Here is a 56785-nt window from a genome sequence, read left to right as displayed (position 1 = left end):
CGGTTCGGTCTGGGGGTGGGGGATCGGCTGTTGGCGGTGACGACGGTTGCGTTCGATATCGCGGCGTTGGAGTTGTTCGTGCCGTTGGTGTCGGGTGCGGGTGTGGTGCTGGCGGACAAGGAGATGGTGTCTCAGCCTTCGGTGTTGGGGGAGGTGGTGCGGGGGTGTGGGGTGTCGGTGATGCAGGCGACGCCGTCGTTGTGGCAGTCGGTTGTGGCGCATGATCCGGGGATGTTGGCCGGGTTGAAGGTGTTGGTGGGTGGTGAGGCGTTGCCGGCTTCGTTGGCGTCGGCGATGGTCGAGGCCGGTGGGGAGGTCACGAATCTTTACGGGCCGACCGAGACCACCATCTGGTCGGTGTCCGATCGGGTTTCCGGAGTCGGCGCACCCGCGATCGGAAAGCCGATCGCCAACACTCAGGTCTACGTTCTGGATGAGTTTTTGCGGTTGGTGGCTCCTGGTGTGGTGGGGGAGTTGTATATCGCGGGTGAGGGGTTGGCGCGTGGTTATGCGAACCGGCCTGGTCTGACGTCGGGTCGTTTCGTGGCTGATCCGTTCGCTTCCCATGGTGGCCGTCGTATGTATCGGACGGGCGATCTGGCGAAGTGGGGTCCGGACGGGCGGCTGACCTGTGTGGGCCGCGTCGATGAGCAGGTGAAGATCCGGGGTTTCCGGATCGAGCCTGGGGAGATCGAGACGGTTCTCTCCGCCCACCCCGAGGTCGATCGCGCCGTGGTCGTCGCCCGCCAGGACACCGCCGACGACCCCCGTCTCGTCGCCTACGTGATCCCCGCCGCCGACGGCTCCGGCGCGGGCGCTGGTGCGCAGGTGGATGAATGGCAGGAGGTGTACGACGAGGTCTATGCGCGTTCGGATGCCGAGTGGGGTGAGGACTTCGCGCTGTGGAACTCCACCTACACCGGAGACCCGATCCCCCTGGGCGAGATGCGCACGTGGCGCGACACCGCCGTCGACGAGGTGCTGCGCGGCGCTCCCCGCCGCGTCGTCGAACTCGGTGTGGGCGCGGGCCTGTTGCTCGCCAAGCTGGCGGGCCATGTCGACGAGTACTGGGGCACGGACTTCTCGGGCCCGGTCATCGACCGCCTCGGTGAGCAGGTCGGGGAGGCGTCGCTGAGCGCACGGGTGCGCCTCGCCTGCCAGCCGGCGGACGACATCACGGGGCTGCCGCTGGGGCACTTCGACACGGTCGTCATCAACTCCGTCGTCCAGTACTTCCCGGACGAGGCGTACCTGGTCAGGGTGCTGGAGAAGTCCCTGGAGCTCCTGGCGCCCGGCGGCCGGATCGTCGTCGGTGACGTCCGCGCGCACGGTTCGCTGAAACTGCTCCAGACCGCCGTACAGCACCACCAGAATCCGGAGGCGGCCCCCGCGGTGCTGCGGGCGGCCATCGAGCAAGCCGTGGTGCGCGAGCGTGAACTCGTGGTCGAGCCGGAGTGGTTCACCCGCTGGGCGGCCCAGCACGAGGGGCTCGCGGTCGAGGTCCGGGTGAAGCCCGGTGCGGACCACAACGAGCTGACCCGCCACCGCTACGAGGTCGTGCTGCACAAGGCACCCGCCGCCGAGGTGTGCCTCGCGGAGGTGCCTGCCGTGATCTGGGGCGAGGAGGTCGCCGATCTCGACGTCCTGCACGACCTCGTCCGTGCCGCCGACGGCGAGGCCCTGCGGGTCAGCCGTATCCCCAACGCCCGTCTGGCCGAGGAGATGTCGGCGGCCGTGGCGCTCTCCGTGGTCGGCGAGCCGACCGCGAGCGGTCCCGCCGTCGACCCGCACGACCTGATGCTCTGGGCCGCGGGACACGGCTGGGAAGTCCTGCCGACCCTGACGGCGGGCGCCCCCGACACTTTCGACGCGGTCGTGCTCACCGCCGTCCCACAGTCCCCGAGCCAGGTCTTCACCGGAGTGTTCCGGCCCTCGGGGCTCGCCGACGGCACCCTGATCAACGACCCCGCCGGGGCCCGCGACGTGGGCACGCTCCTGACGACGCTGCGCGGATACGTACGGGACCGCCTCCCCGAGTACATGGTCCCCGCGGCCGTGGTGCCGCTCACCGACATTCCGCTGACCCCGAACGGCAAGGTCGACCGGCGTGCCCTGCCCGCCCCCGACTTCGCCGCCCTGGCCACCGGGCGCGCGCCCCGCACCCCGCAGGAAGAAGTGCTCTGCGATCTGTTCGCCGAGGTGCTCGGGCTGCCCAGGGTCGGCATCGAGGACAACTTCTTCGAGCTCGGCGGCCACTCCCTGCTCGCCACCCGGCTCATCAGCCGCATCCGCGCGACCCTCGACATCGAGCTGCCGATCCGCGTCCTGTTCGAGGCGCCGACCGTGGCGCAGCTCGCCGAGCAGGCGGACGGCTCGGGAGCGGCGCGCGCACAGCTGTCGGTGCGGACCCGGCCCGACGTCCTGCCGCTCTCCTTCGCCCAGCAGCGCCTGTGGTTCCTGCACAAGCTGGAGGGGCCGTCCGCGACGTACAACATGCCGCTCGCACTGCGCCTCACGGGGCGCGTCGACCGCGACGCGCTCGAACAGGCGCTGCGGGACGTGGTCGCACGGCACGAGTCGCTGCGCACGGTCTTCCCCGAGACCGAGGGCCGCCCGCGCCAGCAGGTCATGGACCCCGCCGAACTGCCGGTGACCTGGGAGGTCAGGCACACCACCGAGGAGGACCTGGACGGCGCGCTGCGCGAGGCGGCCGCCCACGGCTTCGACCTCGCCACCGAACTCCCGGTCAGGGCCTGGCTGTTCGAGATCAGCCCCACCGAATGCGCGATCCTCGTGCTGATCCATCACATCGCCGCGGACGGCTGGTCGATGGGGCCCCTCGCCCGCGACCTGGTCAGCGCGTACACGGCGCGCCGCGAGGGCCGCGAGCCCGGCTGGCAGCAACTGCCCGCGCAGTACGCCGACTACACGCTCTGGCAGCGGGACGTCCTGGGCGACGAGAACGACCCGGACAGCCTGTTCTCCAGCCAAGTCGGCTACTGGACGAGGCAGTTGGCAGGGCTGCCCGACCACCTGGACCTGCCGGTGGACCGGCCCAGGCCCGCCGTCCCCTCGTACGAGGGGGAACTCCTCAAGTTCGACCTCGACGCGGAGCTCCACCAAGGGATCGTCGACCTCGCCCACGAGCGCGGCGCCACCGTCTTCATGGTGCTCCAGGCGGCGATGGCGGCGCTGTTCACCCGGCTCGGCGCCGGCACCGACATCCCGCTGGGCTCCCCGATCGCGGGCCGCACGGACGAGGCGCTCAACGATCTCGTCGGCATCTTCGTCAACACCCTCGTGCTGCGCACCGACACCTCGGGCGACCCGACGTTCACGGAACTGGTCGACCGGGTGCGCGAGACGGACCTCGCCGCGTACGCGCACCAGGACGTGCCCTTCGAGCACCTGGTGGAGATCCTCAACCCGGAGCGCTCGACCTCCCACCACCCGCTCTTCCAGGTCTCGTTCGGGCTGCAGAACGTGACGGAGGGCAAGTTCGAACTGCCGGGCCTGACGGTACGGCCCGCGCTCGCGGGCACGAACACCGCCCGCTTCGAGCTCCTCATCGCACTCGGCGAACACCGCGACGAGGACGGCACGCCGCAGGGCGTCGGCGCGATGGTCGAGTACGCGACCGACCTGTACGACCGCCCCACCGTCGAACTCCTCATCACCCGCTGGCGCCATCTGCTGGCCCAGGTCGTCGCTGATCCGGGGCGCTCGATCGGTTCGGTGGATGTGTTGGAGGTGGGGGAGCGGGAGGTGTTGCTGGGTGAGTGGAACGACTCGGCGGTTCTGGTGCCTCCCGTGACGGTGGTGGATTTGTTTGAGCGGCAGGTTGCGGCGAGTCCTGATGCGCTCGCTGTGTCGTACGGCGGTGTGTCGTTGTCGTATGGGGAGTTGGATCGTCGGGTGAATCGGGTGGCGTGGTGGTTGTTGGGGAGGGGGGTGGGTCCGGAGCGTCGGGTGGCTTTGTTGTTGCCGCGTTCGGTGGATTTGGTGGTGGCGTTGTTGGCGGTGTTGAAGGCCGGTGGGGTGTATGTGCCGGTGGATCCGGATTATCCGGCGGCGCGGGTGGCGCATGTGGTGGGTGATGCGGATCCGGTGTTGGTTTTGGATGAGGGTGAGTTGGGGGGTGATTTTTCGGGTTTCTCTGATGTGGCGCCGGGTGTGGGGGTGTCGTCGGGGGGTGCGGCGTATGCGATTTATACGTCGGGTTCGACGGGGTTGCCGAAGGGTGTGGTGGTTTCGCATGGGGCTTTGGCGAATTTCGTGGTGGATATGGCGGGGCGGTTCGGTCTGGGGGTGGGGGATCGGCTGTTGGCGGTGACGACGGTTGCGTTCGATATCGCGGCGTTGGAGTTGTTCGTGCCGTTGGTGTCGGGTGCGGGTGTGGTGCTGGCGGACAAGGAGATGGTGTCTCAGCCTTCGGTGTTGGGGGAGGTGGTGCGGGGGTGTGGGGTGTCGGTGATGCAGGCGACGCCGTCGTTGTGGCAGTCGGTTGTGGCGCATGATCCGGGGATGTTGGCCGGGTTGAAGGTGTTGGTGGGTGGTGAGGCGTTGCCGGCTTCGTTGGCGTCGGCGATGGTCGAGGCCGGTGGGGAGGTCACGAATCTTTACGGGCCGACCGAGACCACCATCTGGTCGGTGTCCGATCGGGTTTCCGGAGTCGGCGCACCCGCGATCGGAAAGCCGATCGCCAACACTCAGGTCTACGTTCTGGATGAGTTTTTGCGGTTGGTGGCTCCTGGTGTGGTGGGGGAGTTGTATATCGCGGGTGAGGGGTTGGCGCGTGGTTATGCGAACCGGCCTGGTTTGACGTCGGGTCGTTTCGTGGCTGATCCGTTTGCTTCCGATGGTGGCCGTCGTATGTATCGGACGGGCGATCTGGCGAAGTGGGGTCCGGATGGGCGGCTGACCTGTGTCGGCCGGGTCGATGAGCAGGTGAAGATCCGGGGTTTCCGGATCGAGCCTGGGGAGATCGAGACGGTTCTCTCCGCCCACCCCGAAGTGGATCGCGCCGTGGTCGTCGCCCGCCAGGACGCCGCCGACGACCCCCGCCTGGTGGCGTATGTCGTGCCGTCCGCGGACGGTTCGGAGTCCGGGGCTGGTGCGCAGGTGGATGAATGGCAGGAGGTGTACGACGAGGTCTATGCGCGCTCGGACGCCGAGTGGGGTGAGGACTTCGCGCTGTGGAACTCCACCTACACCGGAGACCCGATCCCCCTCGACGAGATGCGCACGTGGCGTGACACCGCCGTCGACGAGATTCGCCGCTGGGAACCTCGCCGGATCATCGAACTGGGCGTAGGCGCGGGCCTGTTGCTCTCGCAGCTGGTGTCCGAGGTCGACGAGTACTGGGGCACGGACTTCTCGGGTCCCGTCATCGAGCGGCTCGGTGAGCAGGTCGCGGAGGCCGGCCGTGCCGACCGGGTGCACCTGGCGTGCCGCCCTGCCGATGACATCACGGGGCTGCCGGTCGGATACTTCGACACCGTCGTCATCAACTCTGTGGCGCAGTACTTCCCCGACGAGGCCTATCTCGGCCGCGTACTGGAGAAGTCCATGGAGCTCCTGGCGCCCGGCGGCCGCATCGTCGTCGGTGACGTCCGTTCGTACGGCACCCTCCGCCTCCTTCAGACGACGGTCCAGCGGCACCAGAACCCCAGCACCGCCCCCGCTGTGCTGCGGGCGGCGATCGAACAGGCCGTGCTGCGCGAGCGTGAACTCGTCGTGGAGCCCGAGTGGTTCACCCGCTGGGCGGCCGGGCGTGCGGAGGTCGCGGTCGAGGTCCGGGTGAAACCCGGCGCGGACCACAACGAGCTGACCCGCCACCGCTACGAAGTGGTGCTGCACAAGGCACCCGCCGCCCGGATCCCGCTTGACGACGTGCCTGCCGTGACCTGGGGTGAGGAAGTCGCCGACCTCGACGCTCTGCACGAGCTCGCCCGAGCCACCGACTCCCACGCCCTGCGGGTCAGCCGTATCCCCAACGCCCGTCTGGCCGAGGAGATGTCGGCGGCCGTGGCGCTCTCCGTCGTCGGCGAGCCGACCACGAGCGGTCCCGCCGTCGACCCGCACGAGCTCGCGCTCTGGGCCGCGGGACACGGCTGGGAAGTCCTGCCCACCCTCACCGCCGGGGGCCCCGACGCCTTCGACGCCGTGCTGGTCCTCGACGGAACGCCGACCGCGGGCCGCGTGTTCACCGGTGCGTTCGTCCCGTCGGGGCTCGCCGACCGTGCCCATGTGAACAACCCGGCGGGCGTCCGCGGGGTCGGCACCCTGGTGGCGACGCTGCGCGAGCACGTGCGCGACCGGCTTCCGGAGTACATGGTTCCGGCGGCCGTGGTGCCGCTGAACGACATCCCGCTCACCCCGAACGGCAAGGTCGACCGGCGCGCCCTGCCCGCCCCCGACTTCGCCGCCCTCGCGACGAGCCGGGCACCCCGGACCTCGCAGGAAGAGCTGCTCTGCTCGCTCTTCGCCGAGATCCTGGGCCTGCCCACGGTCGGCATCGAGGACAACTTCTTCGAGCTCGGCGGCCACTCCCTGCTCGCCACCCGGCTCATCAGCCGCATCGGGGCCGCGCTCGACGTCGAGCTGCCGATCCGTACCGTCTTCCAGTCGCCGACGGTCGCCGCGCTCGCCCCGCACCTGCGCCGCCCGCTGGACGTGGCGCCGGAGGACCCGTACAACGTGGTCCTGCCGATCCGTACGGACGTGGCGGGCGACCCCCTGTGGCTGGTGCATCCGGGCGGCGGCCTGTGCTGGCCGTTCCTCGGCTTCGCGGGGCTCGTCGACGACCGGCCGCTGTACGGCATCCAGGCCCGCGGCTTCGACGGATCGCCGGTGCCCGACTCGGTCACGGCGATGGTCGAGGACTACGTCGAGCAGCTGCGCAAGGTGCAGCAGCACGGGCCGTACCACCTGCTCGGCTGGTCCATCGGCGGCACCCTCGCGCACGCCGTGGCCGCCGAACTCCAGCGGCAGGGCTGCGAGGTCGCCACGCTCGCCCTCCTGGACAGCGTGCCCAGCGCGGCCTACGCCGACCACGCGGAGGTGCGCAAGGACGACGTACGCGCCTTCCTCGGCGCCTACGTCGCCCATCTCACCGGCACCGACCAGTACGACTTCCTCCTCGAGACGGCGTCGACCATCGTCGTGAAGCACGCCGCGATGATGAAGGAATTCACCTCTCCCGTCTTCCGCGGCCGGGCGCTCTTCTTCAACGCGACCCTGAACCCGGACGACTCCTACGCCCCCCAATGGGGTCCCCACATCGTCGGTGACGTACAGGAGCACGACGTGCCCTGCGCACACGGCGACATGTATCTGCCCGAACACGCGGCGGAGATCTGCCGGACGATCGCCCGGCACATCGAAGGTGCCGAAAGGCAGCAGTGAAAACGCCGCACAACACCCAGAAGAATCATGCACTTCGGGAGGTCTGTATGGAAAACGGCGAATCCCTCACAGTGGGTTCCCACGCGCTGGGCACGCGCGACATGCTCGACACGTACGACTTGATCGGAGTCGGGTTCGGGCCGTCCAATCTCTCGCTGGCGACCGCACTGGAGGAGTACGCGGACAGCCACCAGGACGACCCGATCACGGCGACGTTCTTCGAGCGCCAGCACTCGCTGGGCTGGCACCGCGGAATGCTGCTGCCGTCCGCCAAGATGCAGATCTCGTACCTCAAGGATCTGGTCACGTTCCGCAAGCCCACGTCGCGGCTGAGCTTCATCTCGTATCTGCACGCGAAGGACAGGCTCGCGCTCTTCGTGAACAACCAGGACTTCTATCCGACCAGGAAGGAATTCCACGACTACCTGAAATGGGTGGAGTCCCACTTCTCGCGCTGGGTCACCTACAGCTCACAGGTCACCGGCGTCTCCCTGCCGCCCGAAGCGGCGGGGAGCGGCCCGGTCGGCGAGGTGCGGGTGGAGGTCCGCAACCCGTCCTTCCCCGGCGGCGTACGCACCGTCGGCGCCCGCAACCTGGTGGTCTCCACCGGCCTCGCGCCCAAGATGCCGGCCAACGTGACCCGCGGCAGGGCGGTCTGGCACAGCTCGGAGTTCCTGCACCGGTTCGACGAGCGCGACCCGGGATCGCTCCAGCGGGTCGCCGTGGTCGGCGCGGGCCAGAGCGCCGCGGAGATCGTCCGCTTCCTCTACGACAAGCTGCCGCACGCCACGGTCTCCGCGATCATCCCGTCCTACGGCTATTCCGTCGCCGACGACACCCCTTTCGCGAACAAGGTGTTCGACGCCAGCACGGTCGACGAGTTCTACCACGGCTCGCAGAGTGCCAGGGACGCGATCTGGAACTACCACAGGAACACCAATTACGCGGTCGCGGACGGCGATGTCATCCGTGACCTCCATCAACGCGCGTACGCCGACGAATTGACCGGTGACCGTCGGCTGCGGATGGTCAACCTGTCCCGCGTGGAAGGAGTTCAGCAGTCCGGTGACGGCGCCCGCATCACCATCCTGTCGAAGCTGAACGAACAGTCCTATCCGATGGATGTGGATGTGCTCGTGTGCGCCACCGGTTACGATTCGATGGACCCGACGGACCTGCTCGGGGAGTTGGACGCGTACTGCCTGCGCGACGAGCAGGGCCGCTATCGGGTGGAGCGTGACTATCGCATCGTCACGGCCCCCGAGCTCGCCGTCGGAATCTATCTCCAGGGCGGTACGGAACACACGCACGGACTGCCGTCTTCACTCCTTTCGAACATGGCGATCCGCAGCGGCGAGATAACGAATTCACTGGCCGCGGAGACAAAGGTTCCCGCGCGGCCGCGTAAGACCCCTGAATTGCTCACCCACTGAGCAGTCGTCTCACCCACGGAGGAGAAAACACCATGAGCACCAACCCGTTCGACGACAAGGACGCCCAGTTCCACGTGCTCGTCAACGACGAGGGCCAGCACTCCCTGTGGCCCGCGTTCGCCGAGGTCCCGGCCGGCTGGGAGATCGTCTACGGAGCGGACGACCACCAGAAGTGCCTCGACTACGTGGAGCAGAACTGGACCGACATGCGGCCCAGGTCGCTCCGCGAGGCGATGGCCGCCTAGGCGGTACCGCCCCTCAGCACACGGCGCGCCGTGTCCCGCCACCGGGACGCGGCGCGCCGTGCGTGTGCGTGAGTGTGTGCGTGTCCGTGTCCCTGTGCGTGCGGTGTGCGGGCTCCCCTGTCGGACGCACCGACGCCCGCGGCCCCGACGCCGGAGGACGACGTCGGGGCCGCGGGCGTACGCCGGGCGGGAGGGTCAGTGCGCGGCGCCGCGGTCGTAGATGCGGCGGGCCCACAGGTAGCCGACCGCCGTGGCGACCAGGCACCAGCCGATGGCCCAGTAGGCGCTGTCGCCGATCTCGGTGCCCATCAGCAGACCGCGCAGGGTGTCGATGATGGGCGTGAAGGGCTGGTTGTGGGCGAACCAGGCGAGACCGCTCGGCATCGAGTCGGTCGGCACGAAGGCGCTGCTGATGAACGGCAGGAACTGGAGCAGCAGGGTGGAACTGTTCGCCGCCTCGGGGGACTTGGCGAGCAGACCGAAGGCGACCACCAGCCACGTCAGCGCGAAGGTCAGCATGGTGATCACGCCGATCGCCGCCACCCATTCGACGGGCGTCGCGGTCGGCCTGAAGCCCATGAGGAGCGCGGTGACGATGACGACGAGCGTGCTCATCGCGGTGCGCAGCAGGCTGCCGATGACGTGGCCGGTCAGCACGGACCCGCGCGCGATGGCCATCGTGCGGAACCGCGCGATGATGCCCTCGGTCATGTCCATGCACACGGCGACGGCGGTGGTCGCGGAACCGAAGCCGACCGTCATGAGGATGACGGCGGGCGCGACGAAGTCGATGTACTTCGCGTCGCTGCCCAGCGAGTCGGAGAGACCCGCGCCCATCGTGCCGCCGAAGACGTAGATGAAGAGCAGCAGGATGAAGATCGGGACGCACAGTGAGGCGATCATCATCAGCGGGTTGCGGACCATGTGCTTCACATCGCGCCGCAGCATGGTCCGCGAGTCGATCAGGGCGGTGGTGAGAGAGCTCATCGGGCGCTGTCCTTTTCCTTGTGCTGGCCGGTCAGGGCGAAGAAGACGTCGTCGAGGTCCGGGGTGTGCACCGAGAGCCCCTCGGGCGTCACGGACTCGCGCTCCATGCGGTCGAGCAGCCCCTTGAGCGCGGGGACGCTGCCGTCGTGCGCGACCTGGAGGACCATCGCCTCCTCGTCGGGCGAGGCGTCGGGGAAGAGCGCGTACGCCTTCTGGTAGCCGCCGGGATCGGTGAACTGGAGGCGGATGTGCCCGCCGGGGATGAGCCGCTTCAGCTCGTCGGGCGTGCCCTCGGCCACCAGCCGGCCGGAGTTGAGGACCGCGATGCGGTCGGCGAGCAGGTCGGCCTCCTCCAGGTACTGCGTGGTGAGGAAGATCGTCACGCCGCCGCTCACCAGCTCGCGGATGATCTGCCACATGTCGTGCCTGCTGCGCGGGTCGAGGCCCGTCGTCGGCTCGTCGAGGAAGATCAGCCGGGGGTCGCCGACCAGCGTCATCGCCAGGTCCAGCCGGCGGCGCATGCCTCCGGAGTACGTGGACGCGTACCGATTGGCCGCGTCGACCAGTGAGAACTGCTCAAGCAGCTCCGCCACCCTGCGTGGCCCCGCCTTCTTGCCCAGATGGTGCAGATCGCACATCATCGCGAGGTTCTCCTCGCCGGTGAGGAGGTTGTCCACCGCCGAGAACTGCCCGGTCACACCGATCGAGGCACGCACCCCCGCGGCGTCCTTCGCCAGATCGTGGCCGGAGACGCGGACCTGGCCCGCGTCCGGGTCGACCAGGGTCGAGAGGATCTGCACGGTGGTCGTCTTCCCCGCGCCGTTCGGGCCGAGGAGCGAGAAGATCGAACCCTCCGGGATGCGCAGGTCGATCCCGTCGAGCACTTTCTTCTCCCCGTACGCCTTGCGGAGGCCGAGGGCCTCGATGGCGAGCGGGGTGGATGACGCGGAGGCTGTTGTTCCGGATGTTCGGGCCGTGCTGTCGGTCAGGGCTGCGGAAAGGGTGTCGGACATATTTCCTCGATTCTTTTCATTCCGAGGTCCACTCACGGTGAGCGAGTTCCACTTACGGTGTGAGGAGAGGGAATGCGCCAGGGCTGCGGCGGTAAATTGACGCGACGTTGACGCCCCGTCAGAGCGCTTCGGGGGCCCCGGAGTTCGACGGGGGAGACAAGCTCCGGGGCCAGTCTCGAATTCTGCCGTGCGGGCCGTGCGGAGCCAACTCTCCGGGGGTGCGACCAGACCGCGCGAGGGGCTCGAACGGATGGCCGCGTTCCGTGCCAAGTCGCTGGTGAGGGCGGATCGTTGAGGTCCGGGCGTCCCGCTGACGGGACAACCGGTCCGGGGCCTGGCGGGGCCCCGGCGCCCATTGCCAGGCGCTCACGGCAAAGGGATCGTGTGGGACCGACGGGGAATGCGAATGGACGCTCGCTCGATGTGCGGTGCCCGTCGGACCCACGGTTCGAGTCGTAAAAGGAGAGAACCGCATGTTCGTTCCCAGCGATTACCGACAGGCCGATCCCGCGTGGGCGGCAGAGTTGATACGTCGGAATCCTCTCGCGCTCCTGGCCACCAACGGCCCGGAATCCAGGGAGCCGTTCGCCACGCATCTGCCCGTCATTCCTGATCCGGAAATGCCGGCCGACTGGTACGAGAAGGACCTCCAATTCGCCGGAGCGACACTTCTCGGCCATATGAATCGGGCCAATCCGCACTGGAAGGCGCTGGCCGCGGCGAGCGCCGGCACCGAAGGCGTGCGGGCGCTGCTGACCTTCACCGGACCCCACGCGTATGTCTCCCCGACCGTCTACGCGAAGCCCGTCGCCGCGCCCACCTGGAACTTCACCGCCGTCCATGTGCACGGGGTGCTCCGCGGGATCGAGCCGGGGGAGGCCACGCTCGCGGTCGTGCAGCACACCGTGCGCGCCTTCGAGCGGGAGTTCGGCGCCGACTGGGACATGACCACGTCCGTCGACTACTTCCGGCAGATCGTGCCCGGCGTGGGCGCCTTCCGCTTTCATGTCACGGCCGTCGAGGGCATGTTCAAGCTCAGCCAGGAGCAGGCGCCGGAAGTGCGCGAGCGCGTACGCCGCGAGTTCGCCTCCCGCGACTCCCACCTGCACCGGGAGACCGCGCACCTGATGGAGCGCTGGGAGGAGGAGGTGGTGGCCCCGTCGCAGGCATCGCAGGCGTCTCAGCCGTCACGACCGGCGCCCACGCACGCGCCGTCCCCGGCTCCGGTTCCGTCGCCGGTCCAGGGCTGCCCCGTCGCCCACGCCGCCCGCTGACCACCGAGCACGAGAACAGGAGAGAGGAATGATGGCGCCGCGCATCCCCGACTGCCCGCTCGCCCACGCCGTGGCACGCATCGGTGAGTGGTGGACGCTGGAACTGCTGCACGACGCGTGGGAGGGGCACACTCACGCCGCGCATTTCGCGGAGAGCCTGCGGACACCACGCGACGTCCTCGCGGAGCGGCTCGCGACGCTGGTGGCGGGCGGCCTCCTGCGGCGCGTGCCGTGCGCCGCGCCCGGGTGCGACGAGGACGGCACCGGTGCCGACGTCCCGCACGACCGGTACCTGCTCACCGACCGGGGCCGCGGTCTGCGTCCCCTCCTGCTCGCCATGGCCGCCTGGGTGAACCAGGACCTGGCCCCCGAGGAGCGGGGTCTCGTCCTCGTCGACGCGGCGACGAGGCAGGAGGCGGAGCCGGTCCTGGTGGATCGCCGCACCGGCCGCAGGGTGGACACCGCGGCGTACGTCCTCGTGCCGGGCCCGGCGGCGAGCAGGGAGATGCGGGCGCGCTACGAGGTCATCGACTCCCGCAGGGAAGGCCCGCTCCGGGGCGACGCGGGCGGGTAGCGGATGAGCCGGGTAGCGGAGGAGGCGGGTAGCTGGACAGCCAGGTGGCCGGACGGCCGGGCAGGCGCGCCGCGCGGAGCGCTCACGTATGGAGCGCCCCGCCGTCCTCCCCGTGCCCCTCGGGCTCCAGCTGGATCGTGGAGTGCGCCACGTCGAAGTGGTCGCCGACGCACCGTTGCAGCCGCCCGAGCAGCTCGCCGTATCCGCCCGTGAGGGCCGCCTCGGTGACCACCACGTGCACGGTGAGCACCGGCATGCCCGACGTGACGGTCCAGCCGTGCAGATCGTGCACGGCGACGACGCCCGGCTCCTCCAGGAGGTGCCTGCGCACCTCGCCGAGGTCCACGTCCTGCGGCGTCGCTTCCATGAGTACGTGGACGGAGTCCCTGAGCAGCCCGTACGCGCGCGGCACGATGAGCAGGCCGATGACGATGGAGGCGATCGGGTCGGCGGCCTGCCACCCGGTGAGCAGGATGATCAGGCCGCCCACGATCACCGCGACCGAGCCGAGCGCGTCGCCGAGGACCTCCAGGTAGGCGCCGCGCAGGTTGAGGCTCTTGTCCTTGGCGTCCCGCAGCAGCCACAGGCCCACCAGATTGGCGAGCAGCCCGCCCACCGCGACCACGAACATCAGGCCGCCCTTGACCTCCACCGGATCGCTGAAGCGGCCGATCGCCGACCACAGGACCCAGACGAAGATGCCGACGAGCAGCAGCGCGTTCAGTACGGCCGAGAAGATCTCCACCCGGTAGAAGCCGAACGTGCGCCGTGGCGTCGGCGCACGCTGGGCGAGGGTGATGGCGCCGAGCGCGAGGGAGACGCCGACCGCGTCGGTCAGGCTGTGCGCGGCGTCGGCGAGCAGCGCGAGGCTGCCGGAGAGGAGCGCGCCGATCACCTGGATGACGGTGATCGTGCCGCTGATCCCGATGGTCCAGAGCAGGCGGTTGCGGTACGTCCCGCTGAGCGTGCCGCCCGCCGTCGCGGCGGACGGGCCGTGGTCGTGCCCCATGCCCGCGAGTGGATCACGCGGGTGCGGGGCCCGCCACCGCACGTGCCGCCGGTCGGCTCAGTGCACCCGTGGCTGCGAGGAGACGTCGCGCTGGTGCGGGATGCCGAGCGGCGGCGGCAGCTCGCCCTGCTGGACGGTGACGTTGCGCGCGGGGGCGGGCACCCGGATGCCCTCGGCCCGGTAGCGCTGGTGCAGGCGCTTGATGAACTCGTGCTTGATCCGGTACTGGTCGCTGAACTCGCCCACGCCCAGGATCACCGTGAAGCTGATCCGCGAGTCGCCGAAGGTGTGGAAGCGGATGGCCGCCTCGTGGTCGGGCACCGCGCCCGTGATGTCGGTCATCACGGCGTCCACGACCTCGATGGTGACCCGCTCCACGTGCTCCAGGTCGCTCTCGTAGCTGACCCCGACCTGCACCATGATCGACAGCTCCTGCTCGGGGCGGCTGAAGTTGGTCATGTTGGTGCCGGCGAGCTTGGCGTTCGGGATGATCACGAGGTTGTTGGAGAGCTGGCGCACCGTCGTGTTGCGCCAGTTGATGTCGACGACATAGCCTTCCTCGCCGCTGCTGAGCCGTATGTAGTCGCCGGGCTGCACCGTCTTCGCGGCGAGGATGTGCACGCCCGCGAAGAGGTTGGCCAGGGTGTCCTGGAGTGCCAGGGCGACCGCGAGACCGCCCACGCCGAGCGCGGTGAGCAGCGGCGCGATGGAGATGCCGAGCGTCTGCAGGACGACGAGGAAGCCCATCGCGAGCACCACGACGCGGGTGATGTTCACGAAGATGGTGGCCGAGCCCGCCACCCCGGAACGGGACTGAGCCACGCTCCTGACGAGGCCGGTGACGATCCGGGCCGCCGTGAGCGTCGCCGCGAGGATGAGCAGCGCGGTCAGCGTCATCGTGATGTTGCGCCCGGTGCGGTGGGTGAGCGGCAGCGCCTCGGCCGCCGCGGCGAGGCCCGCGGTGATGGCCGCACAGGGCACGAGCGTGCGCAGGGCGTCGACGATGACGTCGTCGCCGCTCCAGCGGGTCCTGCTGGCCCGCTCGCCGAGCCAGCGCAGCGTGGCCCGGAGCAGCAGGCCCGCCGCGAGTCCGGCGAACACGGCGATGCCGGCCACGATCCAGTCGTGCAGGGTGAGCGCGCGGGTCATCGGCGTGCTCCCGTCGTACGCGGCGAAAGCGGCCGGACGCGGCCTATGTGATGTGTCGTCACCTTGTGATACCTGCTCGATTCCGGGAGTGCGGTCACGCCGGAACGGGGACCCGGTCCGGCGCGGACGTCATCCTGCCCCATGCGTCGGCGGCCGTCGCGCGTACCCCCACCTGGATCTTCACAGAGCGGTCACGTATGTCAACCGCCGGGCGGGAGCGTACTGTCGGGCTCCGCGGCCGCCGTGGACGGACCGTCACCCCATGTGGGCGAATTCGCCATCTTCGCCCGCACGCGCACCAGTTGGGCCGTCACGATGAGGAGAGTGACGCAGCCCTCAGATCCTCCGTCCTCCGCCGATGCCCGACAGTCCGATGCCTGTCAGTCCGATGCCTGTCAGTCCGACGCGCGGGAGTCCGACGCCCGCCAACAGGTCGGCTACCGCAGCGACCCGCGCTTCGAGGACATCGCGAACGCCACCTGGTGGCGGATGGCCGGGCGCCTTCCGCGCACGCTCGGCGCCGCGACCCGGCTCGGCTGGGCGGCCGACCGCCCCGCGATGTGCTGGCTCGCGGTCTGCCAACTGGCCGTCGTCGCCGCGTCGGCCGTGGGGCTCGCCGCGCTGCCCGGCGTACTGGCCCAGCTCTTCCAGGGCGGCGAGGTGGGCGAGCGGATCGCGGCGGCCGCGCCGGGGCTCGTCGTGGTCGCCGTCGCCGCGGGGGTGCGGGCGGGGGCCGACGCGGTCGGGGTCTGGGCCGCCGCCAGGCTCGGCCCCGAGGTCGCGTCCGAGGCGGACCTCCAGATCCTCGCGGCCGCCCCACGGGTGGAGTTGGAGGAGTACGACAGGCCGGGCTTCGCCGACCGGCTCCAGGCCGCGGGGCGCGGCGCCGAGGCGACCGAGAACCTCGTCGCCGACGCCCAGGCGATGGTCTCCGCGCTCGGCCAGCTCATCGCCGCGGCCTCGGTCCTCTCGCTGCTCCATCCCGTCCTGCTGCCGTTGCTGGTGCTCGCCGTCCTGCCCAAGGGCGCCGCCGCCGTCACCACCGCGCGCATCCGGCACCGGGCCGACCACCAGAACATCGCGGACAGTCATCTGCGCTATCTGCTGCGCCACTACGCCACCCACCAGCGCACGGCGGCCGAGGTCCGCGCCACCACCATGGCGACGTTCCTGTCCGGCTGGTACGCGGAGATCAGCGGCCGGATCAGGACCACCCACCGCCGCGCCGCCCCGCGCATCCTCGGCGTCACCCTGGTCGGCGCCTGCGTCAGCGGGCTGATGCTCGCCCTGACCTGGGCCGCGCTCGGCTGGCTGGCCGCGAGCGGCCGGATGGACCTCGCGCTCGCCGCCACCGCCGTCGTCGCCGTGCGCACCTCCACGGGCGCGCTGACCTCACTGGTGCTCGCCACCGCCCGCCTCTTCCGCACGAGCCTGTATCTGGAGGACTGGCAGGACTTCCTGCGGCGCGCGCGGGCGCTGCGTGCGGTGCGCGGATCCAGGGAGGTCCCGGACGGCGGCCCCGCCGAGATCCGTGCGGAGCACGTCAGTTACACCTATCCCGGCGCCTCGAAACCCGCGGTCGAGGGGGTCAGCCTCACCCTGCGCCGCGGTGAACTGATCGCCCTGGTGGGGGAGAACGGATCGGGCAAGACCACGCTGTCCGCCCTGCTCACCGGGCTCCGCGTGGCGTCCACCGGGACGGTGGCCTGGGACGGGGTGGACCTGGCGGATGCCGATCCGCACAGCGTGTGGGCGAAGGTCGGCCTGGTGCCGCAGGACTACACCCGCTGGCCGATGGACCTGCGCGCCAACATCCATCTGGGCCAGCCCCGTTCGGAGAGCGACGCGCTGCTCATGGACGCCGCGAGGGCGGCGGGCGCCGACAGCGTCATCGCGCGCGCCCCGCACGGTCTGGACACGCTGGTCGCGGGCTCCCACTGGGGCGGCACCGACCTCTCGGGCGGCCAGTGGCAACGGATCGCGGTCGCGCGGGCCTTCTACCGCGACGCCGCCATGCTGATGCTCGACGAGCCCACGTCGGCGATGGACCCGCGCGCCGAGTACCTGGTGATCCGCCGCTTCAAGGAGCTCGCCGCGGGCCGGACGGCCGTCTTCGTCACGCAGGGCCTGGAGAACGCGCGGATCGCGGACCGCATCGTCGTACTGGACCGGGGGCGGGTCCGCGAAGAGGGCGACTTCCGGACGCTGCTGGCACGCGACGGGCTCTTCGCGGAGCTGTACCGGCTGGCGCGGGACCGGTGACCGATCAGCACGGCCGGTGCCGGTCCCAGTAAGAAGGCGGGCTCAGGGCCGCTTCGCGGGCTGCGGCGGCACCACCATCATGCGGTGGTAGGCCGCCGACTGGTGGGGTTCGCCCACCGGCAGCCCGTCGACCTCCACCCAGGCGTGCGCGCGGAACGGCTCGGTGCGCACCCCGGTGCACCAGTCGGGCCAGACCCCGCGCATCCGGCACAGCAGCGCGGTGGCCACCGAACGCTGCAAGCAGCCCTCCCCGGCGCAGCGCGCGCTCACCGCGACGACGGCCCGGCGCGCGGCGAGCGCCTGTGCGGTGCTCGCGGGGGCGGCCCCGCGCCGGACCACCGTGAGGACGCGGCGCACGCGGCGCGGCTTGAGCAGGACGATCAGCCGGGCGGCCGCCGTGGCGGCGAGCACCGGTGGACGTCGGCGCAGCGGCAGCCGCTCGCGGGACGGGGGCACCATCGGCTGGCTCATGTGGGCACCACCAGTCGGGCCGCGAGGAGCGCGCCGGTGATCGACGCCGTGTCGTCGGCCGCGCGCTCGGGGGTGAGCCGGGGGTGCGCGGCGCGCAGCGCGCGTGCCGCGTCGGGCGGTTCGGCGCCACCGAGCAGGGTGCGGAGCACGAGCGCCGCCGAGCCGTTGAGCTGCCAGTATCTGCCGGTCGCCTCGTCGAGGAGCACCATGCCGTCCGGGGTGTCCGTCGCGCAGACGTCGCGGCGCAGGATGAGGCTCACGGGGCTCCTTCGGTGCTCGCGGTGCTCGGTGGGCGGGTGCTGCCGCGGCCGGCGCGGAGCCAGACCTCGCAGCCCAGGGTGGAGCTGAAGGAGCGCAGCGCCTCGGGGGTCGGATGCACCCCGAGCAGGGCGGCGCGGACCGCCGCGTCGTCGATCAGACCGGCGCGCGCGAGCCACGATCCTTCGAAGAGACCGACCAGCGCGGCACGGTTGTGCCGCAGCCCGGTGTGGAAGTCCGCGCTGTACTCGCCCTTGGTCCGCCTGCCCAGTACGTCGGCGGGCACGATGTCGCGCATCGCCGCCGCCAGCACCGGTTTGTACCTGCCGGGTGTACTGCGCTCGCTGACGCGGATGGCCAGGGCCGCCTCGATCACCGCGTCGTCCAGGTAGGGCCCGGCGTGCGGCAGTCCGCGCGCGGAGGTGACCTGGTCCAGCTGGCGCAGGCCGCGCCCTCCGGTGCGTACGCAGGCGAGCGCCGCGTGCTGGCCGCGCTCGGCCGCGAGGGGCTCGGCGGTGTCGGCGCTCCCCGCGGCCTCGTGGAGCAGGTCCCGCACGGCGTGGACCGCGTCGGGGGTCGCCCACGGGGGAATCCGCAGGTCCACGCCCCACGCGGTCGAGGGGGCGCTCCGGACCAGCGCGGCGGAGGAGGGCGGCGGGTCGGTCAGCCCGTCGGCCCACGCGGTGAGCCACTGGGCGAACGTCCTGCGGTCGGCGAGCTGCCGCACCAGTTGCCCGAGCGGCCAGTGCTGCGCGGCGCGTTGGGTGCGGATGCGGGCGAACGCGGCCGACGGGCTGCGTCGGACGAGGTCGTGCAGATGCGGCGGGAGCGTGCAGAACAGTTCGTCCGCGCCGCCGCCCATCAGGTGCAGGCGCGAGCCGCGGTCGGTCATCAGGGCGGCGAGCGCCGCCATCCTGGCGCCGTCGCGCACCCAGGGGCCCGGCTCATCGGTGGGGACGGCGGGGGCGGTGGCGTCGGTGAGGGCCGGCAGGCCGCTGTACCAGAGCGGCCATCGGTCGCGGGGCGGCGTGACGTGCTCGGCGCCGGGCAGGCGGCTGACGGCGCGCGCGGCCCAGAGCTCGTCGTCGTTGTCCGGATCGAGGCTGCGCCAGCGCATGGTGACCAGGTGGGCGCGGGCGAACGCGGACCGGATGCCGTCCTGCTCCCGCGCCGCCAGGAAGCACAGGCTGGTGGAGTCCATGCCGCCCGACAGGTCCGCGCTCACCGTCCCGCCGCTGGCCGTGCAGCTGCCCACGGCGGCGGTCAGCGCGTCGCGCACCGCGGGGACGCCTTCCCGCCATCCGAGCTCGGGTGTGGGAGGGGTCCACCAGCGGCGGGTGCGGGCCCGTCCTTCCGCGTCGAGCAGCAGGCAGTCGGAGGAGGGCAGGGCGTGCACGCCCTGCCAGACGCAGAGGTCGTCCAGCGGATAGGGGAGGGGAGAGGCCAACAGATGGGCGGCCAGCAGCCGTTCGTCCGGGCCCGCACCGGTCAGGGCGGCGAGCCGGTCGGACCGGTCGGCGGCGACCGTCACACCGGCCACGCGCGTGTGGAAGAGCCGCCGCACCCCGGAGGCGCTGCCCCTGGCGAGGACCGAGCCGTCCGCCGACGCGACGAGGTGGAAGCTGCCGTGCAGCCCCTGGGCGATGCGCCGCACGTCCCCGATGCCGCGCAGCCGCCCCACGCGCGCGGACAGGGTGTCGGCGGTGACGGGACAGCGCCCGATCACCGCAACTCGCCGCGCCCCTGCCGCACCCACCGTCACATGACCGTCCGGCCAACTGCCCAGCAGCCAGGGCCGGCCCGAGTCGTGCGCGATGGAGTCCGTGGTCCAGGGGCGCAGGAGCTGTGCCGCGGCCACGCCGGCTGCGCCGTCCGGGAGGACGGCGAACCACACGTCACCGCTCATGGCATGTCACCTGTCGTAGACGTCATGGAATGTCGTCGAAGTGCGGCGGGGCGGGGTCAGCTGGGGCCGAGGTACCACTCGTAGGGCGGGAACCCGCCTTCGTAGAACGACCCCAGGGCCTCGCCGCGCGTCAGCTCGGCGAAGTCGCCGACCTCCACCATCGCCGGTGGTTCGTAGATCTCCTCGTGCTCCATGGAGAACCTCCCTTTCCTTCCGGTTGTCCTCGGCGCAGGTGCGGATCCGCACCCAGGCGGAAAATGCCCAGGGCATGCCCCCATACGCCCAGCGGGGGTATTTGTCGCCCGAAGGGATGAATAAGGGTGTGTTTCAGAAGGTGCGCCGGGCGTTCGCACCGGCGCTGTCCAAGGACTTCCCCGGCGGCCCGAGTTATGCATGTCTCCTCGACAATTCCGGTGCGTGGCGGGCGAGAAGACCCACTCACCGGGCCAACCAAGCTGCCCTGGCGGCGGATTCGAGGTGCAGCACTGATGCGGAACCGGGCTCGCGGCCACGATCTGCTCGCGCTGCGGCGGCTCAACACCACCGTCGTGCTGCGCGCGCTGCACCGCCGCAGCCCCCGCACCCTCGCCGAACTCGCCGCCGAAACCGGCCTGTCCAGGCCGACCGTGGAGGCCGCCGTCGAGGAACTCGCCGGGCGGGGCCTCGTCGGGGAGGCCACCGAGGGGCCCGGCGAACGCCCGCCCGGACGCCCCGCGCGACGGTTCCGCTTCCGTACCGAGGCCGGGCAGGTGCTCGGCGTCGACATAGGGCTCCACAAGATGGTGCTGCTCCTCGCCGACCTCGGCGGCACCGTCCTCGCCCACGAACACCGGTCCATCGACCCGGAGTTGAGCGGAAGCGCCCGCCTGGAGCTGCTGCGCGACGGCATGGAGGCCTTCCTCGACGCCCACGCGCCGCGCGGCGACGAGGTCCTCGCCCGCTGCGTGGGCGTGCCCGGCATGGTGGACGCCTCCGGGGTCATCACCTCCGTCGTGATCCCCGAGTGGTCGGGCGTCGACCTCGCGCGGCTGCTCCCCGAAGACGGCCACGGCACGGGCCGCACCGTGATCGAGAACGACGTCAACCTCGCGGTGCTCGCCGAACGCTGGCAGGGCGCCGCCACCCTCGTCGGCGACGTCGTCTGCGTGCTCACCGGACACCGCGTCTCCTGCGGCCTCACCATCGACGGACGGCTGCACCGGGGCAGGCGCGGCGGCGCGGGCGAGCTCGGCATGCTGCCGCTGCTCGGCATGAGCGGCGCCCAGGAAGCCCTGCGCTGGCCCGACGTGCGGCCCACCGGCGAGTCCGAGGTGGCGGCGCTGGCCCGCGCCGCCGACGCCGCGGACCCGCGCGCCCTGGCCGCCGTCGCCGACTTCGCGGACCGCATCGCCCCGGGCATCGCGGCGATCTCCCTCGCCGTCGACCCGGAACTGATCGTGCTGACCGGCGGCGCCACCCCCGTCGGCCGGCATCTGGTGCCGCTGCTGGCGGACCGGCTGCGCCCCATGACCCTGCACGTCCCGCGCATCGCCCTGAGTCCGCTCGGCGAGCGCGGAGTGGCCATCGGCGCCGTACGCAAGGCGCTCGACCAGGTGGAGGTGGAACTGCTCTCGGACATGGCGTCGTAGCGCCGCCCCCGGGCGGGGGTGCTCCGCGGTGACGCCCGACGACTGCACAGGAGGCGAAGGCGCGCATGCGCAGAAGGACTCTGCTCGGCGGGGCGTTGGCGGCCCCTTTGCTCGCCGCCTGCTCCGGCGGGGGCGACGGCACGGAGGGCGGGGGCGGCACCACCCTCACCTACGGAATGTGGGACCCGGCGCAGGTGCCGGGCATGCAGAAGATCATCGCCGCGTTCCGCAAGGAGCATCCGCGAATAGCCGTGCGGATCGAGCTCACGCCCTGGGCGACGTACTGGACCACCCTGAAGACGTCGATGAGGGGCGGCACCGCGCCCGACGTGTTCTGGATGAACGCCGTCAACTTCCAGCTGTACGCGGCCAACGGCGTCCTCGAACCGCTCTCCGGGCACATCAGGAGCGACCGGACGCCCGTCGACCGCCACCCCGACGCGCTGGTGAAGCTCTACGCGTACGACGGCACGCAGTACGGGCTGCCGAAGGACTTCGACACCATCGGCCTCTGGTACAACAAGGCGCTCTTCGACAAGGCGGGCATCACCTACCCCGACGAGAGCTGGACCTGGGACGACGTGCGCGACGCCGCCGCCGAACTCACCGACCCGAAGAAGCGCGTGCACGGATTCGCCGCCGAGATGGACCGGCAGGGGAAGATCTATCCCGCGGTCTGCGGGGCGGACGGATACATCCTCAGGGACGGTCGTTCCGGATTCGGCGACGAACGGTCCATCGAGGGCCTGCGCTTCCTGACCGACATGGTCGACCGGGGCTGGTCCCCGCCGCAGAGCGCGATGGTCGAGTCCGTCGGACGCGTGCGCTACTGGTCAGAGAAGGTCGCCATGAACTACGACCTCTCCGCGATGGCAGGGCAGATGTACGCCGTGCCCGCGCTCAAGGACCACGGCGGCGTCGCCGTCCTGCCCAAGGGGCGCCGCAGGGCCACCATCATCCACGGCCTGGCGAACGTCATCTCGGCCAAGAGCCGCAAGAAGGCGGCCGCCTGGCAGTTCGTGCACTTCATGGCGGGCAGGGAAGCGGCCGAGATCCAGGCAAGGGAGGGCGTCACCATCTCCTCGTACGCGGGGACGCAGGACGCCTGGCTCAAGTCGATGCCCGAATTCGACCTGAAGCACTTCATCGAGATGCAGACGTACGCCGTCCCGTACCCGAGTTCCGAGAACACCGCCGTCTGGGAGAACCTCCAATACCCGATCCTCGGCGCCGCGTTCAGCGGCAAGGGCGGCATCGAGAGCGCCGCCCGCAGGCTCGGCGGACAGATGGACCGGGCCCTGAAGGAGGAGAGCGGCGCATGAGTGTCTTTCCCGCCACGGCGGCCGCGAAGGCGAAGGAGCGGCGAGCCTCGGCCGCCGCACCGCGACCGGGCTCCCGCAACCAGCGCGCCGCCTACTGGTTCATCGCGCCGCTCGGCATCGGCTTCGCGCTCTTCTACTTCTGGCCGCTGCTCCAGACGTTCTACTTCAGCTTCACCGAATTCGGCGCGTTCGGCGGCCACACGTTCATCGGCACCGACAACTACGCCCGGGTGATCCAGGACGTCACCGTCTGGCAGGCGCTGGTCAATACGCTGATCTACAGCGTCATCGGGCTCACCGCGCTGCCGATCGCCATCGTCGTCGCGTCCCTCCTGAACCGGCGCGGACTGCGCGGCGTGTCCGTCTACCGCGCCCTGTACTTCGTGCCGTTCGTGACGCTGCCCGTCGCCGTAGGGCTGGTCTGGAACTGGCTCTACAACGGCGACTTCGGGCTCCTCAACGAAGTGCTCGGCTGGTTCGGCATCGACCGCCACTACTGGGTCTCCGACCCCTCCACCGCCGTCTACGCGATCGGCACGGTGATGGTCTGGTCGACCACCGGCTACTACTTGATCATCTTCATGGCGGGCATCAAGGGCATTCCAAAGGACTATTACGAGGCCGCGGAGCTCGACGGGGCGGGCGCGCTGCGCCGGTTCTTCACGATCACGCTGCCGCTGCTCAGCCCGACCCTCTTCTTCGCCTCCATCATCTGCATGATCAATTCACTGCAGACCTTCGACCTGATCTACATCATGATGGGCGAGAAGAATCCCGCGATCGGCGATACGCAGTCCGTCGTCGGCCTCTTCTACAAATGGGCGTTCATCGAGAACGCGCAGGGCGCGGCCGCCGCCCTCGCCTTCCTGCTCATGGTGGTCATCGCCGCTCTCACGTATCTGCAGTTCCGGCTCCAGAAGAGGTGGGTGCACTATGCCTGACACCCCAGAGCGCACAAGGACCGAAAGCTCGAAGAGGCGCCTGAACGCGGGATCCGTCGCCACCCACGCCGTGCTCTCGCTCGGCGCGCTCGTGATGGTCTTTCCTTTCCTGTGGCAGCTGCTCACCGCGCTCAAGACCCTCGCGGAGACCTCACAGGTGCCGCCCACGTTCCTGCCCGACGACTGGAACTGGAAGAGTTTCGACAGCGTCTTCACCGGGCTGCCTTTCCGGGAGATGCTCACCAACAGCGTCATCAACACGCTGGGCCGCACCCTGGGACAGCTGGTGTTCTGCTCCCTGGCCGCCTATGCCTTCGCACGCATGCAATTCCGGGGCCGCAACGTCCTGTTCGCGCTCTTCCTCTCCGTCCTGATGGTGCCGAGTTCGCTGCTCGTGCTGCCGCAGTACGACATCATCCAGCGCTTCGGGCTGCTCAACTCGGCGCCCGCGCTGTTCCTGCCCGGCATGTTCAGCGCGTTCGGCACCTTCATGCTGCGGCAGTTCTTCCTCACCCTGCCCAAGGAACTGGAGGAGGCGGCCCGCATCGACGGCGCGGGACCCTTCCGGATCTTCTGGTCCGTCATGCTGCCGCTGATCAGGCCCGCCCTTGCCGCCCTCGCCGTCATCACCGCCATGTGGTCGTGGAACGACCTGCTGTGGCCACTGGTCGTCAACACCGACCCGCAGAAGATGCCGATCAGCGCGGGACTCACCTCCCTGGAGGGACAGTTCGAGACCAACTACCCGGTGATGATGGCCGGTTCCCTCATCGCGAGCCTGCCCATGCTGGTCGTCTACCTCTTCCTCCAACGGCACTTCGTCCAGAGCGTCGCCCTGTCCGGCTCCAAGAGCTGAGCCGTCCCCCAAGGAAAGGCAGCACTCTTCATGCCACCGCTCCACATCGGCCTGCTCGGCGCGGGCGGCATCGCCCGCGCCCATCTGCCCGGCTGGCTCGCGCTCGGCGCCCGCGTCAGCGTGTACACCGTCGACGGCTCGGCCGAGAAGCTCACCGCCGAGTACGCGGGTCGCGGCCACGACGTCCGCACCGCCGCGAGTCTCGACGACCTGCTCGCCACCGCCACGGCCGTCGACATCTGCACCCCCACCCCCACCCACAAGGAACTCGCCCTCGCCGCCGTCGCCGCGGGCCGGCACGTCGTGTGCGAGAAGCCGCTCGCGCTGACCGCGCGCGACGCCGGGCAGATCGCGGCGGCCGCCGAGACGGCGGGCGTCCGGCTCCACCCGGCCCACGTGGTGCGCTACTTCCCCGCGTACGCGGCGCTGCGCGCGGCCGTCGACCGCGGCGACCTCGGCGCACTCGCCGTGCTGCGCTTCACGCGCGGCGGGGCGCGGCCACGATGGGCGCCGTGGTTCGGTGACCCCGCCCAGTCCGGCGGCGTCATCATGGACCTGATGGTCCACGACATCGACATCGCCCGCTGGCTCGCGGGCGACGTGGTCCGCGTGCACGCCCGCACACGCGGCGTCGAGCACGCCACCGGCACCCCGGCCGAGGTCGTCAGCGCGACCGCCGTGCTCACCCACGCGTCCGGCGCCGTCAGCCACATCAGCGGCCTGTGGGGCCTGCCCGACCAGCAATTCCGTACGACGTTCCGGGTCGCGGGCACGGACGGACTGCTGCACCACGACTCCACCGCCGTACCCGGCTTCCGGATCACCGCACAAGGCGTACGGGCCGCGAACGAAGGCATCCCGTCCAGCCCCCTGACCGAGAGCCCCTACCTGGCCGAACTCCGCGAGTTCGCCGCGTCCTGGCAGCCGGGCGGGCCCGAGCCGCGGGTGAGCGCGCACGACGGCGTCGAGGCGGTACGGATCGCCGAGGCCGCCGTGGAGTCCAGCCGCACCGGCCGCGTCGTGGAACTCCCACGACCCGCGGGGACGGCCCCGACCAAGCAGACCGATCCGACCGATCCTGCCGAGGAGGCAGCGCGATGAAGGTCGCCGTCCTGTCGTTCGCCCACGTCCACGCGGCCGGCTATCTGCGGCTGCTCGCGCGCATGCCGGGGGTCGAGGTGCTCGGCAGTGACCCGGACACGGATCTCGCGGCGCCCGGCGAGGTCCGCGGCCGCCCCCTCGCCGACGAGCTGGGAGTGCCGTACGCCGCCACCTACGAGGAGGTCTTCGCCTGGCACCCGGACGCGGTGATCGTCTGCTCCGAGAACGCCCGGCACCGCCCGCTGGTCGAACTGGCCGCCGCGCACGGCGTGGACGTCCTGTGCGAGAAGCCGCTCGCCGCGTCCGTCGAGGACGGCGAGGCGATGGTCGCGGCCTGCCGGGCCGCGGGGGTGCGGCTCGCGGTCGCCTTCCCGGTCCGCTTCAGCCCCGCGTACGCCGCGGTCAAGGCGGCGGTCGACTCGGGGGACGCGGGACAGGTCCTCACCGTGTCGGGGGCCAACAACGGCTCCATGCCGACCCGTTCGCGCCGCTGGTTCGCCGAGCCCCAACTCTCCGGCGGGGGCGCCCTGATGGACCACACCGTGCACATCGCCGACCTGCTCGACGACCTCTTCGGCGACGCGCGGCCCGTCGAGGTGTACGCGCAGACCAACAACCTGCTGTACGCCGACGAGGTCGACGTCGAGACCAGCGGCCTGGTCAGCGTCACCTACTCCAACGGGGCCGTCGCCACCATCGACTGCAGCTGGTCCCATCCGCGCTCCCACCACTCCTGGGGCGGCCTGGAACTCACGGTCGTCGGCGAGCGGGCCACCCTGGAGATGGACGCGTTCGACCAGAAGGTGCACGGATTCAGCGAACGCCGGGGCCAGGGAGTGGAGTTGCCGTTCGGCGTCGACCTGGACGAGCGGATGCTGAACGCCTTCCTGTACGGCCCCGGCGAGGACGGCATGGACGTCGCCGACGGCGAGGGTGGGCTGCGGACCCTGCGCGTGGTGGCGGCCGGTTACGCGTCGGCGCGCGACGGTGCGCCGGTGCCGGTCGGCTGACCCGTCAGGGCCGTCCGGCCTGGCCCGTCTCCCAGACCCATGCGGCGATCTCCACGCGATTGCGGACGGCCAGCTTCGTCTGGATGCTCGCCAGGTGGGTCTTGACGGTCGCCACGGCGATCCACAGCTCCTCGGCGATCTCCTGATTGGTGCGGCCCCGCGCGACGCGCCTCGCCACGTCGAGCTCGCGCTCCGAGAGGACCTCGGGCGCGGGCCCGGCGGCCGCCGCGCCGCACCCCGGGCCGTGCCGGTCCGCCATGCGCTCCAGGAGCCGCAGCGTCACGGCGGGGGACACCAGCGCGTCGCCCTTCGCGGCGGCGCGCACCGCCTCCACGAGCAGTCCTGGCCCGGCGTCCTTGAGCAGGAAGCCGACCGCGCCATTGCGCAGCGCCTCGTCCAGGTAGTCGTCCTGGTCGAAGGTGGTGACGACCACGACGTGCAGCGGCTCCGCGACGCCGGGACCGGCGAGCAGCCGGGTCACCTCCAGACCGTTCAGCTTCGGCATCCGGACGTCGACGAGACACACGTCGGGCCGCAACCGCCGCGCGAGCGCCACACATTCGGCCCCGTCACCGGCCTCACCGACCACCTCGATCCCCGGCTGCGCGGAGAGGATCAGCCGGAACCCGGTCCGCACCATCTCCTGGTCGTCGGCGATGAGGACGCGCACGGAGCGTGCGGGATGGTGGTTCTGCGGCATTTCTTCCACGAGGAGAAGACTAGGACGGCCCGGGGCGTGCCTGCGCGCACGGCCCCTGACGAGGCACTTCCACGCGCCCCGTGATCACCACCGAGCGCCTCGGGCGGCTCCGGCACGAGACCGTGACCGGTGGCATGCTCCCTGGCGGGCGACCGTCCGCCGGCCGGGCGTCCACCGGGTGACCCGTCCGCCGGCCGGGCGCCCGCCGAGCCCCAGGGGGACCTTCATGCGCCTGCACCGCACCGTCGTCGCCGCCCTCGGCGCCCTCGCCCTCGTCACCGCCCTGCCCGCCTCCGCGAGCGCCGCCAACGGCACCCTGCACTACGTCAACGTCAACGGCGACGACTTCAGCACCGCGAACCCGGTCAACGGCGAGTGCTACCTGCTTGTCTCCGGCGCCGCGCACGTGGACAACGGCACGGACACCACCGCCACCGTCTTCTCCGATCACGGCTGCGAGGACGTGCTCGGGCCCGCGCTCCCGCCCGGCAGCGCGCGGGACTTCGGGGCGCCCGTGCCGCACAGCGTGATGTTCAGCTAGCGGGCAGCGTGGCGCGCAGGCGCCAGCCGCCGTCCGGCAGCGGCCCCGCCGCCAGGTCGCCGCCGAGCGCCGCGACCCGCTCGCGCAGCCCGATCAGGCCCAGGCCGCCGCGCCCGCCCGGCGGCGTCCGGTCCTTGCCGCGGCCCTGAGGGGACGGGCCGTTGGTGATCTCGACGACCAGCCGTCCCGACGCCACCGACACGCGCACCCGGACGTCGTCGGCGCCGGGCGCGTGCCGCGTGACGTTGGTCAGCGCCTCCTGGACGACCCGGTGCACGGACGTCTCGACCTCGGGCGCGAGCGCGGCGGCACGGACCTGCGCCGTGACCTCCAGGGTCGCGGCGTCGCCGTGCGCCGCCACCAGCGCGGCCAGCTCCGTGAGCAGGTCGGCGGGCCTGGTGGCGGCGCCGGGCTCCGCGCGCAGCACGTGCACCAGGCGCCGCATCGATTCGAGGGTCTCGGTGCCGGCCTGCTCGATCCCGGCGAGCAGCGGCTCCAACTGCTCGGGCGAGGTCTCGCGGACGGCGCGCGCGGCCTGCGCCTGGACGACGATCCCCGTCACGTGATGGGCGACGAAGTCGTGCAGATCGCGGGCGATGCGGCGGCGCTCCTCCTCCTGCGTCGCGGTCACCGCGAGCGCCCGCCTGCCGTCCAGGGCGCGCAGATAGCCGCCGAGCGCGAGCGCCCCGCCCGCCGCGACCGTCAGGATGAACGCGAAGGTCTCGGCCTCGGACTGGAAGCCCGTCCTGACCGGCGCGGCCGCGACGGCGAGCGCGAGCAGCGCGCACAGGACGTACCCGGCGGGCAGCCGCGCCGTACGCGTGGTGACGGTGAGCAGGGCGAGCAGCGCGAAGGACTCCAGGAGCCCCCAGCTGCCGACCTGGACACGGCCGAGCGCCAGACCGAGCGTGAGCCCGCCGGAGGCGAACGCCGCGATGGCGGCGTTCGCCTCGATCCCGGGGCCGCCCCGCACGAGGAGCACGGCGACGGCCAGCGGCCCGGAGAGCAGCGGCAGCCAGGACCCGTCCGGCTGGCTCGACACCAGGTCGAGCAGCCACAGGAACAGTGCGGGGACGGCGAACAGGAGCGCCTTGCCGAGGCGGGGACGGGGGCGCGGGCCGGACGGGGAGCGGTGATCATCCACGTACCGAATGTACGCATCAGGTCGCACTCCGCGGATCAGCCGAAAGCCTGACCGGGGCCCCGCGATCCACCGAAGGGCCGAGGCGCGCGAGGGGCCGGTGCGGCGAACGTGGAGGCAGTCACACCAGCCCCGGGCGTCGGTGCCCGACGAAGCGACGCAGTGACGGAGTGGCGAACCGACGTGCCGGCGACCTGAAGCCTCGACGTTCAGTCGCCTCGACGTCCCCACGCCCCGATGTCCCGACGCCCCCACGCCCCGACGAGAGAGCGATGACCATGTCCCGACCGATCACCCTCCGCCCCCGTGCGGCCCGCACGACACTCTGCGCGCTCGGTGCCGTCGCCCTTGCCGTGTCCCTGACCGCCTGCGGCGGCGGCTCCAGCAACCCCTTCGACGACCACCGGGAGAAGGCGTCCTACCAGGACGGCGCCGCGGCGAAGAGCGCCAGGAAGTCCGTGCCGCGCTGGCTGCCCGACGACGCGACCGACATCAAGTACGTCATGTCGACCACCGGCGACGACCGGATCATCAAGTTCACGACGCCGGACGGGAAGTTCCCGAAGCAGTGCGTCAAGGGCGAGCCGCAGGGCAAGCCCCGCATCAAGGCCGACTGGTTCCCCTCGGACCTCGCGGCGAAGGCCGACACGAACTGCGGCACGTGGTCCGGCGCCCGCGTCGACGGCGTGCTCTACGCCTGGCAGGACAAGGATGTCGCGATGAAGGCCCGCGGCTGATGGGAGCACGCACGACACGTGGCAGAGGAACGCTCGCGGCCGTGACGGCGGGCGCGGCCCTGCTCTCGCTGGCGGCCTGCTCGTCGGGAGGCCAGGGCGACCGAGGCGGACCGGACACCGGGAAGGCCGGTGCGGAGAGGCCGCAGCGGATCGCCTGGAAGCCCTGCCCCGCCGATGCCACGGAGGGCGCGCCTAAGGGCGCCGAGTGCGGCACCGTCCGCGTCCCCGTGGACTGGACCGCGCCCGGCGGCGAGAAGCTCGACGTCGCGGTGGTGCGCAGGAAGGCGACCCGGCAGGACGAGCGCATCGGCACCCTGATGTTCCTGCCCGGCGGACCGGGCAATTCCGGTGTCCAGAACGTCGCAGGGACCAAGGAGTGGGGCGGCGCCGAACACCGCTTCGACATCGTCAGCTTCGACCCGCGCGGCACCGGACTCAGTAGCCCCGTGCGGTGTCCCGCGAAGCCGCTGGCCGCGATGATCACGGACAAGCGGCCCGTCACGACGACCGGCGACTTCGCCCGGCTGAAGAAGCGCGCCACCGGCCTCGCCGCGGAGTGCGCCCGCACCTCCGGCGCCGTGGCCCGGCACACCGACGCGGGCAGCGTCAGCCGCGACATGGACGTCATCCGCGCCGCGCTCGGCGAGGACCAGGTCTCCCTCTACGGACATTCGTACGGGACGGTCTACGGCCAGCGCTACGCGGCGATGTACGGCGGCCGGGTGCGGGCCGCCGTGCTCGACGGCGTCATGGACCCCGCGATCGGCCGGCGCGCCTTCGGCGTCACCGGGGCGAAGGCGCTGGAGGGCGCCTTCGGCGAGTTCGCCCGGTGGTGCGGGCGCTCGCGCGACTGCGAGCTGGGGGAGCGGGACGCCTGGCGGGTGTACGAGGACCTCGCCGCGCGGGCCACCCAGGGCACGCTGCGCAACGGCGGCAAGGACGTGCCCCTCGCGGAGCTGAACGGCACGATCGACGCGATGCTCCTCACCCCGTCCTGGCCGGCCGTCGCCCAGTACCTGCACGCCCTGGACACCGGGAAGCCGTGGGAGACCGACGAGGGCGGCGTACCGCAGGGCGAGAAGCTGCTGCCCGGCGCCGACCTGTCCGTCTGCGCCGATCTGAACCTGCGTGTCCCGGACGCCGCGGCCTACCTCGCCGACCAGCGCGCGGCCCGCGCGTCCGCGCCCCGCTTCGGCTACTCCCCGAACACCGTCTCGTACGCCAACCTCTGCCAGGGCCTGCCCGCGCCCCAGGCCGTGCCGGATGACGAGAAGGCCGTCGACACCAGGACGCCGCTGCTCCTGATCGGCGCCCGGTACGACAACGCGACCCCGCTGGACTGGGCGCGCTCGGTGCAGCGGCGGCTCGGGGACCGGGCGGCGCTCGTCGAGGTGAAGGGCTGGGGCCACGCCGTGAAGATCTTCAACGGGGGCGCCGAGCGGGACACGGTCCTGCGCTACCTCACCGACCTGGACGTGCCGAAGCCGGGCACGGTCGTCGAAGGGGGCACACCACCCGGAGCCTAGACCTGCGGCGTAGGGGCGCTGAGACCGGAGTCGGATCCGGAGCGGATCGGACGGGTATTAGCGTGGTCGGGACAGAATGACGACAAGGATCCGAGGTGCCCGGCCCATGCCAAGCCGCAGCGAGAACCGTACTGAGCTCATCGAGTCACTCATGGAGCGGTTCCCGAACGTGCCGCGGGAAGCCGTGATCAAGGAGGACCTGCTGCGCGGCGGGATCGCCTTCGACGAGTCGGCGCTCAGCGACAACGAGGGCGGCGAGGTCAAGCCGAAGTCGTACTTCATCTTCTCCTTCGACCACGGCACCCTGCCCGAGCTGGGCGCCGCCGCCCTGCGCCGCCCGCCCGAGGAGATCGTCCTCACCGGCGGCCCCTACGAGCTGCGCCGCACCGTCGTCTCGGTCCGCGTGAACCCCGCGTCGCCCTACCGGGTCGCGGCCGACGACGACGGCGTGCTCGGCCTCTACCTGGACGGCAGGCGGATCTCCGACGTCGGTCTGCCGCCGATGCCGGACTACTACCGGCACACCCTGGAGAACGGCAAGTCCGTGATGGAGGTGGCCCCCACCATCCAGTGGGGCTACCTGATCTATCTGACGGTCTTCCGGGTCTGCCAGTACTTCGGCGCCAAGGAGGAGTGCCAGTACTGCGACATCAACCACAACTGGCGCCAGCAGAAGGCCGCGGGCCGTCCCTACACGGGCGTGAAGCCGCTGGACGAGGTCCTCGAAGCCCTCGCCATCATCGACAAGTACGACACCGCGAAGGCCTCCACCGCGTACACGCTCACCGGTGGCGCCATCACCACGCAGCTCCAGGGCAAGGACGAGGCCGACTTCTACGGGCAGTACGCGAAGGCCATCGAGGAGCGCTTCCCCGGCCGCTGGATCGGCAAGGTCGTCGCCCAGGCCCTGCCCAAGGCGGACGTGCAGCGCTTCCACGACTACGGAGTGCGGATCTACCACCCCAACTACGAGGTGTGGGACCCGTACCTGTTCGAGCGCTACTGCCCCGGCAAGGAGCGCTACGTCGGCCGTGACGAGTGGCACCGCCGCATCCTGGACTCCGCCGACGTCTTCGGGCCGCGCAACGTCATCCCGAACTTCGTGGCGGGCGTGGAGATGGCGGAGCCGTTCGGCTTCAAGACCGTCGGCGAGGCCATCGACTCCACCGTCGAGGGCCTGCAGTACTTCATGTCGCGCGGCATCACGCCCCGCTTCACCACGTGGTGCCCCGAGCCCACTACGCCGCTCGGCAAGGCCAACCCGCAGGGTGCGCCGCTGGAGTACCACGTGCGTCTCCTGGAGGCCTACCGCGCCACGATGGAGGCCAACGGCCTCTCCTCGCCGCCCGGTTACGGCCCCGCGGGCCCCGGCAACGCGGTGTTCTCGGTGAGCTCCTTCATGGACAGCCTGCCCGCGGAGAAGGCCGCTCCGGAGGACGTATTTATCCCCGCGACGCCCCAGTAGAGCCGTGTTACGGTCGGGGCGGGTCACGAGTTCCAGCGTCAAGCCCCGGCTCGCTGGACGGCACCCCGCTCCGTCGCGGGTGCCCCGGGTGACGACCCGCCCCGCGCGAGGCGCGCGGGGAACGGCGGATCACCGGGGCTCCCGAGCGCCCGGGGTCCACGACTCCGGAGGCGCTCCATGACGCACGCGTACGACACCCCTGACCACGACACCCGTGCTCGTGACACCCACGACCACGACAGCTGTGACGTGCTCCTCTCCTCGCACGACGTCGCCGACGACGGCCTGATCGCCCTGCACGTGCTCGGTCCGACCCGGGGCGTCCCCGCCGCCGTGCGGACGCACGAACCGGAGCGGCTGCGCCGTCTCCTGCGGGAGGGGCACGGCCCGGCCCAGTGGCAGCCGGGCCGGAACCTGCTGCGGCTGGGGCGCGAGCACGTGGGCACCACACCGGTGTGCGCGGCCGTGGAGGCCCCTCGCCGCTGACGAAGATCACCGGTTCGTAGGATGACGGCGTGCCGGACGCGGGCGATCCCCGTGTCCGGGCGGCGCGACAGTCAGCCACCCAGAGCCGGAGGTCCCCCGTGCAGCACCACCCCGTCACCGTCGTCACCGGCGGCAGCCGCGGTATCGGCGCCGCTGTCAGCGCCCGTCTCGCCAAGGAAGGGCACGACGTCGTCATCGGCTACCGCTCCGACGAAGCGGCCGCGGCCAAGGCCGCCGACGCCGTCCGCGCCGCGGGCCGCCGCTGCGTCACCGTCCAGGTCGACACCACCGAACCGGCGGACGTCGACCGGCTCTTCGACACCGCGGCCGCCGAACTCGGCCCCGTCACGGGCCTGGTCAACAACGCGGGCGTCAGCGGTCCCGTCGGGCCGCTCGCCGACGCCGACGCCGAGGGCATGCGCCGCGCGCTCGACGTGAACGTCCTCGGCTATCTGCTCTGCGCCCGGCGCGCGGTGCGGGACCTGAAGGCGAACGGCGGCGGCGCGATCGTGAACATCTCGTCCGCGGCCGCCACCCTGGGCGCCCCCGGCGAGTACGTGCACTACGCGGCCGCCAAGGGCGCCGTCGACACGATGACCGTCGGCCTGGCCAAGGAGGTCGCGGGCGACGGCATCCGCGTCAACGCCGTCGCCCCCGGCGTCATCTGGACCGAGTTCCACGCGGACCCGCAGCGCCCGGCGAAGCTCGCCGACGGCATCCCCATGGGGCGCTCGGGCCAGCCGGAGGAGATCGCCGCGGCCGTCGCCTGGCTGCTCTCCGCCGACGCCTCCTACGCCACGGGCACGGTCCTGCGGGTCGCGGGCGGCCGCTGACCTCGGCGGCCGGGTGGCCCGGGGCGGCCCCTCGTAATCTGGACGCATGATCAGTGGAGAGGTCTCCCTCACGCCCGACGTCCTGATACGCCCGGTCACGCTCGACGACGCGGCGGCGCTCGCCCGTGCCTACCGGCGCAACCGCGCCCACCTCGAACCCTGGGACCCGGACAGGCCGGCCCCTTTCTTCACCGAACAGGGGCAGGCCGACCGGCTCCGGACGCAGTTGGAGGAGGGCCGGGCGGGCCGGTCCGCACACTGGGTGCTGGTCGGCGGCGGTGAGATCCTCGGGCACGCCGCCCTGTCGAACATCGTGCTCGGCCCGGTCCGCAGCGCGAACCTCGGCTACTGGATCGACGCCGGGCAGGTGGGCAAGGGCCTCGCGTCAGGGGCGGCCGACGTCGTCTGCGAGGCCGCCGACAGCCAACTGGGCCTGCACCGCGTCGAGGCGGGCACCCTCCTGCACAACACCGCGTCGCAGCGCGTGCTCACCAAGTGCGGCTTCGAGGAGTACGGGGTCGCGCCGGGCTTCCTGTACATCCAGGGTGCCTGGCGCGACCACCGGCTCTTCCAGCGGATCCTCAACGACCGCCCCGCGTAGGGCGGTTCGCGAGACCGCTCAGACGATGCCCTCGGCGACCTCGGCCTGCTCGCGGTCCGAGCCGTAGGCCTGCGGCGTGCTGTACGAGCGGCGCGCCACGAACCACCACACGGTGGCCAGGATCAGCACCACGGCGAGCGCGATCGACGCGTAGTTCATCGACTGGACGGTGACCGGCGAGGCCTGCGGCAGACAGAACAGGACGGTCACGAACGCCACCCAGACCACCGCGATCCAGCCGATCGGCTTGCTCCAGCGGCCCAGGTTCCACGGGCCCTGCTCGAAGCGGTCACCGGCCCGCAGCCGCAGGAAGATCGGGATGGCGTAGGCGGGCGTGATACCGATGACGTTGATGGCGGTCACGGCCGTGTACGCGGTCGCCGAGTACAGCGAGGGCAGCGCGATGACCGCGGCCAGGCCCACCGAGAGCCACACCGCGGGCACCGGGACCTGGGTGCGGGAGCTGACCTTGCGCCAGATCGCGGAGCCGGGCAGCGCGTTGTCGCGGGAGAACGCGAACACCATGCGGCTCGCCGCGGCCGTCTCGGCGTTGCCGCAGAAGAGCTGCGCCACGATCACGATGAGCAGCAGCGCGGTGGCCCCGGACTCGCCGATCGCGTCGATCATGATCTGCGCCGGTGGCACCCCGGTGTCCGTCTTCATCGTGCCCGTGTAGTCCTGGATGGCGAAGGTGAGACCGGCGAGCAGCACGAAACCGGCGATCCAGGAGGCCCAGATGGCGCGCACGATGCCGCGCGCCGCGGACACCGAGGCGTTGGAGGTCTCCTCCGACAGGTGCGCGGAGGCGTCGTACCCGGAGAACGTGTACTGGGCCAGGAGCAGGCCGATCGCGGTGACGTAGAGCGGGTTCTCCCAGCCGGTGCCGTTGTAGAACTCGCCGAAGACGAACGACGGCGACTGGTGGTGGTCGGGCACGATCGCGAGGACGCCGACGATCACGGTCACGCCCGCCACGTGCCACCACACGCTGATCGAGTTGAGCAGGCTGACCAGGCGCACGTTGAAGAGGTTCAGGACGGCGTGCAGCAGCAGGATGCAGAGGAAGATCAGGAAGGTCTTCTCCGCCGTCGGCGTGAAGCCGAACTTCAGGTTCAGGAACGCGCCGGTGAACAGGGCCGCGCCGTAGTCGATGCCCGCTATCGCGCCCAGCAGGCCGAGCAGGTTGAGCCACCCCGTGTACCAGCCCCAGCGGCGCCCGCCGAGCCGGTCGGCCATGTAGTAGAGCGCCCCCGACGTCGGGTACGCGCTGGTCACCTCGGCCAGCGCGAGGCCCACGCAGAGGACGAAGAGGCCGACGCCCGCCCAGCCCCAGAGCATCACCGCGGGGCCGCCGGTGCCCAGGCCGAAGCCGTACAGCGTCATGCATCCGGACAGGATGGAGATCACCGAGAAGCTGATGGCGAAGTTGCCGAAACCGCCCATGCGGCGGGCGAGTACGGGCTGGTAGCCGAGCTCTCTGAGCCGTTCTTCCTCGTCCTGGCGTGGTGGCGCGGGGACGGAGCTCGACATGGTGGTGCGGGACACGGATGTACCTCCGGTGGGGAACATTTGGGGAGCGGGGGACCGGTGGCCGGGTGGTGGTGCTAGCCCGGGGCGCGAGAGGCGTTGGAGCAGCGGGCGCGGGCCTGGACGAAGACCTCGGCGGCCGCGTCCGCGTCGCCGGGGGAGCGGGTGCGGTAGGTCCAGGGCACGACGGTGAAGAACGGATCCATGGCCTCGAACACCCGCAGCGCGTCCTGGAACTGGTGCGCTCCCCACAGCGCGTGCGCCAGGTGGTTGAGGTCGAGGAGCGAGGCGCCTGCGGGCGGCGAGTAGTCGAACCACAGCTGGAGGGCGCGCAGCGCGCCGCGCGTGGAGTCCTCGGAGATCCAGTGCAGATCGAGGGCGCGCTCGCCGCCGCCCTCCCTGCGGTAGCGCTCGACGCGCACGTACAGCGGGAGCAGGTGCAGCGAGGAGCCCGCGGGGGCGCCCGCCGACGCCCACTGCACGAAGTTGTACGCCTCGGTGAGGGGCCCGTCGGGCCTGCGCCCGTACACGAACTGGAGCATCCGGTGGTACGCCTCGCGATTGCCGGGATCGCGCTTGTCGGCCTCGCCGAGCAGGTGCCAGGGCCCGGGGAAGAGCATCGGCTCCGGCGGCGCCACCCGGTGTTCGTCCCACCGCTGGCCCTCGTCGAGCCGGGCGAGCGCGAGCAGACAGACCCACGGGACCGGGTCCTCGGGCGACATCGACGACGCGGTGCCGCAGGCCGATACGGCCTCGCGCCACAGGTCGTTGGTCTGGCGGTGGCCCGCGCGGTGGGCGCGCAGGGCGCGTTCCACCATGACCCGGGCATACAGGACGGCGGCCGACGCGCTGTGCGGCTCCTCGGCACGCCAGGCGCGCACCACGTCGGACCCCGCGACGGAGGCCGCGAGGATCTGGGTCCGCTGGGTCCACAGTCCCCAGTCGGGTGTCTCGGTGAGCAGGTTGCGCGTGGACACCCAGCGGCCGGCCCTGAGGTCCTGAAGCACGGCACGCAGGGCTTCGTCGTGGCCCGCCGGGTGATACACCGGGCGGCCTAACGGCATGGGCATGAGTCCTCGGTCGGGAAGATGGGGGGTTGAACCGGCCTGTTGTCGGGGTGTGTTGAGTGATGGGTGTTACTGATGTTGTTCGGCGGTCAGTGTAGAGCTGGCAGTTCCGGTTTCCAGCGCCCTGTGGGGATCTTTTCCATACCGATCTGTCAAACCGGCGCGCCGAAAGGGCATTTGATGAACAGTCACGGTCATTTCGTGCTCTTTGAGCTGTCGTTAAGGTTCCTTGGCCGGACCATCGGTAAGCCTTGACGCCCTCGGGCGCCCTGTAGCAGTCTGCCGCGGTGATCACCTACGAGCGGACCGCCGGGCGCGACGGGCCCGTGCTCGCCGTCGACCAGGGCACTTCGGGCACCAAGGCCCTCGTCGTCTGCCCGGAGCGCGGTGTGATCGGCTCGGGCGAGGCGCCCGTACGCCCCCGCCATCTGCCGGGCGGATCGGTCGAGGTGGATCCGGCCGAACTCCACTCCTCCGTCGTCGAAGCGGGCCGCCGCGCGCTGGCCGACGCCGGTGAACCGGTCGCCGCCGTCGGCCTCGCCAACCAGGGCGAGACGGTCCTCGCCTGGGACCCGGACTCCGGCGAACCGCTCACCGACGCCCTCGTGTGGCAGGACCGCCGCGCGGAGTCGGTCTGCACCGAAATCGCCCCGTACGCGGACGAGTTGCGCCACCTCACCGGGCTGCCGCTCGACCCCTACTTCGCCGCACCCAAGATGGCGTGGATACGCCGCCACCTCACCCGCGGCGGCGTGGTCACCACCAGCGACGCCTGGCTGGTCCACCGGCTCACCGGCGCGTACGTCACCGACGCCGCGACGGCCGGCCGCACCCAGCTCCTCGACCTCGACACCGTCAGCTGGTCACCGCGCGCCCTCGACCTCTACGGACTCGCCGACGAACGGCTGCCCCGCGTCGTGGACGCCGCGGGCCCCGTCGGCACCACCACCGCGTTCGGGCCCGAACTCCCGCTCACCGGACTCCTGGTGGACCAGCAGGCCGCGCTGCTCGCCCAGGACGTGACCGAGCCGGGCAGCGCCAAGTGCACCTACGGGACCGGCGCGTTCCTGCTCGCCCAGACCGGGGACCGTCCGGTACGCGGCACGTCCGGCCTGGTCAGCTGTGTCGCCTGGCGGCTCGCGGGGGAGAGCAGCTACTGCCTCGACGGACAGGTCTACACGGCCGCGTCCGCCGTGCGCTGGCTCACCGACCTCGGCGTGATCTCCGGCGCCGCGGACCTCGACCCGGTCGGCTCGGCCGTGCCGGACGCCGGCGGCGTCACCTTCGTGCCCGCGCTCGCCGGGCTCGCCGCACCCTGGTGGCGCGGCGACCTGCGCGGCTCGCTGACTGGCCTCGGCCTCGACACCACACGGGGCCACCTGGTCCGCGCGCTGTGCGAGGGCATCGCGGCGCAGGTCGCCGAGCTCGCCGACGCGGTCGCCGCCGACCTGGGCGAGCCGCTGAAGAGCCTACGGGTCGACGGCGGCCTGACCCGCTCGGCCCTGCTCATGCAGACCCAGGCCGACCTGCTCCAACTACCCGTCGAGGTCTCCGCGTTGCCCGACGTCACCGCGCTCGGCGCGGCCGCCGTGGCCCGCATCGGCCTGGACCCCGCGCTGTCGGTCGCCGACGCGATCCCCGCGTGGCGGCCCGCCGCCGTGTACGAGCCGCGCATCGACGCGGCGACGGCCGCGGAGCGTCTGGACGGCTTCCGCGCCGCGGTGGCGACGCTCGCCGAACGGCCGCCGTCATGACACGGGTCGCACCCGGCGAGACGACCGTGACCAGGGCGGGCGCACTGCCCGACGTGACGTACGACGTGACCGTCGTTGGCGCGGGCGTCGTCGGCTGTGCCGTCGCGCGCGAACTCGCCGCGCGCCCCGGCCTGCGCGTCGCCCTGGTCGACGCGTCGAACGACGTCGGCGACGGCACCTCCAAGGCGAACACGGCGATCCTGCACACCGGCTTCGACGCCGTGCCCGGCTCCCTGGAGTCCCGCCTCGTCCGCGAGGGCAGCGCGCTCCTCGCCGCCTACGCGGCCGAGACCGGCATCCCCGTCGAGCCGGTCGGCGCACTGCTCGTCGCCTGGGACCAGGAACAACTCGACGCGCTGCCGACGCTGTTGGCGAAGGCGGAACGCAACGGCTACGACGCCGCGCGGATCATCGGCCGCGATGAGGTCCTGGCCCGCGAACCGCACCTGGGCCCCGGCCCCCTCGGCGCGCTCGACGTGCCCGGTGAGAGCGTCATCTGCCCCTGGACGACCGTCCTCGCCTATGCGACACAGGCGGTACGCGCGGGTGTGCACCTGCACCTCAACTGCCGGGTGGAATCGATCGATCCGTCCGGCGACGCGCAGGTGCTCGGCACCGGCCGCGGTCCCCTGCGCACCCGCTGGCTGGTGAACGCCGCCGGGCTGGGCGCCGACGCCGTCGACCGCCTGCTCGGCCACGAGGACTTCACCGTCACGCCGCGCCGCGGCCAGCTCATCGTCTTCGACAAGCTCGCCCGCGACCTGGTGCGCCACATCCTGCTGCCCGTCCCCACCGCGCTCGGCAAGGGCGTCCTGGTGGCCCCGACCGTGTACGGGAACGTCCTGCTGGGGCCCACCGCCGAGGACCTCGACGACAAGACCGCCACCGGATCGACCGCCGAAGGCATCGCCGCGCTCCGCGAGAAGGGCCGGCGGATCCTGCCCGACCTGCTCGACGAGGAGGTCACCGCCGTGTACGCAGGGCTGCGCGCCGCCACCGAGCACGACGACTACCGCATCCGCGCCCACCCTGAGCGGCGCGGCGTCACGGTCGGCGGCATCCGCTCGACGGGCCTCACCGCGTCCCTGGCCATCGCCGCGTACGTCGCCGAACTCCTCGACGACGCGGGCGCGGACCTGCCGGGCGCCGGTGACCTGCCGCCGGTCCGCATGCCCCATCTCGGCGAGGCCTTCCCCCGCCCCTACCAGCGCGCGGACCTCATCGCCGCCGACCCCGCGTACGGCACGGTCGTCTGCCACTGCGAGCGGGTGACGCGCGGCGAGATCAGGGACGCGCTCGCCGCCACCGTGCCGCCCGGCTCCCTCGAAGGACTGCGGCGCAGGACGCGGGCGCGCGGCGGGCGCTGCCAGGGCTTCCACTGCGGCGCCGAGGTGCGGGAACTCTTCGAGCGCGGCGGGCAGGTGGCGGACCGGTGAGGCGCACACGGATCGTCGACGTCCTGGTCGTCGGGGCGGGCCCCGCGGGGCTGGCAGCGGCGGCGGGGCTCGCCGCGTCGGGCGCGGGCGAGGTCGAGGTGCTCGACCGCGAACCACGGGCGGGCGGCATGCCGCGCCACTGCCACCACGGCGGGTTCGGCGCCTTCGGGCTCGACGGGCCCGGCTTCGCCGAGCGGTGCGTGTCGGCCGCCGTGCGGGGCGGCGCGGTGGTGCGGACCGGTGTCACCGTCACGGGCTGGGCGGGTCCGCTCACCGTGGACACCACGAGCCCGCACGGCCTGGAGCGGATCACCGCCCGCGCCGTCGTCCTCGCCACGGGCGCCCGCGAACGGCCGCGCGCCGCCCGCCTGGTGCCGGGCACCAGGCCCGCCGGAGTCCTCACCACGGGCGAACTCCTGCGCGCCGTGCACGACGGGCGGCAGCACGTCGGCACCCGGGCCGTCGTGGTCGGCGCCGAATCCGTGAGCTACGCGGCCCTCGACGCCCTGCGGCTCGCGGGCGTCGACGTCGCCGCCCTGGTCACCGGGCACCCGCGTCACCAGACCTCGGCCGTCCGCGCCGCCGACGCCAGACTGCGCCACGGCGTCCCGCTGCTCACCGGGGCCACCGTGACCGAAATCCTGGGCAGGGGGCGGCTTTCCGGGGTGCGGCTGGCCCACGAGGACGGCAGGACGGCGTACGTCCCCTGCGACACGGTCGTCTTCACCGGCGACTTCGTACCCGAGCACGAACTGGCGCGGCGCGGCGGCCTGTTGCTGGACCCCGGCACCCGGGGTCCAGCGGTCGACGGCGCCTTCCGCACCGCTGTGCGCGGCGTCTTCGCCGTCGGCAATCTGCTGCACGCCGTCGAACCGGCCAGGGAAGTGGCCCGCGAGGGCGCGGCCGCGGGGGCCGCCGTGCGGCGCTACCTCGCCGACGGCGACTGGCCGTCCGCGTCCGTGCCCGTGCGGGTCGCGGCGCCGCTCGCCTGGGTCGCCCCGAACCTCGTGACCCCGGACGAACCGCTGCCGTACGGGGAGCGGTTCGCGCTGCGCACCGCGGAGTTCGTCGGCCGGGCGCCGCTGGTGATCACCCAGGGCGACCGGACGCTCCACCAGGCCCGGCTGTCGCGCGCCCCGGTACCGAACCGGCCGTTCCACATCGGCGGGGACTGGGCGGCGCGGGTGCGGGCGGACGGCGGCCCGGTCCGCATCGACCTGGGCTGAGAGGCTCCCGCTCCTGGGGCCGGTGGCACTTCCGGCCCGCGTGCCCCTGCCCGGTTCCGGCCCGGCGCTCCCCGGTTCCGGCCCGGCGCTCCTCGGCGCGCGCCGTTCCTCACGCACGGCACGGAAGGGGTTACCGACAGGAGCCCCTTCCCACACCCCCGTCCCGCGCATAGACTCCAAAACTAGCACCGCTAATTTAAGCAGCGGGACCACCGCAGAACGATCCGGAGCCGTATCGTGCGCACCGTCCACTTCGCCGCCGCCCGCCGCACCCCCATCGGCAAGCTCCGCGGCGCCCTCTCCTCCGTCCGCCCCGACGACCTCGCCGCGGGCGTCGTACGCGGCCTCCTCGCCGACATTCCCCAGCTGGACCCCGCGCGGATCGACGACATCTACTGGGGCGCCGCCAACCAGGCGGGCGAGGACAACCGCAACGTGGCCCGGATGGCCGCGCTCCTCGCCGGCCTCCCCGAGTCCGTGCCGGGCGCGACCGTGAACCGGCTCTGCGCCTCCGGCCTGGAAGCCGTCACCACCGCCGCGCGGACCATCGCGTCCGGCGAGGCCGAGATCGTCCTCGCGGGCGGTTCGGAGTCGATGAGCCGGGCCCCCTTCGTACTGCCGCGGCCCGACGAGGCGCTGCCGCACCGCATGGAGACCGCCGACACCCGCCTCGGCTGGCGCCTGACGAACGCCAGGATGCGGGAGCTGCACGGCGTGCTCGCCATGGGCGAGACCGCCGAGGAGGTCGCCGAGCGCTACGGCGTGCCGCGCGAGCGCCAGGACGCCTTCGCGCTGCGCAGCCACCAGCGCGCGGCCGCCGCCCGCAAGGACGGCCACTTCGACGACGAACTGCTGCCCGTCACCCGGCAGGACGGCGTCGTCGTCGACACCGACGAGTGCGTGCGCGAGGACACCTCGTACGAGAAGCTCAGCGGCCTGCGGCCGGTGTTCCGCGCGGGCGGCACGGTCACCGCGGGCAACGCGTCACCCATGAACGACGGCGCGGCAGGACTGCTGCTCGTCAGCGAGGAGGCGCTCAACGAGCTGGGCCTGGAGTCCCTCGGCCGGTACGCCGCGGGGGCCTCGGCCGGAGTGCACCCCGACGTCATGGGCATCGGCCCCGTGCCCGCCACGCGCAAGGCGCTCGACCGCGTCGGCTGGAGCGTCGGCGACCTCCAGGAGGCCGAGTTCAACGAGGCGTTCGCCGCCCAGGCACTGGCCTGCGTGGACGCCATCGGCATCGATCCCGAACTGGTGAACCCCTCCGGCGGCGCCATCGCGCTCGGCCACCCGCTGGGCTGCTCCGGCGCCCGGATCCTCACCACGCTGCTCCACCGGATGCGCCGCACGGGCGCCTCGCGCGGACTCGCCACCATGTGCGTCGGCGTGGGCCAGGGCAGCGCGCTGCTCGTCGAGCGCGACTGACGCGGCCGGCCAGTGGTGCCCGCCCGCAGCGCCGGGCGGGCACCGCGGTTCAGCCGCAGACCGAGCCACCGCAGCCCGCACGGAAACGGAGCACCACTCCCATGGCAACGCTGTCCCTCGCCGCGATCCTCGCCGAGCCCGCCCGCCGCCACCCGGACCGCACCGCCCTCGTCGAAGGCGAACTCCGGCTCTCCTTCAAGGAGATGTGGCACGCGGCGCGCGCCCAGGCCGCGGCTCTCGTGGCGCTAGGGGTGCGGCCGGGCGACCGGGTGGCCCTGATGGCGCCCAACACCACCGAGTTCCCCACGGCGTACTACGCGATCCTCGCCGCGGGCGGCGTCGTCGTCCCCGTCCACCTGCTGCTCTCCGCGGAGGAGGTCGAGCACGTGCTGCGGGACAGCGGCGCGAGCCTGCTCCTGTGCCACCCCGCGCAGGCGGAGACGGGCGGCGCGGCGGCCGCGGCCACGGGGGTGCGCGTGCTGCGCCTGGGCGGGCAGGGCGAGTTGGCGGAACTGGCGCGGGAGACCGAGCCGCTCACGTCGTACGTCACCCGGGAGGCCGACGACCCGGCCGTCGTCTTCTACACGAGCGGCACCACCGGTGTCCCCAAGGGCGCCGTGCTCAGCCACTTCAACCTGGTGATGAACGCGACCGTCAACGCCTTCGACGCCAACGACATCCGCCCCGACGACATCGCGCTCGGCGCGCTCCCGCTCTTCCACGCCTTCGGCCAGACCGTCTCCATGAACTCGACCTGGCGGGCGGGCGCCACCCTCGTCCTGCTGCCGCGCTTCGACGCCGCGCGCGCTGTCGAGCTGATGGTGGCGGAGGGCGTGAACACCTTCCACGGCGTGCCCACCATGTTCGTCGGCCTGGTCGCGGCGGCCGCGGACGCCGCCGCGCTGCCCCGGCTGCGGGCCTGCATCTCCGGCGGCGCCTCGCTGCCCGTCGCCGTCCTCGAACGCTTCGAGAAGGCCTTCGGCACCCCCGTGTACGAGGGGTACGGGCTCTCCGAGACCTCCCCGACCGCCTCCGTCAACCAGCCCGACTTCGGCACCAGGGCGGGCACCATCGGCCACCCGCTGTGGGGCGTGGACGTGGAGATCGCCCGCGCCGACGTCGACGAGCGCGTCGAACTCCTGCCCGTCGGCGAACTCGGCGAGGTCGTCGTCCGCGGCCACAACGTCTTCTCCGGCTACCTCGGCAGGCCGGAGGCGAGCGCCGAGGCCCTGGTCGACGGCTGGTTCCGCACCGGTGACCTGGGCACCAAGGACGCCGAGGGCTTCCTGACCATCGTCGACCGCAAGAAGGACGTCATCATCCGCAGCGGCTTCAACGTCTACCCGCGCGAGGTCGAGGAGGTCCTCGCCCGCCACCCGGACGTCGCCCAGGTCGCCGTGATCGGCCTGCCCGACCCGGTGCACGGCGAGGAGATCTGCGCGGTCGTCGTCGCGGCACCCGGCGCCGCCCAGGACCCGGCGGGCATCGTCAGCTGGTCGAAGGAGCACCTGGGCAAGCACAAGTACCCGCGCCGCGTGGAGTTCACCGACGCGCTGCCGCTCGGCCCCAGCATGAAGGTGCTCAAGCGCGAGCTGCGCACCGCCTACGCCTCGTCGTGAGCATCCGGTGTGCCCCGTGTGGCCCGCGCGTTGCTCGCGGCGACCGCGGCCGCGACGAAGGACGCGACGAGCGCGCGCTGATCACGGCGTGACCACGCGATGACCATGTGGTTGGGCGGCGCGTCGACCACCGGGCGGTACACCAGGCCCGGGTGCGCGGGCTCGGCGAGCGAACGGGGGAGCACCGCGACCGTGCGCCCCACCATGATCAGCTGAATCAGCTGCGGCACGTCGGTGACCTCGGGGCCGCTGCCCTCGCTGCCCGTCCCCGTGAGGTGCGCGGCGGGGTGTGCGGTGGGGTGCGCTGTGGGGTGCATCGTGGGATGCACCTCCTTCCAGCGCGGCAGCGTCTCCCCGTCGAGGTCGGCGATGCGCAGCTCGTCGCGGGCGGCGAGCCGGTGCCCGGCCGGCAGGATCGCGACGCGTCCCTCCACCGCGAGCGTCCGGTGGTCGAGACCGGTGAGATCGTCGAACGGCGCGTACAGGAGCGCCACATCGGCCCGCCCGTCACGCACGTGGTCGGCCCGGTCGGTGGCCCCGCCGAAGAGGATGTCGACCCGGCGCGCGTCCGGCGTACGGGCGTACTCCGCGAGGATCCCCGACAGCAGATCGGCGTCGCCGCCCGGCTTGATCACCAGACGGATCCGCGCCTGCGCGTCCCCGGCGCTGCGGGCGCTCTGGGCCGCGGCGCTGACCGCGTTGAGCGCGTGCCGCCCGTGGTGCTGCAGGGCCTCGCCGGCCGGGGTGAGCGAGACGTGGCGGCTCGTGCGGACGAGCAGTGGGACGCCGAGGCGCGCCTCGATGCGCCGGATCGCCTTCGACAGCGCGGGCTGCGCGATGGACAGGCGCTCGGCGGCCCGGCCGAAGTGCAGTTCCTCGGCGACCGCGGCGAAGTACTCCAGCTCCCGTGTCTCCAGATCAGCCATGGCCCAAGCGTACCGGGATCGATTCCTGTGGTTCATCGCCGATGAACCAACAGGTCTTGGACCTCAGGGCCGCCGAGTGGCTTCAATGGACGCATGATTCACCACACGATGATCGTCTCGTTCGACTCCGACATCCCGGAAACGGAGCTGCATCAATACCTCAAGGACATCGAAGGACTCATGATGGACACCGGGCGGGTCGAGACGTTCTCGGCCCGGCAGCACATCCGCGTGGCCGGTGACGACCACAGCCCGGTCTTCGTCGCCACCGCGGTCGTCCAGCTGGGCCTCGCCGATCTGGACGCGCTGAACGCGGTCTTCGCCGTGCCGGGGATCGTGGAGCTCAGCAAGCGCTGGCAGGCCCGCTACCCGTACCAGGTCGTCTGGGCCAACCACGAGGCACTCTGACCGCACGCGGCACCCCGATCACCCGGCACCACGGGGATAGTTGGGCCTAGCATGTGTTTCCGGCATGGACATACCTCTGTGGGACCTCGGACCGGGACAGTTCGCCGCGCTCGCCGCGGCGGCGATGCTCGTCGGCTTCTCGAAGACCGCCGTCAGCGGGGCCAACACCATCAGCCTCGCGGTCTTCGCCGCGGTCCTGCCCGCCCGCGCCTCGACGGGAGTCCTGCTCCCCATCCTGATCGCGGGCGACCTCCTCGCCGTGCTCACCTACCGGCGCCACGCCCACTGGCCCACCCTGTGGCGGCTGTTCCCCGCGGTCGCCGCGGGGGTGGTCGTGGGCACCGGCTTCCTGATGTGGGCCGACGACGCGGTGATGCGTACGTCGATCGGGGCGATCCTGCTGCTCATGGCGGGCGTCACGATCGCCCGCCGCAGAGCGGCCGCCCGCGCCGAACCGGCCGACGAGGAAGTGCGGGGGAGCCGCCTCAAAGCCCCCTCCTACGGCGTGCTCGGCGGCTTCACCACCATGGTCGCCAACGCGGGCGGACCCGTGATGTCGATGTATCTCCTGTCGGCGGGCTTCCGGAAACTGGGATTCCTCGGTACGTCCGCGTGGTTCTTCCTGATCGTCAACACCACCAAGGTGCCGTTCAGCGTCGGCCTCGGCCTGATCGACGCCCACTCGCTGCTCCTGGACGCGGCCCTGGTGCTCTTCGTGGTGCCGGGCGCGGTCCTCGGGCGGTACGCCGTCGACCGCATCAACCAGCGCCTCTTCGAACAGCTGGTGATCGGCGCGACCGTGCTGGGCGGACTGCAACTCCTGCTGCGCTGAGCCGCCGGCGGCTCAGCGCGAGCCGACCGAGGCCCCTGCCGTCTCCGGGGAGAGCCCGTGCTCCAGATCCTCGGCGAGCAGCCGCTTGGCGATGGAGTCCAGAGCCACCGTGAGCTCCTTGTCCGGTGGCCTGCCGAGGTCCTTCTCGATCTCCTCGCCGAGCCACGCCGACCAGGCCCCCGAGATGACGTCCGCCTCGCGCTCACCCGCGGGCGTGAGCGAGAAGTACGTACCCGTACGCGTCAGATAGCCCTCGTCGGTCATCCGGTCGAAGACGGGGACGAGCACCTCGGGCGGGATCCTGCGCCGGGCCGCGATCAGCCCGAGATTGGCGTGCCCCACCATCCGGGTGAAGAGCGACACCTGCATGACCGCCCAGGCGCCCGCGATGTCCAGCCGGGTGTCGGAGTCCCTGATGATGCCGCGCGCGGTGTCCATGCCGACGTGGCGGATGATGTTCGCGACGCCCCGCTCCAGCAGATGCCCCGAGTCGCCGCTGGTCGGCTGCGCGAAGCCCTCACCCATGTCGGGGGCGCCCATGCGCGCGCTGTCGCGCAGCTCGACCTGCTTGAGGAAGAGCGCCACGACGAACCCGATGAGCGCGACGGGCACGGTCCACAGGAAGACGGTGTGCAGGGTGTCCGCGTAGGCCTTGACGATCGGCGCGGCCGCCGCGGCGGGCAGCTCGTGCAGCCCTTCGGGACTCTGCGCCGCCTTGCCGACGGCGGCCGGATCGCCGCCCCCGGCCCGTACGGCCGCGGCGACCCCGTCCTTGAGGTTGGGGGCGAGCGTGTTGGCGTAGATGGTGCCGAACACGGCCGTGCCGAAGGAGCTGCCGAGCGTACGGAAGAAGGTGACGCCGGACGTGGCGGTGCCCAGATCGCCGTACGGCACGGTGTTCTGCACGGCGATCGTCAGGACCTGCATGCACAGGCCGATCCCGGTGCCGAGCACGAACATGTACAGGGACTCCAGCCAGGTGCTGGTGGCGCTGCCCATGAGCGAGAGCAGATAGAGCCCGAGCGCCATCACCAGCGCCCCGACGATGGGGAAGATCCGGTACGTCCCCGTCTTGCTGACCACGTTGCCGCTGAAGATGGAGGCGATGAGCAGCCCGATCACCATGGGCAGCGTCCGCACGCCCGAGATGGTGGCCGAGTCCCCGTCGACGTACTGGAGATAGGTGGGCAGGAACGTCATCGCGCCGAGCATGGCGAAGCCCACGATGAAGCTGAGAATCGAGCAGACCGTGAAGACGGGATTGCCGAACAGTCGCATCGGCAGCATCGGTTCGGCCGCGCGCGTCTCCACGACGCAGAACAGCGCGAGCGCGATCGCGCCGCCCGCGAAGAGGCCGATGATGGTCGCCGAGCCCCACGCGTACTGGTTGCCGCCCCAGCTGGTCGCCAGGATCAGGGAGCTCGCACCGACCGCGACGAGTGCGATGCCCAGATAGTCGATGACGGGCCGTACCGCGGACTTCACCACGGGGATGGTCCGCGCGGCCGCCAGGACCACGACGATCGCGATGGGCACATTGACGTAGAACGCCCAGCGCCAGCTCAGATGGTCCGTGAAGAGCCCGCCGAGCAGCGGCCCGATCACCGTCGACACCCCGAACACCGCGCCGATCGCACCCTGGTACTTGCCGCGCTCGCGCAGCGGGATGACGTCCGCGATCAGCGCCATGGACGTGACCATCAGGCCGCCCGCGCCGATGCCCTGCATCGCCCGCCAGGCGATGAGGAGCGTCATGTTCGTGGAGAGACCGCACAGGAACGAGCCGGTGATGAAGATGATCGCCGAAAGCTGGAAGACGACCTTTCGCCCGAACAGGTCACCGAACTTGCCGACCAGGACGGTCGCGACGGTCTCCGCGAGCAGATAGGAGGTGACGACCCATGACATGTGCTCGGCGCCGCCGAGGTCCGACACGATCGTGGGCAGCGCGGTGCCGACGATGGTCTGGTCGAGGGCGGCGAGCAGCATGCCCAGCATGATCGTCACGAAGACGACGTTGCGGCGGCGCCGGTCGAGCACGGGCGGCGCCTGCGGCTGCGCCGCGACGGGAGCGGAACCGGCGGCCGACTGATCGGTGGTGGTCACACGGCCACCCTCACACCGGGACGGGGGCCGTGCATGCGGGGCGAGTCCGGTTCGGTGATGGGGCTGGCCGGGGGCCTTGGGCGGATGGGGGCTGAGGGGGCGGGCTGCGGGCTCGCCCGGGGCGGTGGCGGGGGGCCGGGTTGCGGCGTCGCTCGGGGCCGATCTGCGGGGGGCTGGCGTGGAGCGGACCCTGGGGCGGGCCCGACCCCGGCCCAGCCCCCCGTCAGCGCCGTGAGTCCTCGCGCAGGCGCGGCGCCTCCGCGGCCGCGTCGAGGGGAGTGGTGGTGTCCTCGGTGACCCGCGTCGACAACGCCGACGCCCACGCGGCCAGTTCGGCGACGCCGATCCCGTACGGCCTGGGGCGCCCCGTCGTCGCGCTCCACTCGGACACGGCTCCCGCGCCGCGCAGCAGCAGCCGCGCGCCGCCCGTGACGTTGCCGCGGGCCGAGTGCGTGAGCCCCACCGCGAGTTGCGCGAGGCCCTTCCACAGTCCGCGCTCCTCGTCGGGGCCCGTCTTCCACGCGTCCTCGAAGACCTCGTGCGCGTGGAAGGGCCGCCCCGCGTCCAGCAGGGCCTGCGCCTCGGAGACGGACTCGTCGGGCGTGCGGACGACGCCCTCGGGCTGCCGGGCGACGCCGTCCGTGCCGTACGGCAGCGGGCGCCCGAGTCCGTCGCGCGGCCGCTGGTTCCGGGCCCTGCCCTCCTCGTCTCGGTCCCGCTCGCGGCCACGGTCGTGGGGTCCAGGTGCGGTGCTCATACGGCGATTGTCGCGCGTACCTGACGGCGGTCACCGGGGAACGGAGCACCCTCGGACGTGGGGTAGAGTTCTTCTTGTGATCACGCGGAGCACCGCGCCGAACACAACGGGACGTGGCGCAGCTTGGTAGCGCACTTGACTGGGGGTCAAGGGGTCGCAGGTTCAAATCCTGTCGTCCCGACCAGCGTATTCGCAGGTCGGAGCCCGTATTGGAGTGATCCAATACGGGCTCATCCGCGTTTCTGGGGGACCAGTTGGGGACCAGTCCGGCTTGGTCGTGTCACCGTGCGGTGGCCACCTGGAGGGTCGCTGACCGGGGTGCTCGCAAGGCGGTGAGGTGGGCCGAAAGCGCGGCGCCTGCCGCGGTGATGTGCCGGGCGTCGGGGTGCGGGTAGCGCTGGGTCGTGGTGAGTGAGCCGTGCCCGGCGATTTTGCGGAGGACGTGTACTTGGACTCCGGCATCCGCGAACCAGGTCAGTCCTGTATGGCGTAGGTCGTGTCGTCGCAGGTCTCCTCGATGATGGGGACTTGCCGGGCTCGCTTGCCCGTTGGTGTCCTGGTCGATGAGCCCGCCAGGTCGGGGTGTTGTCTGGCGTCGTACGGTCCAGATCCAGTTGACGTTGTCGATGTCGCCGACGCGGCAGCCGGATACTTCGCCGATGCGGGCAGCGGTGCTCGCAGCGAAGAGCACCACTTCGCCCCAGCCCAGGTAGTGGTTGTGGGAGGCGGCCGCGAGGGCCTCGGGGAGCTGGATCAGGGTCTCCCAGTCCGGCAGCGCGAGCGCCCGTGGGTCGAGGAGTTCGTCCTCGGCCTGCTTGTACAGCTTCTGCCGGCCGGTCACCCGCGCCGGATTGACCTTGATGAGGCCATCGCGGACCGCTTGTTCCAGGACGCGTACCAGGACGGCGATGGTGTTCTTCACCGTCGAGCGGCTGCACTCTTCGGCGATCCAGTTCTGAACCGTCCGGTCGACAGCACCGTTGGTGATCGTGCGGACGGACAGATGTCCCAGAGCCGGGGTGACACGCAGTCGCCAGCCTGCGAGGTAGGGGTCGAGCGTTTTCAACTCAAGCCCGCGAAGGGCGAGATCCATGGTGGCGCCGCCGTAGTCGGCGAGCTTCATGGTGGCCAGTGAGGGGGTGAGCCCGGTCTCGGCAGCCTCGGCCATCTCCTGGATCCACGCCCACGCTTCCTCTTCGCTGGCTCTGGCCTCGGACAGCGATGCGCGCCGCTGGGTGACTGGTGGCTCGATCGAGTCGCCGGGTGGAGCTCACACCGGCAGGCCAGGCGCTGCTGCCGGAAGCACAGATGGCGGTGGAGTCGGTGGACCGTATGCGTCACGTCGCAAAGACCCAGATCCGGCGCGTCCAGGGACGGCTGGCGACCGGCTCCATCGGGGCGGAGGCCCAACAGCCCTACACCCGAGCGATTCTGGCGGAACTCCGTACACGGAACCCCGATATCAAGCTCTCCGTACACGGAACCCCGATATCAAGCTCGATGTGTGCAGTCTCGATATCGCACACCACGTCCAGGCGCTGACGCAGAGGGAGGTCGACGTAGCTCGCCGACCGGACCACCGTCACCTTGGCCGAACTGGCGGGGCGCCCGGTCGTCGACGTCCCGGTCGGACGTGTCACCTAGCACCACCGTTCTGGCCTGGATGGCTAAGAACCGTACGCTGCCCACGATCAACGCCATACGCCGTGCTGCCTCCACGGTTCTGCAAAGGGCGCCGTTCTCGGCCCCCTGCTGAACGCTCAGACGCTTCTGGTCCCGTGGTCTGCGGTGCGCAACGAGAAGGCCGGCGCCCTGGTAGCCGCCGTCGGCGATGACCGGGGCGCCGCGGCAGGCCCGGTCGACACCGGACTCCATGAACGCCCGACAGCCATTCCGGCTGCCAGGCAGCGGCACCCCCATGGCCACCACCAGGCGGCTGTTGGCGGCGATCACGACCTGCGGACTGGTCGAATACCGGTAGTTCTTGCTCGATGCGGAGATGGTTCGGTCGCGGGTGGGCACCAGGGTGCTGTCCACGACGTACACCATGTCCTTGCACGGTCGACGAGCCGGAGCGATAGCCAACAGGGGCGCGAGGTGATCCAGCCCCCGGCCGGCCGCAGACGTAGAGATTCCGAGCAGCGGCACCACCTACCGCAACGTGAGGTGCGTGCGCCAATACGAGGCCACCAGCAACACCCGGGTCGTCATACGTCGGCACCGGTACCCGTCCGACATCCGCTCCGGGACCTGGACCTCGACAAGACCGAGGCGGTCACAGCGATCCCCGAGGCACCCTCGGCTCGCGCGTTACCCGCGTTACCCGCGTCGCCCCAGCGCCGCGGCCCGGGAATGCGCCCATCCGGTGAGCAGTACGCCGACGGCGGTCAGGGAGACGTACGCGACGAGCAGCGCGGCGAAGCCGCCGGGCAGCCATCCGAGAAGGCCGGTGTGGTCGTGGTCGACGAGGAGCCGGATCAGGCCCTGCCCGAAGGTGACCATGAGCACGGCGCCGAGTATCTGCAAGTTTCTGCCTCTCGACCCCCAACGGGCCGCAGCGCTCCGGGTGTTCGCCGCCTATTACGCCCGCAGCCTCACCGACCCCGAACTCGCGGCGGTGTTCCTCCACGACGAGCAGCCGCTCGAGCGGCTCGTCGCGGCGCTCATCGCCGCGGGCGCGGCGGCGGGTGGCGCTGTCGCCGGCCTGGATCCACAGTACGAAGCGGATCTGCTGGTATCAGGCGCGATAGGGCTCGGTATGGACGTCGTCCACGGCCGACGCACCCTGGCCGACGTGCGAGCGGTCCTCGATCACCACGTCGGACGCCTTTTCCCACAGACCAACCTCCCCCAGCCGCATCCAAATCCCGGGTTGTCCAGCTGACCAAGCTGGCCGCCTCGTGGCCAGCATCAGCCTGGACAAGCGGATTCCCAGGCATCCGTCTCGCCCGGGCCGCAGTAGCCGGCCGGGGCGTGGAAGAGGGCCAGCGCGGCAAGGACCGGCCCGTCGAGTTCCCGGCCGGCGGCGTACGGCAGTTCCCCGGGGCGGCCGTGTCCGGCAGGGGCGTGTGCGTGTGGAGAGTTCCTGCGGCCGCCGGGCGGCGGGGCCTGACCTCGGCCCCGCCGTACGCGGGGGCGACAGTTAGGAGCCGAACCTGACGCTGTGGGGCAGGTCCCCGAAGAAGCTGGTGAACTGGCCGGACTGCAGGCTGCCCCAGGAGTTCGAGCAGTTGCTGTCGAAGTAGAGCGTCGCGGTGGCGTTGGTCTGGTTCGAGGCGCTGGTCGCACCGCCGTGGACGGGTTCGCACGTTTGGAGCGGCGGGTCAGTGATCTGGAAGTCCCCCACCGACGAGGAGTAGAAGAACGTGCCGCTGGCATCGGCGGCGTGCGCGCTGCTCGCGGGCAGCGCGGCAAAGAGCGCGACGGCGGTACCCGCGGTCAAGACCAGGCGGCCGAGGCGGGTCGCCGGATTGTGTGTGATGGTCATGATCGCAACGTTCCCCGCGAGACAATGGCAGAAGCCGAAGGGGGCGGTGTGCGCCCCCCATCGCACTACGAGCGCCTGCTGTTGTCCAGCGTCGTCACCTCGGCGGCCGCGCTTGGCTCGGGCCCGTCGCAGCGCGGCCGCGCGGGACACCCTCAGCCTGGCGTCGCCGCTCAGAAGGGGTGACGTCGAACGGGGTCGGCGCATCCTCGGGCACCACGACGTCGGTCCGTCGACGGGTCTCGCTGAGAGCGTCTGGAGCTGCGGTTCTGCGGCAGCTTTCGTATGCGCCGAGCCCGTGCGCCAACGACGATGACCGCTGGGCGGCTGTCCTGATCGCTTCCTCTGCCGGTGGCCTGCAGGGGCTGAAAACGCTCCTGGGCGGGTTGCGGGCCGAGCTGCCGGTACTGGTACTGGTCGCCCAGCAGCCGCAGCCGATGCGTACGGGAAGGGCATCATCGCCTGCGTGCTCACCGACACGGACAGCGAAGGCGCCCGAGGTGTGGAAGCGGTCAAGGAACACGGCGGCACGGTCATCGTGCAGGACCCCGAGACCGACGAGTTCCACGGCATGCCCACGGCAACCGTGCGTACGGCAAGGTGGACTACATTCTGCCGCTGGCCGCCATCGCCCCCGCCATCACCCACCTGATCCACGTCAACGACGCCGACGACCACGCACTCGGGCCTTTCCCGCCCAGCTGACGTTGATGACACACCTCACGGGTCCCGTGGCCCGCGGTGACCTGCCGCACTCGCGTTGAGGGGCGTGCCCGCTCGAGGCCGGGGCAGGCTCCGCGCAGTGGACCGTGGCCATACTCGACATCAGGGGGCGATGGCCTTCTTCGCCTTGCATCCCACGAAGCCGTTGGAGCTGCTCTCCACCGCCGAACTCGCTGTTGAGCATGCCCGGCTGCTCGTACAGATCGGCCAGCTGAAAACGGCCGTCACCTCGCACGCTGCCGTTGACCAGGCGATCGGCGCCGTCGTCGCCCTGGGCGGCATCCCGCCCGAAGACGCATGGCGAGTACTGCGCGATGTTTCCCAGCGCACCAACGTGAGGGTGCGCGAAGTCGCCACGCACATCCTGGAGTTCGCCCAGGCCAGGGCCATGCCAGAACACGAGCAGAGGCAGCTGCACGCGGCCGTCAGCCGCTACGCGGTGCTCCGCCGGAGGAAACCACATCGCGTTAGCGCACAGCAGTCGCAACGCCCTCTGACAGGTCCTCTGCGGGAGCGGGCGCGGGCATGCGCCAGGCCACGACCGCACCGGTCACGAGCCCCACCGCGGCCAGCAGGGTGGCGACCAGGAAGGGATCGAGGGAGTGCAGGGTCGGAGCGAATCCGATCCCGACGCAGACTGCTACCCCAGAGGCACCGCCCAGCTGGTCAGCCGCGCGCTGGACGCCCGAGGCGATCCCGGCGTCGTCCTCGGTGACGCCGCTGACTGCGACGTACTGCAGCCCCACGATGCCGAACCCCATCCCGGCCGCGATCAGGAGCATGGCTGGGATCATCGCCACCCCGCCTGCCTGCATGACCGAGACGAGCGCGATCGCGGCCATCGCGGCCGCGGTGAACCCGATGCCGGCAAGCACACACGCGCGTGCTCCCCAGCGGCCTAGCAGACGAGGCACGAGCATCGAGAATGCCATCAGCGAGACGGCCAGCGGCAGCATCGTCAGGCCCGCTCCGAGCGGCCCGATGCCCAACCGGTCCTGCAGATAGAAGGTGAACAGCAGGAACGAGGTCGACAGCGCACCGCTCAGCAGCATCGTGGTCAGGTTGGCCGCCACACGCGTGCGGTTGGCAAAGAAACGCAGCGGCAGCAGCGGGTTACGCGAGCGCGCCTCGACACGCACGAACCCCACCCCGGCGGCCACCGCCCCGGTCAGCGCCCCCGGCGCCACCCATGCCGGTGTTCCGGGTTCACCAGCCTGGACCACGCCGATGGTGAACAGCAGCGGGCAGGCGGTCAGCAGCAGTACGCCGGGAAGGTCCAGCGAGGGGGAGCCCTTGGCCACGGGCCGGTCGCCCTGGACCAGGAAGACGGTTGCCAGCAGCACGATCAGGATGAACGGGACCGAGATCAGGAAGATCCACCGCCACCCCAGGTGGACGGTGATGATTCCGGACAGGACGAATCCGAGCACGAGACCGCAGCTGGCTACCGCGGCCCACATGCTCAAGGCCCGCGACCGACGCGGGCCTTCGGGGAACATCAGGACGATGGTCGCCATCGCGGCAGGCAGCGCGATGGCCTCACCGGCGCCCTGCAGTAGGCGCGCGACCACCAGCAGGAAAAACGTGGGGGCCAGGCCGGCCAGCAGGGACGCGGCGCCGAACAGGCCGGTGCCGAGCAGCAGCACGCGCCGCCGCCCGAGCAGGTCGCCCAGCCGGCCACCGAGCATCAGCATCCCGCCACCGGTGACCGTGTACCCGACCACGACCCAGGTCAGAGTGTGTCCGTCGACATCGAAGTCGGTGCCGATCGAGGGCAGGGCGATGTTGACCACGGTCACGTCGACCGCGATGAAGAACTGCAGCATGGACATCGCGCACAGCACCAGCCATGCGCGTGCAGGGGACGGGCTGTGCCCGCGTGAAGAAAGGATGCCTGAAAGCATCAGGTGCTCCGTTGCTCAGAGAAAGCTCCGAGCAGCACGAATGTGCCGCTCCGGTCTGATCACGAAGCGGCTGGACGCCCAGGGAAGAAGGTGAGTCGAACGCCCCGCCGCTAGCGGGACGTCCTGGTCACTGCGGCGCAAGCGGCCGCACACGAAGCAGCAGACATGCCGTGAACGCTACCAGGCAGTGGACACCTGCTTCAGGCATCCGCCTGAAGCCCATGCCCCCGCTCGAAGAACCGTTCGCCAGGACTCCCTGGGTACGGAGAGCTCACGGTCGTGGAGCACCCATTCGCGCGACCTCTAAGTGATGTGCGTCGTCTTCCACTTGCCGCCCTTGACGCTGGCCTTCAGTGCGCCATCGCTGTTCACCGCGAGGGCCCCAGGGGCGACGTCCGTCTCCTCGGGCGTCTCCGTCTCCCCGGCGGGGTCACTGAGCTGGGCACCGGCCGAAGGTTCGATCTCCGCGAGTTGAGCCGCACTGAGAGGCTTTCCCGTGTCCGGGGACACAGGCGTGCCGTTGTCCCGTCCTTCCTTTTGTCCGGGGCGGAGGCGGCCGGTGACCGGATCGCGGTGCTGTACCACCTGCGAGCTGTGGTGATGCGCAATCCGATGGTGGTCCGGCCCGGCGCCGACGCGGTCGCCCGGCACGTCGCCCAGCGCGACTGCGCCGCCCGACGCAAGCGCTGGCACCTCAAGAGCAATACATTGCCGG

48 protein-coding genes, 1 tRNA gene, 2 pseudogenes and 1 riboswitch (1 of these 52 cut by a window edge) are annotated in these 56785 nt (G+C 71.4%); of the genes and pseudogenes, 30 read left to right on the top strand and 21 right to left on the bottom strand.

All coding sequences use genetic code 11. From position 1 onward, the window contains the following. The 3 genes in view from ACIO9J_RS11225 to ACIO9J_RS11215 are tightly spaced (at most 47 nt apart) and all read left to right on the top strand, a layout consistent with a single transcriptional unit that may run on beyond the window. Positions 1-7407, top strand: the 3' portion of a protein-coding gene (locus ACIO9J_RS11225) for an amino acid adenylation domain-containing protein (RefSeq protein ID WP_401996113.1). The gene continues 1863 nt to the left of window position 1, outside the view; only the last 7407 of its 9270 coding nucleotides appear in the window; its start codon lies beyond the left edge, outside the window; it ends in the stop codon at positions 7405-7407. Between the two features lie 47 nt (positions 7408-7454). Next, the gene (locus ACIO9J_RS11220; protein WP_401996110.1) at positions 7455-8840 is read left to right on the top strand and encodes a lysine N(6)-hydroxylase/L-ornithine N(5)-oxygenase family protein; all 1386 of its coding nucleotides are present in this window, start codon (positions 7455-7457) and stop codon (positions 8838-8840) included. A gap of 32 nt (positions 8841-8872) precedes the next feature. Next, a complete protein-coding gene (locus tag ACIO9J_RS11215) occupies positions 8873-9085 on the top strand; it encodes an MbtH family protein (protein WP_401996107.1) in 213 nt (70 codons plus the stop codon). Between the two features lie 195 nt (positions 9086-9280). Here the strand turns inward: ACIO9J_RS11215 and ACIO9J_RS11210 are convergent, their stop codons facing one another. Both ACIO9J_RS11210 and ACIO9J_RS11205 read right to left on the bottom strand, forming a co-directional pair. Beyond that, complete coding sequence (locus tag ACIO9J_RS11210; protein ID WP_401996104.1) at positions 9281-10072, bottom strand: ABC transporter permease; 792 nt, start codon at positions 10070-10072, stop codon at positions 9281-9283. Beyond that, positions 10069-11085 carry an ATP-binding cassette domain-containing protein gene (locus ACIO9J_RS11205; RefSeq protein ID WP_401996101.1) on the bottom strand — a complete coding sequence of 339 codons (1017 nt, stop codon included), beginning with the start codon at positions 11083-11085 and terminating at the stop codon, positions 10069-10071. Before ACIO9J_RS11205 ends, ACIO9J_RS11210 begins: the two co-directional genes overlap by 4 nt. 473 nt (positions 11086-11558) lie before the next feature. Here ACIO9J_RS11205 and ACIO9J_RS11200 point away from each other — a divergent pair, with 473 nt between their 5' ends. Together ACIO9J_RS11200 and ACIO9J_RS11195 are read left to right on the top strand one after the other, a co-directional pair. Beyond that, the gene (locus tag ACIO9J_RS11200) at positions 11559-12359 is read left to right on the top strand and encodes an FMN-binding negative transcriptional regulator (protein ID WP_401996098.1); all 801 of its coding nucleotides are present in this window, start codon (positions 11559-11561) and stop codon (positions 12357-12359) included. 28 nt (positions 12360-12387) lie between these two features. Then, positions 12388-12933: a winged helix-turn-helix transcriptional regulator gene (locus tag ACIO9J_RS11195; protein ID WP_401996095.1), complete on the top strand. Its 546-nt coding sequence runs from the start codon at positions 12388-12390 to the stop codon at positions 12931-12933. 82 nt (positions 12934-13015) lie between these two features. Here ACIO9J_RS11195 and ACIO9J_RS11190 read toward each other — a convergent pair whose 3' ends face one another. Then, positions 13016-13942 carry a cation diffusion facilitator family transporter gene (locus ACIO9J_RS11190; protein ID WP_401996092.1) on the bottom strand — a complete coding sequence of 309 codons (927 nt, stop codon included), beginning with the start codon at positions 13940-13942 and terminating at the stop codon, positions 13016-13018. A gap of 57 nt (positions 13943-13999) precedes the next feature. Next, positions 14000-15091, bottom strand: a complete 1092-nt coding sequence (locus tag ACIO9J_RS11185; RefSeq protein WP_401996089.1) for a mechanosensitive ion channel family protein — start codon at positions 15089-15091, stop codon at positions 14000-14002. A gap of 324 nt (positions 15092-15415) precedes the next feature. On the opposite strand from ACIO9J_RS11185, the gene ACIO9J_RS11180 reads away from it, so the two are divergent. Further along, positions 15416-17353, top strand: a complete 1938-nt coding sequence (locus tag ACIO9J_RS11180; RefSeq protein ID WP_401996086.1) for an ABC transporter ATP-binding protein — start codon at positions 15416-15418, stop codon at positions 17351-17353. Positions 17354-17395: 42 nt separating this feature from the next. On the opposite strand, the gene ACIO9J_RS11175 is transcribed toward ACIO9J_RS11180, so the two are convergent. Genes ACIO9J_RS11175 through ACIO9J_RS11160 form a run of 4 tightly spaced genes read right to left on the bottom strand, consistent with a single transcriptional unit; the run spans position 17396 to position 20182 of the window. Then, a complete protein-coding gene (locus ACIO9J_RS11175; RefSeq protein WP_401996083.1) occupies positions 17396-17824 on the bottom strand; it encodes a lasso peptide biosynthesis B2 protein in 429 nt (142 codons plus the stop codon). After that, positions 17821-18084, bottom strand: a complete 264-nt coding sequence (locus ACIO9J_RS11170) for a lasso peptide biosynthesis PqqD family chaperone (protein ID WP_401996080.1) — start codon at positions 18082-18084, stop codon at positions 17821-17823. The genes ACIO9J_RS11175 and ACIO9J_RS11170 overlap by 4 nt, the downstream gene beginning before the upstream one ends. After that, positions 18081-19988 carry an asparagine synthase-related protein gene (locus ACIO9J_RS11165; protein ID WP_401996077.1) on the bottom strand — a complete coding sequence of 636 codons (1908 nt, stop codon included), beginning with the start codon at positions 19986-19988 and terminating at the stop codon, positions 18081-18083. The genes ACIO9J_RS11170 and ACIO9J_RS11165 overlap by 4 nt, the downstream gene beginning before the upstream one ends. Before the next feature lie 56 nt (positions 19989-20044). Beyond that, positions 20045-20182 (bottom strand): lasso RiPP family leader peptide-containing protein, encoded by a 138-nt coding sequence (locus tag ACIO9J_RS11160; RefSeq protein ID WP_401996074.1) that lies wholly within the window; start codon positions 20180-20182, stop codon positions 20045-20047. A gap of 294 nt (positions 20183-20476) precedes the next feature. Here ACIO9J_RS11160 and ACIO9J_RS11155 point away from each other — a divergent pair, with 294 nt between their 5' ends. From ACIO9J_RS11155 to ACIO9J_RS11130, 6 genes are all read left to right on the top strand, one after another. After that, complete coding sequence (locus ACIO9J_RS11155; protein WP_401996071.1) at positions 20477-21616, top strand: ROK family protein; 1140 nt, start codon at positions 20477-20479, stop codon at positions 21614-21616. A gap of 65 nt (positions 21617-21681) precedes the next feature. After that, entirely contained in the window at positions 21682-22938 is a 1257-nt protein-coding gene (locus ACIO9J_RS11150; RefSeq protein ID WP_401996068.1) for an ABC transporter substrate-binding protein, read from the top strand. Continuing rightward, a complete protein-coding gene (locus ACIO9J_RS11145) occupies positions 22935-23879 on the top strand; it encodes a carbohydrate ABC transporter permease (RefSeq protein ID WP_401996065.1) in 945 nt (314 codons plus the stop codon). The genes ACIO9J_RS11150 and ACIO9J_RS11145 overlap by 4 nt, the downstream gene beginning before the upstream one ends. Further along, positions 23872-24735 (top strand): carbohydrate ABC transporter permease, encoded by an 864-nt coding sequence (locus ACIO9J_RS11140; protein ID WP_401996062.1) that lies wholly within the window; start codon positions 23872-23874, stop codon positions 24733-24735. Before ACIO9J_RS11145 ends, ACIO9J_RS11140 begins: the two co-directional genes overlap by 8 nt. A 30-nt stretch (positions 24736-24765) precedes the next feature. Further along, the gene (locus tag ACIO9J_RS11135; RefSeq protein ID WP_401996059.1) at positions 24766-25836 is read left to right on the top strand and encodes a Gfo/Idh/MocA family protein; all 1071 of its coding nucleotides are present in this window, start codon (positions 24766-24768) and stop codon (positions 25834-25836) included. Continuing rightward, positions 25833-26846, top strand: coding sequence for a Gfo/Idh/MocA family protein (locus ACIO9J_RS11130; RefSeq protein ID WP_401996056.1), 1014 nt, complete (start codon positions 25833-25835; stop codon positions 26844-26846). Before ACIO9J_RS11135 ends, ACIO9J_RS11130 begins: the two co-directional genes overlap by 4 nt. Positions 26847-26850: 4 nt before the next feature. Here ACIO9J_RS11130 and ACIO9J_RS11125 read toward each other — a convergent pair whose 3' ends face one another. Continuing rightward, the gene (locus ACIO9J_RS11125; RefSeq protein WP_401998483.1) at positions 26851-27546 is read right to left on the bottom strand and encodes a response regulator; all 696 of its coding nucleotides are present in this window, start codon (positions 27544-27546) and stop codon (positions 26851-26853) included. A gap of 226 nt (positions 27547-27772) precedes the next feature. On the opposite strand from ACIO9J_RS11125, the gene ACIO9J_RS11120 reads away from it, so the two are divergent. Further along, the gene (locus ACIO9J_RS11120; protein WP_401996053.1) at positions 27773-28087 is read left to right on the top strand and encodes a hypothetical protein; all 315 of its coding nucleotides are present in this window, start codon (positions 27773-27775) and stop codon (positions 28085-28087) included. Here the strand turns inward: ACIO9J_RS11120 and ACIO9J_RS11115 are convergent. After that, positions 28080-29231, bottom strand: a complete 1152-nt coding sequence (locus tag ACIO9J_RS11115; RefSeq protein ID WP_401996050.1) for a sensor histidine kinase — start codon at positions 29229-29231, stop codon at positions 28080-28082. The two genes, ACIO9J_RS11120 and ACIO9J_RS11115, sit on opposite strands and share 8 nt — an antisense overlap. Before the next feature lie 275 nt (positions 29232-29506). Between ACIO9J_RS11115 and ACIO9J_RS11110 the strand changes: the two genes are divergently transcribed. The 6 genes from ACIO9J_RS11110 to ACIO9J_RS11085 all read left to right on the top strand — a co-directional run bounded on the left by ACIO9J_RS11110 (position 29507) and on the right by ACIO9J_RS11085 (position 34876). Further along, the gene (locus tag ACIO9J_RS11110; RefSeq protein WP_401996047.1) at positions 29507-29965 is read left to right on the top strand and encodes a hypothetical protein; all 459 of its coding nucleotides are present in this window, start codon (positions 29507-29509) and stop codon (positions 29963-29965) included. Then, entirely contained in the window at positions 29965-31491 is a 1527-nt protein-coding gene (locus tag ACIO9J_RS11105; RefSeq protein WP_401996044.1) for an alpha/beta fold hydrolase, read from the top strand. Before ACIO9J_RS11110 ends, ACIO9J_RS11105 begins: the two co-directional genes overlap by 1 nt. Positions 31492-31597: 106 nt before the next feature. Beyond that, complete coding sequence (locus ACIO9J_RS11100) at positions 31598-32956, top strand: radical SAM protein (RefSeq protein WP_401996041.1); 1359 nt, start codon at positions 31598-31600, stop codon at positions 32954-32956. Between the two features lie 21 nt (positions 32957-32977). Next, positions 32978-33087, top strand: a riboswitch (SAM riboswitch). A 46-nt stretch (positions 33088-33133) separates the two neighbouring features. Continuing rightward, positions 33134-33442: a hypothetical protein gene (locus tag ACIO9J_RS11095; protein ID WP_401996038.1), complete on the top strand. Its 309-nt coding sequence runs from the start codon at positions 33134-33136 to the stop codon at positions 33440-33442. Positions 33443-33540: 98 nt separating this feature from the next. After that, complete coding sequence (locus ACIO9J_RS11090; protein ID WP_401996035.1) at positions 33541-34275, top strand: SDR family NAD(P)-dependent oxidoreductase; 735 nt, start codon at positions 33541-33543, stop codon at positions 34273-34275. A 46-nt stretch (positions 34276-34321) separates the two neighbouring features. Then, positions 34322-34876 carry a GNAT family N-acetyltransferase gene (locus ACIO9J_RS11085; protein ID WP_401996032.1) on the top strand — a complete coding sequence of 185 codons (555 nt, stop codon included), beginning with the start codon at positions 34322-34324 and terminating at the stop codon, positions 34874-34876. A gap of 18 nt (positions 34877-34894) precedes the next feature. Here the strand turns inward: ACIO9J_RS11085 and ACIO9J_RS11080 are convergent, their stop codons facing one another. After that, a complete protein-coding gene (locus ACIO9J_RS11080; RefSeq protein WP_401998480.1) occupies positions 34895-36406 on the bottom strand; it encodes an amino acid permease in 1512 nt (503 codons plus the stop codon). A gap of 74 nt (positions 36407-36480) precedes the next feature. Then, a complete protein-coding gene (locus ACIO9J_RS11075) occupies positions 36481-37473 on the bottom strand; it encodes a hypothetical protein (RefSeq protein ID WP_401996030.1) in 993 nt (330 codons plus the stop codon). Positions 37474-37757: 284 nt separating this feature from the next. On the opposite strand from ACIO9J_RS11075, the gene ACIO9J_RS11070 reads away from it, so the two are divergent. From ACIO9J_RS11070 to ACIO9J_RS11050, 5 genes are all read left to right on the top strand, one after another. Further along, positions 37758-39224, top strand: a complete 1467-nt coding sequence (locus tag ACIO9J_RS11070) for an FGGY family carbohydrate kinase (RefSeq protein WP_401996027.1) — start codon at positions 37758-37760, stop codon at positions 39222-39224. After that, positions 39221-40660 carry an FAD-dependent oxidoreductase gene (locus ACIO9J_RS11065; protein ID WP_401996024.1) on the top strand — a complete coding sequence of 480 codons (1440 nt, stop codon included), beginning with the start codon at positions 39221-39223 and terminating at the stop codon, positions 40658-40660. The genes ACIO9J_RS11070 and ACIO9J_RS11065 overlap by 4 nt, the downstream gene beginning before the upstream one ends. After that, a complete protein-coding gene (locus tag ACIO9J_RS11060) occupies positions 40657-41886 on the top strand; it encodes an NAD(P)/FAD-dependent oxidoreductase (RefSeq protein WP_401996021.1) in 1230 nt (409 codons plus the stop codon). Before ACIO9J_RS11065 ends, ACIO9J_RS11060 begins: the two co-directional genes overlap by 4 nt. Positions 41887-42123: 237 nt before the next feature. Continuing rightward, the gene (locus ACIO9J_RS11055) at positions 42124-43311 is read left to right on the top strand and encodes a thiolase family protein (RefSeq protein ID WP_401996018.1); all 1188 of its coding nucleotides are present in this window, start codon (positions 42124-42126) and stop codon (positions 43309-43311) included. Positions 43312-43412: 101 nt separating this feature from the next. Next, positions 43413-44930: a long-chain fatty acid--CoA ligase gene (locus tag ACIO9J_RS11050; RefSeq protein WP_401996015.1), complete on the top strand. Its 1518-nt coding sequence runs from the start codon at positions 43413-43415 to the stop codon at positions 44928-44930. On the opposite strand, the gene ACIO9J_RS11045 is transcribed toward ACIO9J_RS11050, so the two are convergent. Then, a complete protein-coding gene (locus tag ACIO9J_RS11045) occupies positions 44915-45856 on the bottom strand; it encodes a LysR family transcriptional regulator (protein ID WP_401996012.1) in 942 nt (313 codons plus the stop codon). The two genes, ACIO9J_RS11050 and ACIO9J_RS11045, sit on opposite strands and share 16 nt — an antisense overlap. A 93-nt stretch (positions 45857-45949) precedes the next feature. Between ACIO9J_RS11045 and ACIO9J_RS11040 the strand changes: the two genes are divergently transcribed. Together ACIO9J_RS11040 and ACIO9J_RS11035 are read left to right on the top strand one after the other, a co-directional pair. Next, positions 45950-46264, top strand: coding sequence for a hypothetical protein (locus ACIO9J_RS11040; protein ID WP_401996009.1), 315 nt, complete (start codon positions 45950-45952; stop codon positions 46262-46264). A 64-nt stretch (positions 46265-46328) separates the two neighbouring features. Further along, positions 46329-47096: a sulfite exporter TauE/SafE family protein gene (locus ACIO9J_RS11035; RefSeq protein WP_401996006.1), complete on the top strand. Its 768-nt coding sequence runs from the start codon at positions 46329-46331 to the stop codon at positions 47094-47096. 12 nt (positions 47097-47108) lie between these two features. Here ACIO9J_RS11035 and ACIO9J_RS11030 read toward each other — a convergent pair whose 3' ends face one another. Both ACIO9J_RS11030 and ACIO9J_RS11025 read right to left on the bottom strand, forming a co-directional pair. Further along, on the bottom strand, positions 47109-49094 hold the full coding sequence (locus ACIO9J_RS11030) for an MDR family MFS transporter (RefSeq protein ID WP_401998477.1): 1986 nt from the start codon (positions 49092-49094) through the stop codon (positions 47109-47111). 331 nt (positions 49095-49425) lie between these two features. Continuing rightward, the gene (locus tag ACIO9J_RS11025) at positions 49426-49959 is read right to left on the bottom strand and encodes a DUF309 domain-containing protein (protein ID WP_401996003.1); all 534 of its coding nucleotides are present in this window, start codon (positions 49957-49959) and stop codon (positions 49426-49428) included. Between the two features lie 107 nt (positions 49960-50066). Here ACIO9J_RS11025 and ACIO9J_RS11020 point away from each other — a divergent pair. Further along, positions 50067-50143 (top strand) — tRNA-Pro (locus ACIO9J_RS11020). Positions 50144-50239: 96 nt separating this feature from the next. On the opposite strand, the gene ACIO9J_RS11015 is transcribed toward ACIO9J_RS11020, so the two are convergent. The 3 genes and pseudogenes from ACIO9J_RS11015 to ACIO9J_RS11005 all read right to left on the bottom strand — a co-directional run bounded on the left by ACIO9J_RS11015 (position 50240) and on the right by ACIO9J_RS11005 (position 52461). Beyond that, on the bottom strand, positions 50240-51082 hold the full coding sequence (locus tag ACIO9J_RS11015; RefSeq protein WP_401996000.1) for a tyrosine-type recombinase/integrase: 843 nt from the start codon (positions 51080-51082) through the stop codon (positions 50240-50242). A gap of 614 nt (positions 51083-51696) precedes the next feature. Further along, positions 51697-52227: pseudogene (locus ACIO9J_RS11010) on the bottom strand (transposase); the annotation flags it as partial. A 51-nt stretch (positions 52228-52278) separates the two neighbouring features. Then, positions 52279-52461, bottom strand: a complete 183-nt coding sequence (locus ACIO9J_RS11005) for a hypothetical protein (RefSeq protein ID WP_401998474.1) — start codon at positions 52459-52461, stop codon at positions 52279-52281. On the opposite strand from ACIO9J_RS11005, the gene ACIO9J_RS11000 reads away from it, so the two are divergent. Next, positions 52460-52843, top strand: a complete 384-nt coding sequence (locus ACIO9J_RS11000) for a TetR family transcriptional regulator C-terminal domain-containing protein (protein ID WP_401995997.1) — start codon at positions 52460-52462, stop codon at positions 52841-52843. The genes ACIO9J_RS11005 and ACIO9J_RS11000 overlap by 2 nt on opposite strands. A 258-nt stretch (positions 52844-53101) precedes the next feature. Here ACIO9J_RS11000 and ACIO9J_RS10995 read toward each other — a convergent pair whose 3' ends face one another. Then, positions 53102-53446 carry a hypothetical protein gene (locus ACIO9J_RS10995; RefSeq protein WP_401995994.1) on the bottom strand — a complete coding sequence of 115 codons (345 nt, stop codon included), beginning with the start codon at positions 53444-53446 and terminating at the stop codon, positions 53102-53104. 463 nt (positions 53447-53909) lie between these two features. Here ACIO9J_RS10995 and ACIO9J_RS10990 point away from each other — a divergent pair, with 463 nt between their 5' ends. Further along, entirely contained in the window at positions 53910-54095 is a 186-nt protein-coding gene (locus ACIO9J_RS10990) for a chemotaxis protein CheB (protein ID WP_401995991.1), read from the top strand. A 183-nt stretch (positions 54096-54278) separates the two neighbouring features. Next, positions 54279-54521, top strand: a pseudogene (locus tag ACIO9J_RS10985) (ANTAR domain-containing protein); the annotation flags it as partial. Between the two features lie 112 nt (positions 54522-54633). Here ACIO9J_RS10985 and ACIO9J_RS10980 read toward each other — a convergent pair. Then, complete coding sequence (locus ACIO9J_RS10980) at positions 54634-55998, bottom strand: MFS transporter (RefSeq protein WP_401998472.1); 1365 nt, start codon at positions 55996-55998, stop codon at positions 54634-54636. Between the two features lie 375 nt (positions 55999-56373). Next, on the bottom strand, positions 56374-56785 hold a 412-nt coding region (locus ACIO9J_RS10975), incomplete at its 5' end, for a hypothetical protein (protein WP_401995988.1).

The organism is Streptomyces sp. NPDC087300, assembly GCF_044744425.1.
Lineage (GTDB): Bacteria > Actinomycetota > Actinomycetes > Streptomycetales > Streptomycetaceae > Streptomyces.
The sequence above is the reverse complement of the archived record's forward strand: the minus strand, read 5'-3'. Positions and strand labels throughout refer to the sequence as shown.

Coding starts and splice junctions, on each gene's coding strand:
- ACIO9J_RS11205 (WP_401996101.1), bottom strand. CDS start 11,085: ATGTCCGACACCCTTTCCGCAGCCCTGACCGACAGCACGGCCCGAACA.
- ACIO9J_RS11105 (WP_401996044.1), top strand. CDS start 29,965: ATGGGAGCACGCACGACACGTGGCAGAGGAACGCTCGCGGCCGTGACG.
- ACIO9J_RS11195 (WP_401996095.1), top strand. CDS start 12,388: ATGATGGCGCCGCGCATCCCCGACTGCCCGCTCGCCCACGCCGTGGCA.
- ACIO9J_RS11145 (WP_401996065.1), top strand. CDS start 22,935: ATGAGTGTCTTTCCCGCCACGGCGGCCGCGAAGGCGAAGGAGCGGCGA.
- ACIO9J_RS11045 (WP_401996012.1), bottom strand. CDS start 45,856: ATGGCTGATCTGGAGACACGGGAGCTGGAGTACTTCGCCGCGGTCGCC.
- ACIO9J_RS11185 (WP_401996089.1), bottom strand. CDS start 15,091: ATGACCCGCGCGCTCACCCTGCACGACTGGATCGTGGCCGGCATCGCC.
- ACIO9J_RS11160 (WP_401996074.1), bottom strand. CDS start 20,182: ATGGAGCACGAGGAGATCTACGAACCACCGGCGATGGTGGAGGTCGGC.
- ACIO9J_RS11075 (WP_401996030.1), bottom strand. CDS start 37,473: ATGCCCATGCCGTTAGGCCGCCCGGTGTATCACCCGGCGGGCCACGAC.
- ACIO9J_RS11165 (WP_401996077.1), bottom strand. CDS start 19,988: ATGAGCGGTGACGTGTGGTTCGCCGTCCTCCCGGACGGCGCAGCCGGC.
- ACIO9J_RS11000 (WP_401995997.1), top strand. CDS start 52,460: ATGAGCACGGCGCCGAGTATCTGCAAGTTTCTGCCTCTCGACCCCCAA.
- ACIO9J_RS11085 (WP_401996032.1), top strand. CDS start 34,322: ATGATCAGTGGAGAGGTCTCCCTCACGCCCGACGTCCTGATACGCCCG.
- ACIO9J_RS11175 (WP_401996083.1), bottom strand. CDS start 17,824: ATGAGCCAGCCGATGGTGCCCCCGTCCCGCGAGCGGCTGCCGCTGCGC.
- ACIO9J_RS11135 (WP_401996059.1), top strand. CDS start 24,766: ATGCCACCGCTCCACATCGGCCTGCTCGGCGCGGGCGGCATCGCCCGC.
- ACIO9J_RS11065 (WP_401996024.1), top strand. CDS start 39,221: ATGACACGGGTCGCACCCGGCGAGACGACCGTGACCAGGGCGGGCGCA.
- ACIO9J_RS11140 (WP_401996062.1), top strand. CDS start 23,872: ATGCCTGACACCCCAGAGCGCACAAGGACCGAAAGCTCGAAGAGGCGC.
- ACIO9J_RS11050 (WP_401996015.1), top strand. CDS start 43,413: ATGGCAACGCTGTCCCTCGCCGCGATCCTCGCCGAGCCCGCCCGCCGC.
- ACIO9J_RS11025 (WP_401996003.1), bottom strand. CDS start 49,959: ATGAGCACCGCACCTGGACCCCACGACCGTGGCCGCGAGCGGGACCGA.
- ACIO9J_RS11125 (WP_401998483.1), bottom strand. CDS start 27,546: ATGCCGCAGAACCACCATCCCGCACGCTCCGTGCGCGTCCTCATCGCC.
- ACIO9J_RS11190 (WP_401996092.1), bottom strand. CDS start 13,942: ATGGGGCACGACCACGGCCCGTCCGCCGCGACGGCGGGCGGCACGCTC.
- ACIO9J_RS11005 (WP_401998474.1), bottom strand. CDS start 52,461: ATGGTCACCTTCGGGCAGGGCCTGATCCGGCTCCTCGTCGACCACGAC.
- ACIO9J_RS11220 (WP_401996110.1), top strand. CDS start 7,455: ATGGAAAACGGCGAATCCCTCACAGTGGGTTCCCACGCGCTGGGCACG.
- ACIO9J_RS11030 (WP_401998477.1), bottom strand. CDS start 49,094: ATGCTGGGCATGCTGCTCGCCGCCCTCGACCAGACCATCGTCGGCACC.
- ACIO9J_RS11040 (WP_401996009.1), top strand. CDS start 45,950: ATGATTCACCACACGATGATCGTCTCGTTCGACTCCGACATCCCGGAA.
- ACIO9J_RS11015 (WP_401996000.1), bottom strand. CDS start 51,082: ATGAAGCTCGCCGACTACGGCGGCGCCACCATGGATCTCGCCCTTCGC.
- ACIO9J_RS11155 (WP_401996071.1), top strand. CDS start 20,477: ATGCGGAACCGGGCTCGCGGCCACGATCTGCTCGCGCTGCGGCGGCTC.
- ACIO9J_RS11210 (WP_401996104.1), bottom strand. CDS start 10,072: ATGAGCTCTCTCACCACCGCCCTGATCGACTCGCGGACCATGCTGCGG.
- ACIO9J_RS10980 (WP_401998472.1), bottom strand. CDS start 55,998: ATGTCCATGCTGCAGTTCTTCATCGCGGTCGACGTGACCGTGGTCAAC.
- ACIO9J_RS11130 (WP_401996056.1), top strand. CDS start 25,833: ATGAAGGTCGCCGTCCTGTCGTTCGCCCACGTCCACGCGGCCGGCTAT.
- ACIO9J_RS11200 (WP_401996098.1), top strand. CDS start 11,559: ATGTTCGTTCCCAGCGATTACCGACAGGCCGATCCCGCGTGGGCGGCA.
- ACIO9J_RS11120 (WP_401996053.1), top strand. CDS start 27,773: ATGCGCCTGCACCGCACCGTCGTCGCCGCCCTCGGCGCCCTCGCCCTC.
- ACIO9J_RS11110 (WP_401996047.1), top strand. CDS start 29,507: ATGTCCCGACCGATCACCCTCCGCCCCCGTGCGGCCCGCACGACACTC.
- ACIO9J_RS11150 (WP_401996068.1), top strand. CDS start 21,682: ATGCGCAGAAGGACTCTGCTCGGCGGGGCGTTGGCGGCCCCTTTGCTC.
- ACIO9J_RS11100 (WP_401996041.1), top strand. CDS start 31,598: ATGCCAAGCCGCAGCGAGAACCGTACTGAGCTCATCGAGTCACTCATG.
- ACIO9J_RS11215 (WP_401996107.1), top strand. CDS start 8,873: ATGAGCACCAACCCGTTCGACGACAAGGACGCCCAGTTCCACGTGCTC.
- ACIO9J_RS10995 (WP_401995994.1), bottom strand. CDS start 53,446: ATGACCATCACACACAATCCGGCGACCCGCCTCGGCCGCCTGGTCTTG.
- ACIO9J_RS11080 (WP_401998480.1), bottom strand. CDS start 36,406: ATGTCGAGCTCCGTCCCCGCGCCACCACGCCAGGACGAGGAAGAACGG.
- ACIO9J_RS11095 (WP_401996038.1), top strand. CDS start 33,134: ATGACGCACGCGTACGACACCCCTGACCACGACACCCGTGCTCGTGAC.
- ACIO9J_RS11035 (WP_401996006.1), top strand. CDS start 46,329: ATGGACATACCTCTGTGGGACCTCGGACCGGGACAGTTCGCCGCGCTC.